This window comes from Streptomyces sp. NPDC096324 (genome assembly GCF_044763015.1).
In the GTDB taxonomy this organism is placed as follows: Bacteria; Actinomycetota; Actinomycetes; order Streptomycetales; family Streptomycetaceae; genus Streptomyces.
Map to the genome: position 1 here is coordinate 1 of NZ_JBIWFK010000027.1, position 57671 is coordinate 57671.

The 57671-nt window shown below is 71.9% G+C and carries 46 protein-coding genes and 1 pseudogene (1 of these 47 running past the window's edge); 18 read left to right on the forward strand and 29 right to left on the reverse strand.

Features of this window, described 5'->3' with window-relative positions:
• A partial coding sequence (locus tag ACIQ7M_RS39555; protein WP_403653622.1) for a hypothetical protein occupies positions 1–229 on the forward strand: 229 nt, incomplete at its 5' end.
• Positions 230–415: 186 nt separating this feature from the next.
• Here the strand turns inward: ACIQ7M_RS39555 and ACIQ7M_RS39560 are convergent.
• A complete protein-coding gene (locus ACIQ7M_RS39560; RefSeq protein ID WP_403653625.1) occupies positions 416–1423 on the reverse strand; it encodes a stage II sporulation protein M in 1008 nt (335 codons plus the stop codon).
• Positions 1424–1552: 129 nt separating this feature from the next.
• On the opposite strand from ACIQ7M_RS39560, the gene ACIQ7M_RS39565 reads away from it, so the two are divergent.
• Positions 1553–2725, forward strand: coding sequence for an RDD family protein (locus ACIQ7M_RS39565; RefSeq protein WP_403653628.1), 1173 nt, complete (start codon positions 1553–1555; stop codon positions 2723–2725).
• 29 nt (positions 2726–2754) lie between these two features.
• On the opposite strand, the gene ACIQ7M_RS39570 is transcribed toward ACIQ7M_RS39565, so the two are convergent.
• The 9 genes from ACIQ7M_RS39570 to ACIQ7M_RS39610 form a co-directional block, all read right to left on the reverse strand.
• Positions 2755–3411 carry a hypothetical protein gene (locus ACIQ7M_RS39570; RefSeq protein WP_386989599.1) on the reverse strand — a complete coding sequence of 219 codons (657 nt, stop codon included), beginning with the start codon at positions 3409–3411 and terminating at the stop codon, positions 2755–2757.
• Between the two features lie 100 nt (positions 3412–3511).
• Complete coding sequence (ahcY, locus tag ACIQ7M_RS39575) at positions 3512–4969, reverse strand: adenosylhomocysteinase (protein ID WP_403653631.1); 1458 nt, start codon at positions 4967–4969, stop codon at positions 3512–3514.
• Between the two features lie 406 nt (positions 4970–5375).
• The gene (locus ACIQ7M_RS39580) at positions 5376–6356 is read right to left on the reverse strand and encodes a cation diffusion facilitator family transporter (protein WP_355767395.1); all 981 of its coding nucleotides are present in this window, start codon (positions 6354–6356) and stop codon (positions 5376–5378) included.
• A gap of 145 nt (positions 6357–6501) precedes the next feature.
• Entirely contained in the window at positions 6502–7653 is a 1152-nt protein-coding gene (manA, locus tag ACIQ7M_RS39585; protein ID WP_403653635.1) for a mannose-6-phosphate isomerase, class I, read from the reverse strand.
• Positions 7654–7782: 129 nt separating this feature from the next.
• Positions 7783–8910: an SIS domain-containing protein gene (locus ACIQ7M_RS39590; protein WP_386983737.1), complete on the reverse strand. Its 1128-nt coding sequence runs from the start codon at positions 8908–8910 to the stop codon at positions 7783–7785.
• Positions 8911–9211: 301 nt separating this feature from the next.
• Positions 9212–9382: a Trm112 family protein gene (locus ACIQ7M_RS39595; RefSeq protein WP_355767387.1), complete on the reverse strand. Its 171-nt coding sequence runs from the start codon at positions 9380–9382 to the stop codon at positions 9212–9214.
• Between the two features lie 352 nt (positions 9383–9734).
• Positions 9735–11096: a phosphomannomutase/phosphoglucomutase gene (locus ACIQ7M_RS39600; RefSeq protein WP_403653639.1), complete on the reverse strand. Its 1362-nt coding sequence runs from the start codon at positions 11094–11096 to the stop codon at positions 9735–9737.
• Positions 11097–11189: 93 nt separating this feature from the next.
• Positions 11190–12806 (reverse strand): L-lactate permease, encoded by a 1617-nt coding sequence (locus ACIQ7M_RS39605; RefSeq protein WP_403653642.1) that lies wholly within the window; start codon positions 12804–12806, stop codon positions 11190–11192.
• Positions 12807–12950: 144 nt separating this feature from the next.
• A complete protein-coding gene (locus ACIQ7M_RS39610) occupies positions 12951–13427 on the reverse strand; it encodes a DUF3499 domain-containing protein (protein ID WP_355767378.1) in 477 nt (158 codons plus the stop codon).
• Positions 13428–13719: 292 nt separating this feature from the next.
• Here ACIQ7M_RS39610 and ACIQ7M_RS39615 point away from each other — a divergent pair, with 292 nt between their 5' ends.
• Complete coding sequence (locus ACIQ7M_RS39615) at positions 13720–14169, forward strand: metallopeptidase family protein (protein WP_355767411.1); 450 nt, start codon at positions 13720–13722, stop codon at positions 14167–14169.
• Between the two features lie 50 nt (positions 14170–14219).
• On the opposite strand, the gene ACIQ7M_RS39620 is transcribed toward ACIQ7M_RS39615, so the two are convergent.
• The 3 genes from ACIQ7M_RS39620 to ACIQ7M_RS39630 form a co-directional block, all read right to left on the reverse strand.
• Entirely contained in the window at positions 14220–15728 is a 1509-nt protein-coding gene (locus ACIQ7M_RS39620; RefSeq protein ID WP_403653646.1) for a DUF5719 family protein, read from the reverse strand.
• Positions 15725–19459: a glycosyltransferase gene (locus ACIQ7M_RS39625; RefSeq protein WP_403653649.1), complete on the reverse strand. Its 3735-nt coding sequence runs from the start codon at positions 19457–19459 to the stop codon at positions 15725–15727. The genes ACIQ7M_RS39620 and ACIQ7M_RS39625 overlap by 4 nt, the downstream gene beginning before the upstream one ends.
• 231 nt (positions 19460–19690) lie before the next feature.
• A complete protein-coding gene (locus tag ACIQ7M_RS39630; RefSeq protein ID WP_003975777.1) occupies positions 19691–19954 on the reverse strand; it encodes a WhiB family transcriptional regulator in 264 nt (87 codons plus the stop codon).
• Between the two features lie 725 nt (positions 19955–20679).
• On the opposite strand from ACIQ7M_RS39630, the gene ACIQ7M_RS39635 reads away from it, so the two are divergent.
• The 4 genes from ACIQ7M_RS39635 to ACIQ7M_RS39650 all read left to right on the forward strand — a co-directional run bounded on the left by ACIQ7M_RS39635 (position 20680) and on the right by ACIQ7M_RS39650 (position 25060).
• Positions 20680–21168, forward strand: a complete 489-nt coding sequence (locus ACIQ7M_RS39635; RefSeq protein ID WP_355767369.1) for a cysteine dioxygenase family protein — start codon at positions 20680–20682, stop codon at positions 21166–21168.
• An 86-nt stretch (positions 21169–21254) separates the two neighbouring features.
• Positions 21255–22238: a 2-phospho-L-lactate transferase gene (gene cofD / locus ACIQ7M_RS39640; RefSeq protein WP_386983750.1), complete on the forward strand. Its 984-nt coding sequence runs from the start codon at positions 21255–21257 to the stop codon at positions 22236–22238.
• Positions 22239–22243: 5 nt separating this feature from the next.
• Entirely contained in the window at positions 22244–23611 is a 1368-nt protein-coding gene (locus tag ACIQ7M_RS39645) for a coenzyme F420-0:L-glutamate ligase (protein ID WP_403653711.1), read from the forward strand.
• A gap of 423 nt (positions 23612–24034) precedes the next feature.
• Positions 24035–25060, forward strand: coding sequence for a DNA-3-methyladenine glycosylase family protein (locus ACIQ7M_RS39650; protein WP_403653653.1), 1026 nt, complete (start codon positions 24035–24037; stop codon positions 25058–25060).
• 185 nt (positions 25061–25245) lie between these two features.
• Here ACIQ7M_RS39650 and ACIQ7M_RS39655 read toward each other — a convergent pair whose 3' ends face one another.
• A complete protein-coding gene (locus ACIQ7M_RS39655; RefSeq protein WP_403653656.1) occupies positions 25246–26328 on the reverse strand; it encodes a sugar phosphate nucleotidyltransferase in 1083 nt (360 codons plus the stop codon).
• 196 nt (positions 26329–26524) lie between these two features.
• The gene (locus ACIQ7M_RS39660; RefSeq protein WP_403653659.1) at positions 26525–27937 is read right to left on the reverse strand and encodes a peptidoglycan recognition protein; all 1413 of its coding nucleotides are present in this window, start codon (positions 27935–27937) and stop codon (positions 26525–26527) included.
• A 129-nt stretch (positions 27938–28066) separates the two neighbouring features.
• Between ACIQ7M_RS39660 and ACIQ7M_RS39665 the strand changes: the two genes are divergently transcribed.
• The 4 genes from ACIQ7M_RS39665 to ACIQ7M_RS39680 all read left to right on the forward strand — a co-directional run bounded on the left by ACIQ7M_RS39665 (position 28067) and on the right by ACIQ7M_RS39680 (position 34192).
• Positions 28067–28822 carry a TIGR03089 family protein gene (locus tag ACIQ7M_RS39665; RefSeq protein ID WP_355767491.1) on the forward strand — a complete coding sequence of 252 codons (756 nt, stop codon included), beginning with the start codon at positions 28067–28069 and terminating at the stop codon, positions 28820–28822.
• Positions 28823–29035: 213 nt separating this feature from the next.
• Complete coding sequence (locus ACIQ7M_RS39670) at positions 29036–30325, forward strand: LCP family protein (protein ID WP_355767494.1); 1290 nt, start codon at positions 29036–29038, stop codon at positions 30323–30325.
• 246 nt (positions 30326–30571) lie between these two features.
• Positions 30572–32341, forward strand: coding sequence for an LCP family protein (locus ACIQ7M_RS39675; RefSeq protein ID WP_403653662.1), 1770 nt, complete (start codon positions 30572–30574; stop codon positions 32339–32341).
• 120 nt (positions 32342–32461) lie between these two features.
• The gene (locus tag ACIQ7M_RS39680) at positions 32462–34192 is read left to right on the forward strand and encodes an LCP family protein (protein WP_403653665.1); all 1731 of its coding nucleotides are present in this window, start codon (positions 32462–32464) and stop codon (positions 34190–34192) included.
• A 72-nt stretch (positions 34193–34264) separates the two neighbouring features.
• On the opposite strand, the gene ACIQ7M_RS39685 is transcribed toward ACIQ7M_RS39680, so the two are convergent.
• A complete protein-coding gene (locus ACIQ7M_RS39685; protein WP_355767501.1) occupies positions 34265–35296 on the reverse strand; it encodes a glycosyltransferase family 2 protein in 1032 nt (343 codons plus the stop codon).
• Positions 35297–35600: 304 nt separating this feature from the next.
• Here ACIQ7M_RS39685 and ACIQ7M_RS39690 point away from each other — a divergent pair, with 304 nt between their 5' ends.
• Positions 35601–36965 carry an LCP family protein gene (locus ACIQ7M_RS39690; RefSeq protein ID WP_355767504.1) on the forward strand — a complete coding sequence of 455 codons (1365 nt, stop codon included), beginning with the start codon at positions 35601–35603 and terminating at the stop codon, positions 36963–36965.
• A 46-nt stretch (positions 36966–37011) separates the two neighbouring features.
• On the opposite strand, the gene ACIQ7M_RS39695 is transcribed toward ACIQ7M_RS39690, so the two are convergent.
• A complete protein-coding gene (locus tag ACIQ7M_RS39695) occupies positions 37012–37560 on the reverse strand; it encodes an acyl-CoA thioesterase (RefSeq protein WP_355767507.1) in 549 nt (182 codons plus the stop codon).
• 118 nt (positions 37561–37678) lie between these two features.
• On the opposite strand from ACIQ7M_RS39695, the gene ACIQ7M_RS39700 reads away from it, so the two are divergent.
• Positions 37679–38977, forward strand: a complete 1299-nt coding sequence (locus ACIQ7M_RS39700; protein WP_403653670.1) for an LCP family protein — start codon at positions 37679–37681, stop codon at positions 38975–38977.
• 98 nt (positions 38978–39075) lie between these two features.
• Here ACIQ7M_RS39700 and ACIQ7M_RS39705 read toward each other — a convergent pair whose 3' ends face one another.
• From ACIQ7M_RS39705 to ACIQ7M_RS39725, 5 genes are read right to left on the reverse strand one after another with little or no spacing between them, the layout of a single operon-like run.
• Positions 39076–40023, reverse strand: coding sequence for a hypothetical protein (locus ACIQ7M_RS39705; protein WP_403653673.1), 948 nt, complete (start codon positions 40021–40023; stop codon positions 39076–39078).
• A complete protein-coding gene (locus ACIQ7M_RS39710) occupies positions 40020–41480 on the reverse strand; it encodes a protein phosphatase 2C domain-containing protein (protein ID WP_403653676.1) in 1461 nt (486 codons plus the stop codon). The genes ACIQ7M_RS39705 and ACIQ7M_RS39710 overlap by 4 nt, the downstream gene beginning before the upstream one ends.
• A 10-nt stretch (positions 41481–41490) precedes the next feature.
• Positions 41491–42156, reverse strand: a complete 666-nt coding sequence (locus tag ACIQ7M_RS39715; protein ID WP_355767519.1) for a VWA domain-containing protein — start codon at positions 42154–42156, stop codon at positions 41491–41493.
• 17 nt (positions 42157–42173) lie between these two features.
• Positions 42174–42662 carry a hypothetical protein gene (locus ACIQ7M_RS39720; protein ID WP_355767522.1) on the reverse strand — a complete coding sequence of 163 codons (489 nt, stop codon included), beginning with the start codon at positions 42660–42662 and terminating at the stop codon, positions 42174–42176.
• Positions 42659–44182, reverse strand: coding sequence for a methyl-accepting chemotaxis protein (locus tag ACIQ7M_RS39725; RefSeq protein WP_403653680.1), 1524 nt, complete (start codon positions 44180–44182; stop codon positions 42659–42661). Before ACIQ7M_RS39725 ends, ACIQ7M_RS39720 begins: the two co-directional genes overlap by 4 nt.
• Before the next feature lie 204 nt (positions 44183–44386).
• On the opposite strand from ACIQ7M_RS39725, the gene ACIQ7M_RS39730 reads away from it, so the two are divergent.
• Positions 44387–45079, forward strand: coding sequence for a tellurium resistance protein (locus ACIQ7M_RS39730; protein WP_403653683.1), 693 nt, complete (start codon positions 44387–44389; stop codon positions 45077–45079).
• A gap of 142 nt (positions 45080–45221) precedes the next feature.
• On the opposite strand, the gene ACIQ7M_RS39735 is transcribed toward ACIQ7M_RS39730, so the two are convergent.
• Positions 45222–46379, reverse strand: a complete 1158-nt coding sequence (locus ACIQ7M_RS39735; RefSeq protein ID WP_386983773.1) for an acyl-CoA dehydrogenase — start codon at positions 46377–46379, stop codon at positions 45222–45224.
• A 191-nt stretch (positions 46380–46570) separates the two neighbouring features.
• Between ACIQ7M_RS39735 and ACIQ7M_RS39740 the strand changes: the two genes are divergently transcribed.
• Positions 46571–47914 carry a UDP-glucose dehydrogenase family protein gene (locus tag ACIQ7M_RS39740; protein WP_386983775.1) on the forward strand — a complete coding sequence of 448 codons (1344 nt, stop codon included), beginning with the start codon at positions 46571–46573 and terminating at the stop codon, positions 47912–47914.
• Positions 47915–48507: 593 nt separating this feature from the next.
• Positions 48508–48867, forward strand: a complete 360-nt coding sequence (locus ACIQ7M_RS39745; protein ID WP_355767537.1) for a VOC family protein — start codon at positions 48508–48510, stop codon at positions 48865–48867.
• Between the two features lie 16 nt (positions 48868–48883).
• Here the strand turns inward: ACIQ7M_RS39745 and ACIQ7M_RS39750 are convergent, their stop codons facing one another.
• The 3 genes from ACIQ7M_RS39750 to purE all read right to left on the reverse strand — a co-directional run bounded on the left by ACIQ7M_RS39750 (position 48884) and on the right by purE (position 52094).
• Positions 48884–50062, reverse strand: a complete 1179-nt coding sequence (locus ACIQ7M_RS39750; RefSeq protein ID WP_403653687.1) for a dipeptidase — start codon at positions 50060–50062, stop codon at positions 48884–48886.
• A gap of 308 nt (positions 50063–50370) precedes the next feature.
• Positions 50371–51564: a dipeptidase gene (locus ACIQ7M_RS39755; RefSeq protein ID WP_403653690.1), complete on the reverse strand. Its 1194-nt coding sequence runs from the start codon at positions 51562–51564 to the stop codon at positions 50371–50373.
• Between the two features lie 5 nt (positions 51565–51569).
• A complete protein-coding gene (gene purE / locus ACIQ7M_RS39760) occupies positions 51570–52094 on the reverse strand; it encodes a 5-(carboxyamino)imidazole ribonucleotide mutase (RefSeq protein WP_339129744.1) in 525 nt (174 codons plus the stop codon).
• A gap of 149 nt (positions 52095–52243) precedes the next feature.
• On the opposite strand from purE, the pseudogene ACIQ7M_RS39765 reads away from it, so the two are divergent.
• A pseudogene (locus ACIQ7M_RS39765) lies at positions 52244–53420 on the forward strand (RNA-guided endonuclease InsQ/TnpB family protein); the annotation flags it as partial.
• 51 nt (positions 53421–53471) lie between these two features.
• On the opposite strand, the gene ACIQ7M_RS39770 reads toward ACIQ7M_RS39765, so the two are convergent.
• Positions 53472–54632 carry a 5-(carboxyamino)imidazole ribonucleotide synthase gene (locus tag ACIQ7M_RS39770; RefSeq protein ID WP_403653695.1) on the reverse strand — a complete coding sequence of 387 codons (1161 nt, stop codon included), beginning with the start codon at positions 54630–54632 and terminating at the stop codon, positions 53472–53474.
• 209 nt (positions 54633–54841) lie between these two features.
• Here ACIQ7M_RS39770 and ACIQ7M_RS39775 point away from each other — a divergent pair, with 209 nt between their 5' ends.
• Positions 54842–55387 (forward strand): GtrA family protein, encoded by a 546-nt coding sequence (locus tag ACIQ7M_RS39775; protein WP_403653698.1) that lies wholly within the window; start codon positions 54842–54844, stop codon positions 55385–55387.
• A 96-nt stretch (positions 55388–55483) separates the two neighbouring features.
• Here ACIQ7M_RS39775 and ACIQ7M_RS39780 read toward each other — a convergent pair whose 3' ends face one another.
• Positions 55484–56767: an ATP-binding protein gene (locus ACIQ7M_RS39780; protein ID WP_386989387.1), complete on the reverse strand. Its 1284-nt coding sequence runs from the start codon at positions 56765–56767 to the stop codon at positions 55484–55486.
• A gap of 261 nt (positions 56768–57028) precedes the next feature.
• Positions 57029–57671 carry the 3' portion of a response regulator transcription factor gene (locus tag ACIQ7M_RS39785; protein ID WP_018566970.1) on the reverse strand. 35 nt of this gene lie beyond the right edge of the window, so 643 of the gene's 678 nt are visible here — the last part of the coding sequence; its start codon lies beyond the right edge, outside the window; it ends in the stop codon at positions 57029–57031.

The following is a 57671-nucleotide window of genomic DNA, read 5'->3' on the forward strand; positions in this document are numbered from 1 at the left end:
TTCGGTCTTGCGTTTCCGACTCTATCAGACCGTTTCCGTATCCGATTTCCTCGGTGCTTTCCAGGTTCTCGCTTTCGCGTTTCCCTTTCCGGCGAGTCCGACTCTATCAGATCCTTTCGGGCCCGATTTCCTCGGTGCTTTCAAGGTAATCCGCTCTCGCGTTTTCCTTTTCAGCGGCTCCGACTTTATCAGAATCTTGGGGGCCGGATTGACCGGCGGCCATTTCTGAATCATCAGGAGGGGCTTCTTCTGAATCGACGTGTCGATTGCTTTGAGAAGCGAGCAGACTCTAACCGTTGCCACCGGACGTGTCCAGTTCTAGGCAACTGTTCGAATCTACCTCCCCGCTCGACCCGTGTCAACGGGTTTTCTGGGGTGACGAGAAGGCTAGCAGGTCAACCGGGGCCCACGCACATCAGGCGGCCATCGGCAGAGTGGCGCTTCGCTCGGATGCTGAGACGTCTCCTGTCTCGCCGGAGCGTGCCGCGCGACCTCCAAGAACATAGACGTACGCGAGAAAGGCCAGTTCAACAGCGATTCCGATGCCGATGCGGGCCCAGGTCGGCAGGCCCGACGGCGTGACGAAGCCTTCGATGGCACCGGAGACGAAGAGGACCAGCGCCAGTCCTATCGCCATGCCGAGCGCGGCGCGCCCCTCCTCCGCGAGAGCCGTACGACGGGATCGAAGGCCCGGGTCGATCACGGTCCAGCCCAGCTTCAGCCCCGTCCCGGCAGCGACGAAGACGGCGGTCAGTTCCAGCAGGCCGTGCGGAAGGACGAGCCCGAGGAAGGTGTCGAGCCGGCCGGCCGAGGACATCAGACCGATCCCGACACCCAGGTTGAGCATGTTCTCGAAGAGGATCCAGAGGACCGGGAGGCCCAGGAAGACACCCAGCACCAGGCACATCGCTGCGGCCTGGGCGTTGTTCGTCCACACCTGCGCGGCGAAGGCGGCGGCCGGATGGCTTGAGTAGTAGGTCTCGTACTCACCGCCGGGGCGGGTGAGGGAACGCAGCTCGTCGGGCGCGGCGATGGCGGCCTGGACCTCGGGATGCGTGCCGATCCACCACCCGAGGAGGGCGGCTATGACCGTGGACAGGAGCGCCGTGGGCACCCACCAGTGGCGGGCGCGGTACACGGCCGCGGGAAATCCCTGGGTCAGGAAGCGGGTGACGTCGCGCCACGAGGCCCGGCGGGTGCCTGTCACGGCACTGCGCGCGCGGGCGACGAGTTGGCTGAGGCGCCCGGTGAGCTGGGGGTCCGGCGCGCTGGACTGGATCAGTGAGAGGTGGGTGGCCGTTCGCTGGTAGAGGGTGACGAGTTCGTCGGCCTCGGCCCCGGTCAGGCTGCGCTGGCGGCGCAGCAGGGCGTCGAGTCTGTCCCACTCGGCTCGGTGGGCGGAGACGAAGACGTCGAGGTCCATCGTTTTGCCTGCTCCTCGCTGCGCATCTGGGGCTCGTCGTGGATGTCAGCTTGTCCTACTGGGGCGCGATGCGCCCTCAGCTTGGCAGACTGGCGGTTGTCGGGGCAGGTCAGGGGAAGGGCGGCGCGCGTGCGCGAGTTGGTGACGGGCGAGGCAGTGGCACTGGAGCTGCGGCCCGCGAAACTGCCGAGCCGGGCGCTCGCCGTGGTGCTCGACCTGGTCGTGGCGGTGGTGGTCTACATCGTCGTGACCATCGGTCTGGTCGCGGCGACCTCCACGCTGGACGACGCGGCACAGATCGCCGTCTCGATCGCGAGTTTCCTGCTGGTGCTGGTCGGCGGTCCGATCGCCGTGGAGACGCTCAGCCACGGACGTTCGCTGGGGAAGATGGCGTGCGGGCTGCGGGTGGTGCGGGACGACGGCGGGCCGATCCGGTTCCGGCACGCTCTGGTGCGCGGTGCCATCGGGGTGGTCGAGATCCTGATGACCTTCGGGATCGTCGCCTGCATCGCTTCGCTGGTGTCGGAGCGCGGGCGCCGGCTCGGTGACGTGTTCGGGGGGACTCTTGTCGTGCGGGAGCGGATCCCGGTGGGGCGCACGCCGTACGTTCCCGCTCCGCCGCCCTGGCTGGCGGGACGGTTCGCGGAGCTCGATCTGTCCGGCGTACCGGACGAACTGTGGCTGGCGGTCCGCCAGTACCTGACGCGGATGCGGCAACTGGATCCGCAGATCGGTGGGGCGATGGCGGAGCGGCTCGCCGCGGATCTCGCCGCTCGCACCGGGGCTCCGGCGCCGCAGGGTGTTCCGGCGGGCGCGTATCTGGCGGCTGTCGTGCACGAGCGCCAGACCCGCGAGGCCCGGCGGACATTCGGTGCCGCGCCGAACGGCTTCCTGTCGCCCGCGCCCACCGGTTATCCGTACCCGCAGCCCGGCACACCTGTCGGCAACCCTTTCCAGCCCCCCGCCGCCGCGGCCTATCCCTTCCAGCCCGCCGCACCCACGGGCTACCCCCTCCAGCCGGGCGCACCCGCGAGCTACCCCTTCCCTCCCGGCGCGCCCGCGGGCTACCCCCACCAGCCCGGAGCTCCCGTCGGAGGTTCTCCCCTTCAGCCCGGTACTCCTTCCGGCCGGCCCCTCTATCCGGGTCCCGGTGTCCCCTCCACCCCGCCGGTCCCCGCCGGATATCCGGTCGCGCCGCCGCAGCCGTCCACGGCTCCGGTCGGTTCGGCCGACCCGGTCACCCCGGTCGGGCACGCCGACCGGGGTGACGGTCCGTCGACCGGCTTCGCGCCGCCGGCGTAGCCGCCCGCGCCGTCGGCCCGGCACCGCCGTCAGGTGAACACCGACGGCGGTGATTCGAGGTGTTCCAGTTCGATGCCGGGGGCGGCGAGCACCACGTCGCCGGCGATGTGCACGGCGTGCTGTTCCCCGGTGTCCAGCGCTGTGACCTGGTATTCGTCCACGGTCAGCGGTCCGTTGTCAGTGGCGTGTGTTTCGCTTGCGATCAAGGCCCAGGACTGGTCGAGGGTGCGCGGGGCGAGGACCGGGTCGGTGAAGGCGACGAGGCGGACACGGGTCGCCGAGGGGGTGGCGGAAGGGGTGAGACGAAGGAGACGGGCGATGGCGACGAGGAAGGCGGGAGAGGTGCCGGTGAAGGCGTGGGCGGGCACGTTGCCTTCGGTGGCCTCGTTCCCGGTGGGGTCGGTGCGGACCCAGGTCACGCCGTCGAGAGCGGCGCCCCGCACCTGCCAGCCGGCCGCGTGCAGTTCGAGACGGATGGGACGGCCGAGATCGTCGAGGGCGAGGTCGACGGAGCCGGTGACCGTCGCCGTCGCGGGCTCGGGGAGGCCGTCCGGCGTCGTGCCGGAGGGTGTCGTGAGCTGGGAGACGTAGCGCCAGCCGGAGGGGCCGGGCGCGCAGTGGAAGTGTTCGTCGGCGAGAGGGGTGTGATCGTGCGGATCATGGAGCGAATAGCGGCCGCGGGGCATGGGCGTTCAGGTCCTCATCGGGGACAGGCCCCCGCCGGGACGGCGAGGGCCTGCTGACATCCGGACGCCGAGCGGTGGTACCGCTGCTCGGCGGGCGTGCTCAGTAGCGGTAGTGGTCCGACTTGTACGGGCCCTCGACCTCGACACCGATGTACGAGGCCTGCTCGGGGCGGAGCGTCGTGAGCTTCACGCCGAGCGCGTCGAGGTGGAGACGGGCGACCTTCTCGTCGAGGTGCTTGGGCAGCACGTAGACGTCGGTCGGGTACTCCTCGGGCTTGGTGAACAGCTCGATCTGGGCCAGGGTCTGGTCCGCGAACGAGTTGGACATCACGAACGACGGGTGGCCGGTCGCGTTGCCCAGGTTCAGCAGGCGGCCCTCGGACAGCACGATGATGACCTTGCCGTCGGGGAACTTCCAGGTGTGGACCTGGGGCTTGACCTCGTCCTTGACGATGCCGGGGATCTTCGCGAGGCCGGCCATGTCGATCTCGTTGTCGAAGTGACCGATGTTGCCGACGATCGCCTGGTGCTTCATCTTGGCCATGTCCGTGGCCATGATGATGTCCTTGTTGCCCGTCGTGGTGACGAAGATGTCGGCCTTGTCGATGACCTCGTCGAGGGTCGTGACCTGGTAGCCGTCCATCGCCGCCTGCAGGGCGCAGATCGGGTCGATCTCGGTGATGATCACGCGGGCGCCCTGGCCGCGCAGGGACTCCGCGCAGCCCTTGCCCACGTCGCCGTAGCCGCAGACGACGGCGGTCTTGCCGCCGATCAGGGTGTCGGTGGCGCGGTTGATGCCGTCGATCAGGGAGTGGCGGCAGCCGTACTTGTTGTCGAACTTCGACTTGGTGACGGCGTCGTTCACGTTGATCGCCGGGAACAGCAGCGTGCCGTCGCGGTACATCTCGTACAGGCGGTGGACGCCGGTGGTGGTCTCCTCGGTCACGCCGCGGATCTCCGAGGCGAGCTGGGTCCACTTCTGCGAACCGTCGGTGATCGTGCGGTTGAGGAGTTCGAGGATGACGCGGTGCTCGTCGTTCTCGGCGGTGTCGACCGAGGGGGCCTTGCCGTCCTTCTCGTACTGGACGCCGTTGTGGACGAGGAGGGTGGCGTCACCACCGTCGTCCAGGATCATGTTCGGGCCGCCGGTGGGGGTGTTCGGCCAGGTCAGCGCCTGCTCCGTGCACCACCAGTACTCCTCCAGGGTCTCGCCCTTCCAGGCGAAGACCGGGACGCCCTGGGGGTTCTCGGGTGTGCCGTTCGGGCCGACCGCGATCGCGGCGGCGGCGTGGTCCTGGGTGGAGAAGATGTTGCAGGAGGCCCAGCGGACCTCGGCGCCGAGGGCGACCAGGGTCTCGATGAGGACGGCGGTCTGCACCGTCATGTGCAGGGAGCCGGTGACGCGGGCGCCCGCGAGGGGCTGCGTCTCGGCGTACTCCTTGCGGATCGACATCAGGCCGGGCATCTCGTGCTCGGCGAGGGTGATCTCCTTGCGGCCGAACTCGGCCAGAGAGAGATCGGCGACCTTGAAGTCCTGTCGGTTGTCGACAGTCGTCATGCGAGCTGCTCCTCGGAATCGGGGCGAGGTGGGTAGGGCTGTTCTGCGCGGCGGCGGCACGTACGCGTGCCCGACCGGGGCACGGACGTGCACCGGCAGGGCACAGGTGTGCCCGGTGCGCGCAGCGCAGTCCGTCGGAGGCCCTCTCTCCCTCGGCCGGTCCGCGGTGGGACCGCCCGACCGCCATCAGCAGCGACGTCTGGCTCGGTCACCAAGCTACACCGGTGGGCCGGTCCCTCCCCAGTCCACGTCCGGACGAAGCAGCCTTCACGGGCCTGAATCGGAAGGGCCCGGCGCAGATGGCGAGTGCCGGAGCGGGGTGCTGGACGAAGGAACGCCGCCGGGGCCCGTCCGTGTCGCGGACGGGCCCCGGCGGGGTGGAACGGCGGTTCGGAGGCGGGCGGGGTCAGTGGTCGGCCGGCGACGGCGTGGGTCCGCCGGGGGTCGCGGCGGGGTCCGGGCCCTTGGCCGCCTCGGTGTCGCTGTAGATGTCCGGCTCCAGGTAGATCACCCGGGCGATCGGGACGGCGGCGCGGATACGGGCCTCGGCCGCGTCGATGGCGTTGGCCACCTCGGCGGCCGTGTCGTCGTGGCGGACGGCGATCTTCGCGGCGATCAGCAGTTCCTCGGGGCCGAGGTGGAGCGTGCGCATGTGGATGATGCGGGGGACGGTGTCGCCGTCGACCATCGCCGCCTCGATCTTCGCGGTGTCCTCGGGGCCCGCCGACTCGCCCAGCAGGAGCGACTTGGTCTCGGCGGCGAGCACCAGGGCGATCAGGATGAGCAGGACGCCGATGCAGACCGTGCCGATGCCGTCCCAGACGCCGTCGCCCGTGAGCAGGGCGAGACCGACGCCGCCGAGCGCGAGGACCAGACCGATGAGCGCGCCGAAGTCCTCCAGGAGGACGACCGGCAGCTCGGGGGCCTTCGCGCGCCGGATGAACTGGGACCAGGAGTGCGAGCCGCGCAGCTCGTTGGACTCCTTGATGGCCGTACGGAAGGAGAAGCCCTCGGCGATGATCGCGAACACCAGGACGCCGACCGGCCAGTACCAGTGCTCGATCTCGTGCGGGTGCTTGATCTTCTCGAAGCCCTCGTAGACGGCGAACATGCCGCCGACGGAGAACAGGACGATCGAGACGAGGAAGGCGTAGATGTAGCGCTCACGGCCGTAGCCGAAGGGGTGCTGCGGGGTCGCCTGGCGCTGGGCCTTCTTGCCGCCGATCAGGAGCAGCGCCTGGTTGCCGGAGTCGGCGAGCGAGTGGACGCCCTCGGCGAGCATCGAGGAGGAGCCGCTGAAGGCGAACGCCACGAACTTCGATACCGCGATCGCGAGGTTGGCGCCGAGTGCCGCCACGATCGCTTTGGTGCCGCCTGAAGCGCTCATCTGCTCCTGCTGTCCCTTCGTACGCGTCCGGACCCGTTCGTACCCTCGTACCCCGTCCGGTCCCGGCTTTGCCCACCCTTTGCGGTGGGCCATTCTTGCAGCCCGGCTTGTCGGAGACGCGCCTCAGGTCCCTTCCGTCGTCCCGTCAGGCGACAACTGTCGCACGGAAGATCGTGCCGGACCCGGACACTTCGGCCTTTTCGCCGGCGGGTACGAAGACCGAGGTGCCGGGGGTCAGGTCGATGCCGTCGGCGCGCACGGAACCCGCGGTGCAGAGCAGGATCTGCGGGGTCTCGCGGGTGAGGTCGCGCGGATCGGCGCCCTCGGCGACGGCGTAACGGGAGAGCCGGAACTCGTCGATGGGGGTCGCGTAGACCTCCTCGCCGTCGGGGGACGCCTCCGGGCGCAGGACGCCGGGGTCGGCCGCCTCGAAGCGGACCACGCGCAGGAGTTCGGGGACGTCGACGTGCTTGGGGGTCAGACCGCAGCGCAGGACGTTGTCGCTGTTGGCCATGATCTCGACGCCGAGGCCGTTCAAGTAGGCGTGCGGGATGCCGGCGCCGAGGTAGAGGGCCTCGCCGGGCTGGAGCCGGACGTGGTTGAGGAGCATCGCGGCGATGACTCCGGGGTCGCCCGGGTAGTGGTGGGCGAGGCCGGCGTACGGGGTGTAGTCGCCGCCGAGGCGGGCGCAGGCGGCCGTGGTCTCGGTGACCGTACGGGCCATGTCCTCCGGGTCGGCGCTCAGCACCGCTGTGAGGACCTCGCGGAGCGCCGCCTCCTCCGGGTGGGCGCGCAGCAGGTCGACGTACGGCTTGAGGGAGTCGACGTCGAGGGCGGCGAGGAGCGCGGCGGCCTCCTCGGGGTCGCGGAAGCCGCACAGGCCGTCGAACTCGGTGAGGGCGCAGATGAGTTCGGGCTTGTGGTTGGCGTCCTTGTAGTTGCGGTGCGGGGCGTCGATCGGGACGCCGCGGCGCTCCTCGTCCTCGTACCCCTCCCGGGCTTGTTCGAGGTCGGGGTGCACCTGGAGGGAGAGGGGGGCGCCGGCGGCGAGGAGCTTCAGCAGGAACGGGAGCCGGGGGCCGAACCTGGCGACGGCGGCGCGGCCGAGTTCCCGCTCCGGGTCCTCGGCGACGACCTCGTTGAGCGGACCGCGCCCGGTGCGCGAGGGCGCGCCCGGGTGGGCGCCCATCCACATCTCCGCCTGCGGTTCGCCGGTCGGCTCCACGCCGAGGAGCAGGGGGATGGCGGTGGTCGAGCCCCAGGCGTAGGGGCGGACGGTGTTGTCGAGGCGGTCCATCGGTGTCTTCTTCTCCATACGTGCGCTGCGCGGCCCGCCGGGGCGGGCGTCGATCGGAGGCGTGGTGTCAGGGGAGCCCGGCGCGGGGTCCGGCGGTGCGGCGCGCCGGGCGCGGGGTCCCGCCCAAGATCAGGCCCCCGAAGCGAGCGCCAGGTAAACGGCGGCGAAATCCGTGATGGCGATCAGCTCGGCGAGGGTTTCCAGTTCGCCGCCCTCCTCGGGTTCGAGCTCACTGATCGCGGTGTCGTGGCTGAGGGCGAGTTCGCGGGCGGCGGGTGCGGCGCTGATCCCGCCGATGGGACGGTCGCGGAGCAGCACGACGCGCGCGTGCAGTGCCTGTGCCTCCGTGACGCGGTCCCGGAAGAAGTCGTCGGGGTCCGCGCCCGCGGCGAGCGCGCCCGCGAGCAGCACGCTGTGCGAGGCGAGGGCCTCGGGCAGTTCGGCGGTGAGCGCGGGGCGGCCGGCGAGTTCGGCGAGCGCCGAGGTGAAGCGGCGACCGGCCGGGCCCGCGGAGGTGCCCTCCGTCCAGATCACCGGGAGCGCCTCGGCCAGTTCGACGGCGAGCGTCTTGGCGGGGTTGCTGTAGGCCGCGATGGCGGGGCCGCAGCGCTCGGCGACGCGGTCGAGGCGGTCGGCGACCTTCTGCAGGGCCTGCGGCGGGGCGGTGACCAGGCCGGTGCGGTCGAGGAGGACGAGCAGCGGGGTGAGCAGCGCCCAGAGCACGCCGGGGGCCGATGCCCCCAGGGGCTCCTCCTGGTCGTACGGGGCGGTCGCCATCGGTACGAAGAGGCCGTGGCTCCCTTCCACCCACTCGGCCAGCGGGGAGCCGGCGGGGGCGACGGCGGCGACGGTGCTGCCGCGCCGGTAGGCCTGCTCGATGAGCAGTTCCAGGCCGGGTTCGCTGCCGTCGGGGGTGGCGATCAGCAGGAGGTCGACGGGGCCGGCCCAGCCGGGCAGGTCCCAGCGCAGGGCGCCTCCGGCGGGGGCGACGCCCGTGGGGGTGAGCCGGGTGAGGGGGCAGCTCGCTCCGGCGAGGGTGCCGAGCAGTTCGGCGACGCCGGTGGCGGCCATGCCGGGGCCCGCGATGAGGACGGCGCGCGGGCGGCCGTCCGGCTTCAGCTCGGAGATGCCGGCCTCGTTGGCGTGCCGGACCGCGGTGCGTACCCGGGCACCGGCCTCGGCGGCGCCGCGGAGCAGGGCCCGCCGGTCGGCCCGGGTGAGCGCGTCGGGATCGTCGAGGAGCGATTCGTCGAGCATGGGGTCGGTAGCCTCCGATCGCCGGGGGGCGCTTGCGCGTGAGCCGCCGGGGTCGCTTGCACGGGGTCGCTCGCGGGAGGGGCCGAGCGGCGCTGGGTCGGACCGGGTGCCGGCCGGGCGTGCGCCGGCCGTCGATCGGGACGGCCGCGTCGCCGTCGGCCGGGCGGCGGTGGCGTCGCTCGTCGTCGGGTGTCGTGGCTCGTCGTGCCTGCCGCGCCGTCGGCCCGCGCGCGGGGACGGCGCCGCTGTCGCCTCGCGTGCGGCGGTCGCGGCGCCGCTGTGCGCGAGGCGGATGCGTCGCTTACGCGGGGCGCCGGGCCTCGTCGACCAGGAGTACGGGGATGCCGTCGCGGACCGGGTAGGCGAGCCCGCAGTCCGCTCCCGTGCAGATCAGCTCGGTCTCCTGCTCCTTGATCGGGGCATGGCAGGCCGGGCAGGCGAGGATCTCCAGGAGGCCGGCTTCGAGCGGCATGGGGTGTCCTTCCGAAACGGTGGATGCGGCCTGGTCAGGGTACCGCTGCGGGAAGCCCGGTGCCGGGGCGCGCCCACGGTTCGTGAGGCGCGCCTAGCAGGTGTACGAGCCTCCGCACCCGGCGTCCCCACGGGAACCGATGCCCGCCAGGGCGGACCCCGTCGGCGCCGGGCCCCGCACCAGGGACGCGGCTCACCCCGGTGCCCGGCCCCGCCGACCTGCCGCCGGTCCGGCGCACGGCCGGGACGCGGACGGCGGGGCGGTACGTGGACGGCGCTCCACCCGGCGGTTCACCGGACCCCCGGGTGAGGGTGCCAGGGCGCTTGTTCCGGGTCGGGATCTGATGAGTCGGTCAGGATCTGATGATTTTGAGGACCTCGTCGCGGAGCTTCGCCATCGTGGCCTCGTCGGGGGCCTCCGCGTTGAGACGGAGGAGGGGCTCGGTGTTCGAGGGTCGGACGTTGAACCACGAGTCCCCGAGGGTGACCGTCAGACCGTCGAGCTCGTCGAACTCGACGCCCTCACGGCCCTCGTAGGCGGCCCTGACGGCGGCGAGGCGGGCCGCCTGGTCGTCCACCGTGGAGTTGATCTCGCCGGAGCCCGCGTAGCGGTCGTACTCCGCGACGAGCCCGGAGAGCGGGCCGTCCTGGCCGCCGAGGGCGGCGAGGACGTGGAGGGCGGCGAGCATGCCGGTGTCGGCGTTCCAGAAGTCGCGGAAGTAGTAGTGCGCGGAGTGCTCGCCGCCGAAGATCGCGCCGGAGGCGGCCATCTCGGCCTTGATGAAGGAGTGGCCGACGCGGGTGCGGACCGGGGTGCCGCCGTGCTCGCGGACGACCTCCGGCACCGACCAGGAGGTGATGAGGTTGTGGATGACCATGCCGCCGCCGTGCTTGTCCAGTTCGCGGGCGGCGACCAGCGCGGTGATCGCGGACGGGGAGACCGGCTCGCCCCGCTCGTCGACGACGAAGCAGCGGTCGGCGTCGCCGTCGAAGGCCAGGCCGAGATCGGCGCCCTCCTCGCGGACGCGCTTCTGGAGGTCGACGATGTTGGCCGGGTCGAGCGGGTTGGCCTCGTGGTTCGGGAAGGTGCCGTCCAGTTCGAAGTACATCGGGACGAGTTCGAGCGGCAGACCGGAGAACACCGTCGGCACGGTGTGTCCGCCCATGCCGTTGCCCGCGTCGACGACGACCTTCAGGGGGCGGATCGAGGTCAGGTCGACGAGCGAGCGGAGGTAGGCCGCGTAATCCTCCAACGTGTCACGCCGGGTGATCGTTCCGGGTGTGGCGTCCGAGGCCGGGGCGCCGGAGTCGAGCCAGGTCTCGGCGAGCCGGCGGATCTCGGAGAGCCCGGTGTCCTGGCCGACGGGGGCCGCGCCCGCCCGGCACATCTTGATGCCGTTGTACTGGGCCGGGTTGTGCGAGGCGGTGAACATGGCGCCCGGCAGGCCGAGCGCGCCCGACGCGTAGTAGAGCTGGTCCGTCGAGCACAGGCCGATCTCGGTCACGTCGACGCCACGTGCCGCGGCGCCGCGCGCGAAGGCGCGGGAGAGGCCCGGCGACGACGGCCGCATGTCGTGCCCGATCACGATGGCGTCCGCGCCGGTCACTTGGACGAAGGCGGCACCGAACAGCTCGGCGAGCGGCTCGTCCCACTGATCCGGGACCACCCCGCGTACGTCGTACGCCTTCACGAGCTGCGACAGATCAGCAGTCACGGCCAACCCTCCAGGAGTCCACTTCGGTCGCCCCAAACTACCCGTACGGGCCGACCGCGGGCGGAGCCCGGCTCCGGCGTCGCGCGTCCCGGGTCAGGGCAGCATCCAGGAGAGGACCGGCGAGCTCTGTCCCACCACGATCAGGCACATGACGAGCAGCAGTCCGAGACTCCAGGGCAGCACCTTGCGCAGCAGGTCGCCCTCGCGCCCCTCCAGTCCGACGGCGGCGCAGGCGATCGTCAGGTTCTGCGGCGAGATCATCTTGCCGAGGACACCGCCCGAACTGTTGGCGGCGGCGAGGAGTTCGGGCGACAGCCCCGACTCCCGGGCGGCGCTGACCTGGAGGGCGCCGAAGAGGGCGTTCGACGAGGTGTCGGAACCGGACACCGCCACTCCGAACCAGCCCAGGACGGGTGACAGGAAGGCGAGTCCGGAGCCGGCCGCCGCCACGAAGTGGCCGATCGTGGCGGCCTGTCCGGAGAGGTTCATGACGTAGGCGAGGGCCAGCACGGACGTCACGGTCAGGATCGCGAACCTCAACTCGTGCACGGTCGCGAGCCATTCCCGGACGGCCACGCGCGCGGGCACCCCGAGCACCACGGCGGTGGCGAGACCGGCGAGCAGCACGAGGGTGCCACCGGTCGACACGACCGGCCAGGTGAAGACGTTCCCGCCGACCGGTTCGCCGTTCGGCGCGACGACATCGAGGAAGGGCCAGTCGAACGTGCGGGTCGCCCGCGCCAGCCAGTCCTTCACCGCGGGGATCTGCGCGATCGAGAAGACCGTGACGATCAGGGCGTACGGGGCGTAGGCGCGCACGACGTCACGGCGCGGGTCCCGTTCGTCGAGCTCGTCGCCGCGCGCGCCGGTCAGGACCGAGGCCCGTACGGACTCGGTGGCGGGCACGCGCGCGTGCGGCAGGGCGACCAGGGCGGCGGCGCCGGCCAAGGAGGCGCCGATGTCGGCGAGTTGCGCGGAGACGTAGTTCGAGGCGGCGAACTGGACGGCGGCGAAGGCGACTCCGCAGGCGAGGGCGGGCGCCCAGGTCTCGCGCAGTCCGCGCCGGCCGTCGACGAGACCGACCAGGACGAGCGGCACGACCAGCGCGAGCAGCGGTGTCTGCCGGCCCACCACCGAGGCGACGGAGTCCAGCGGCAGGCCGGTGACTTGGGCGAGGGTCACGACCGGGGTGGCCATCGCGCCGAACGCGACCGGCGCGGTGTTGGCGACGAGGGAGACGACCGCCGCGCGCACCGGGTCGAAGCCGAGGGCGACCAGCATCACGGAGCAGATCGCGACGGGCGCGCCGAAACCGGCGAGGGCTTCGAGGAGCGCGCCGAAGCAGAAGGCGACCACGAGGGCCTGGATGCGTGGATCGTCCGACAGGCGTCCGAACGAGCGGCGCAGGACGTCGAAGTGCCGGGTACGGACGGTCATCCGGTACACCCACAGGGCGTTGACGACGATCCACAGGATGGGGAAGAGGCCGAACGCGGCGCCCTGGGCGGCGCTGGAGAGCGTCTGCTCCACCGGCATGCCGTAGGCGAGGCAGGCGACCAGCGAGGCCGCCAGAAGGCCTGCCAGGCCCGCCAGGTGGGCTTTGAGCCGGACTCCGCCGAGCAGGATCAGCACGACGACGAGGGGCAGGGCGGCCACGAGGGCGGACAGGCCGAGCGAGTCGGCGACGGGTCGCAGTTCCTGGACGTACACGGACGCCTCCCCGGATTCCGTGATGCGGAAAGCGATTTCTCACGGCAAACGGAATCGTCGTGTCCGCGACAACTTCACGTCAATGGGCGTGCGCCGGTCATCGGAATCGGGATGCGAAGGGCGCCGCGGCCGGGAGGGCGGCGATCAGTTCTCGGGCGAGCGCAGAATCCGCAGGTGGCCGCGGCGCGCGACCTCCATCGGGTCGACCGAGCGGGCGCTGCCGCCGGCCTCCGCCGCGCGCTTCTGCGGACGGGCCGCCTCACGCACCGCGTTCGCCAGGGCCTCCAGATCGTCACCGCTGGGGCGCGCGGGACCGGAGGAGTCGGCGAGGCGGACGACCTCCCAGCCACGCGGCGCGGTGAGGCGCTCGGAGTGCTCGGCGCACAGGTCGTAGCAGTGGGGTTCGGCGTAGGTGGCGAGCGGGCCGAGAACCGCGGTCGAGTCGGCGTAGACGTACGTCAGCGTCGCGACGGCGGGACGGCCGCAAGCGGTGCGCGAACAGCGACGTACAAGGCTCACGAGGTTGGACGGTACCGCACTCTTGAGCGGGCCGCGACGACTCTCCCCCAGGTCACCCCACCGTGTCGTGCTGTGAGACGCCCCACACCGCTTCCGGGGCATCAGGCCATGACCTGGGGCGACATCAGGTGCCGAGATACCGAACAGACCTGAATCCGGTCATCACTTGGTGCGAATCATGCCAATTGCCCTGTCAGAGACGGTCTTGGAGAGATACGGAATCGAGCTGAATCTTGACGCGAACGGTCATCGGGCGTCATCCGGAAGACAGGTGGGGCCGGGGACGGACCGGGGACGTCCGCCCTCCCGCCCGTCGGCCGCCCGTCGGCCGCCCGTCGACGACCGGCGCGTGGGGCCGGGCGGCCGGGCCGGGGGGGACTACTCTTCGTCAGTGATGGACAGCCCCGTACCACCCCGTGCCGCAGCGCCCGGTCCCCGTCGTCGCGACCGCCACGGCAGGGGCATGCGCGGCCCCGTGGCGCCGCCCCAGGTACCGCTCGCGGCGAGCCGTTCCGAGGTCTTCGCGGACCTCGTGCAGGACTCCGTGGAACGGCTGGAGCGACGCTGGCCGCAGCTCGCGGACATCGACTTCATGATCCTCGAAGTCCCCCGCCTCGAGCGCTCGGGCGAGGGCTGGAGCGACGAGGCGGTGCCGCTGGGCGGCACGGTCGCGGCTCGCGAGGGGCATCCCGCGCGCGTGGTCGTCTACCGCCGCCCGATCGAGATCCGCACCAAGGGGCGCGACGAGCGCGCCGCCCTGGTGCACGAGGTCGTCGTGGAACAGGTCGCGGAAGTGCTGGGCCTGACACCGGAGACGGTCGACCCGCGCTACGGCGAGGACTGAGACCCGCCCGGGAACGGCCGCTCCGGCCCGGACGGATCACCGGTCCCGTGTCACGGCCCGAGCAGCACCGAGAGGTCCTGTTCGGCGTCCGGCACCGAGACCGTCCCGCGGTCGTCCGGAAGGTTCTGGATGGTGAAGGCCGGAACGCCGTCCTGGCTCGCCGAGAGCATCCGGGAGGCGTACACCGGGCCTCCGGAGACCGTCTCGACGGTCAGGGCGTACGTGCCCTTGAGCCCGCTCGGGACGGGTGCCGCGACGTTCTGGGTGGTCCCGCCCTTGATGGTGAACGTCTTCGAGACCGCCGTACCGCCCCCGCTGCCGGCGGACGCGGTGACCTTGACCGTGGCTCCCTCGCCGGGGGCGGTCACGGCGAGCGTGGACCCCTTGGCGGTGTTGTCGGCGACCGTCGCGCGCGCGCCGACCGGAGCGGTGGCCGGAATGAACGCGGTCTCCTGAGCGGCGCCCTTGCCCCGCACCACCCGCAGCGCGGCGACGACCGGCGCGGACGATCCGGTGGGGCTGAGCACCAGGGAGCCCGCCTCGCCGCGGGTGACGTCCCCGAGGTCGACGGCCGCGGTCATGCCGGCCTTCACGTGCAGCGTCTCGTTCCCCGCCGGGGTGATCGTCCCCGAGGGCGAGGCGAGGCGGACCTTCAGGTCGGCGTCCGTGTCACCGGGCGCGAAGGCGACCAGGCGCACGGAGGTGGCGTCCTTGGGGATGCCCGGCATCACGAGAGTGCCCGCGGGGTCGGCGGAGGCGGCCAGCCAGTCGCCGCCCGTCTTCGCGTCGAGTGCCTGGACGGCGGCTCCGACCCGGCCGCTGCGGACCTTCACATGCACGGTGAGGTCGGCCTGCGGATCGCTGGTCAGCGTGTTCAGCAGGATCGGTTCGCTGGCGTGCGCCTGGACCGTGATCCCGTCCGCCACCGTGGACTTGAGCGTGCCGTCCTTGCCGTACAGATCGATGTCGACGACCGCCGCGGCGTCGTCCGGGTTCGTCAGATGGACGTAATCGGCGCGCTGCTCGGTGGTGCTGGCGCCCGGGAACCAGAACTCGGTGTCGGGCGCGGCGCAGTTGGTGCCGAGCAGACCGCGCCCGGCACCCGCCGCGACCTCGGTGGTCTCCTGAACCGTCCAGCCGGGCGCGAACTTGCCCGAGGCGACGCCGACGAGGGCGGGCGCCTCGGCGCCCGAGGTGTCGCCGGCCGCCGGCTTGCCGGGCTCCTTGGGCTGGACGACGGGCTTGGCGGTCTTGGCACCCTTCTTCTTGCCGTCGGCCGAGTCGGACCCCTCGGCCGACTCCTCGGCGGCGGCCTGGAGTTGAGCCTTCCCGCTGCCGCTCGCACCGTCCACGACGGGCGTGAAGGACGTGTACGCGGTGTCCGCGATGTCCGACGTGCTCGGCTGCGGGCAGAGCAGGCTGGTGCGCTCCACGGGCAGCCGCGCGGCCGTGGCGGACGCGCTGTCGCCGTCGGCGCCGGACGGCTTGAGGGTCGCAAAGCCGGTGACGGCGGCGAGCGCGGTCGCCGCCGCGATCAGGGACAGGGTGGTGCGGTTCACTGCTGGCTCCCGTCGGGGCGCTCACTGTCGGTGCCGTGCGGGGGCCGCGTGGGGTCGTAGGCCGGGTCGTATCCCTGCCCGCCCTGGTCGTAGCCCTGGCCCCGGGAATCGAAGGGCACGCCGTTCGCGTCGTAGCCCTGGCCGTAGTTCTGGTCGTACGCCGCCGTGCCGCCGTAGGCGTACGGGTCGTACTGGCCGCCCTGGTACGGATCCGCCGGGTACGGCTGCTGGTCGTAGGTGCCCGCCGGGTACCCCTGCTGCCCCTCGTACCGCTCGCCGCCGTAGGTGTCGTACTCGGCGTTCGCGTAGCTCGGGGAGTCCCATTCGCCGTACGCCTGCTGATGCGGGACGGCGACGGCCGGGGCCTCCCGGTCCTCGCCCTCGTCCGCGTCGGCGTCCAGGGGGAAGGCCTCGTCGAACTCCGCTTCCTCGTCCGGCTGCCCCGACTCGGCCTCGGCCTCGGCCTGGGCGCGCAGTCGGCGGGCACGGCGGCCGTCGCCCGTCATGTCCTGGGCGGTTACGGGCTGCTGCTCCTCGGGGAGGTCGTCGTCGACGTCCCGGCGCCGCCCGGGGAGGGCGAGCACCACGAGGACCAGGGCGAGGAGGCTCTGGGCCCACAGCCAGGCCGTGTGGCTCAGCGGTGCCTCGAACGTGACGTCCAGCCTGCCGCCGGTGGAGGGCAGCCGGAAGCCCTGGGCCCAGCCGTCGACCGTGGTGCGGCTGAGCTGCTTGCCGTCGAGGGTCGCCGTCCAGCCGGCGTCGGCGGCGTCGGCCAGGCGCAGGACGCGGCCCTCGTCCCCGGTGGGAACCGTGGTGTGCACCTCGACGGGACCGGCGGCGATGGACTCCGTGTCACCGGACGCGGGGACGATCGCGGCGCGTGAGACCTGCTGGTCGACGCGCCACAGGGCGCTGCCGTCCTGCTGGCTCAGCCGGGACAGGCCCGGGGTGGCGTCCAGGACGCGGCTCACCTCGCGCGGCGCGCCCTTGCGGACCAGGACGTAGCGCACGGCGAAGCCGCCGAGCTGATCGGCCTGGTCGGCGCCGGAGCCCGCCACGAGGTTGGCGACGACCTTGTCGAGCTTCTTGTTCTCGCCACCGGCCGCGGCGAGTTCGGCGTCACCGAGACGGGCGCCGGAGCCGCGGACGAGGACGTAGCCGACGTCGGCGGCGGAGCGGCTGTCGAGGACGAGCGTGCGGGCCTGGTCGCGGGTGTTGCTCTCCTCGGCGACGAACGCGGGCACCTGCACCGGGTCGCGGCGCTCGACGGGTCCGTCGGCGCCGCGGATGATCCATCCGGCGGCGACGAGCAGCGGGCCCGCGGCACAGGCGAAGGCGATGAGCGCGGCCACCGGCTGGCGCCAGCCGAAGCTCTGCTCGGCGACACGCGCGCGTGCCCCGTCGGAGCCGACGGCGGCGGCGGCGAGCAGCGCGAGGCCGTACACGAGGGTCGCGGGTCCCGCCCAGGTGGAACGGTTGGACAGGGCCGCGAAGACGAGGGCGACGACGGCGACGACCCAGGCGGTCCGGATCCCCGCCTGGCGCTCGGAGCGCAGCAGCGCGGCCAGCGCGGCGAGCACGATGCCGAAGAGCATCAGTCCGCTGACCGTGCCCGGCCCGCCGGGGCTGGCGCTGAGCAGGTCGAGCGCGGAGGCCGCGCCGGTGCCGTAGTCCAGGCCGGCCTGCTGGAAGAAGCCGAACGGCAGCAGGGTCAGCGACCAGGGGGCGAGGACCAGCAGCGGGGTGCCGAGCTGGGCCAGGAAACGCGGTCCGTAGGCGGGGATCTCCCTGCGGCGCACCACGAGGAGGGCGATGCCGAGGACCAGCGCGATGGGCCACACGATCGGGGTGAACGCGGTGGTGAACGTCAGCAGCAGGGCGTACGCCCAGGTCGCGCGCCAGCTGCCGCGGGCCCGGGAGCCGTGCGCGAGGCCGCTCGCCGCGATGCCCGCGCGCGCGATGAGCGGCAGCAGGATCGCGAGGACGGCGGTGCCGATGCGGCCGCCGGCGAGCGCGCCGGTGGCGGCGGGCAGGAAGGCGTAGACGACGGACGCCCAGGCGCGCAGGAGACGGGACTCGACGAGGGGGCGCGAGGCGAAGTAGGCGGCGAAGCCGGCCAGCGGCACGGATCCCACGAGGAGGACGGTGACCGCGAGCCCCGTGGAACCGAGGAGCGCGGACGCCAGCAGCGCGACGATCGCGAGGTAGGGCGGGGCGGACCGGGTGGAGCCCGCGCCCACCGGATGCCAGCCGTCGAGATAGCGCGCCCACAGGTCGGAGGCGTCGGAGGGTGCGGGCAGCAGCGCACCGCCCGAGAGGGCCCCGCCGCCGAGCAGTTCGCGGCAGGCGAGGAGCGAGACGAACAGGAGCACCAGGAACAGCATCGGGCCGGGGTTGCGCGCGATGCGCTTGATCCGGGCGAACTGCTCGATCTCCAGGAAGTCGCCGTCGTCGCCGCCCGGTCCGGACTCGACGGCGCCTCCGTGCCGGCCGGCGCCGGTGACGGCGTCGGGGTCGGAGTCGCTCGTCAGGTTGCCGGCGACCTGCTCGATGGTGGCCCGCACGGTGGCTCCCGCGGGCGGGAACAGGGACCGCAGTTCACCCTTGTCGACCTGCGGGCGGCCGCGCCTGCGCCGGCCGGCGATGATCCGCTCGGGGCGCAGCAGGGTGCCCAGGAGGCCGCGGATCTCGTCGACGGCCTGTCCGGGGACCTTGCCCACGAGGTAGGCGAGGGTGCGCACCAGGGTGCCGAGGACCAGGCGGATCAGGATCCAGGGGAGCTGCGCCGTACGGGCATTGACGAGGAGGGTGTAGACGGCGCCCGCTTTGTCGACCTTGTGCGGGGACGCGGCGGTGCGGCCCACGCAGTCGACGGCGCGGCGCTCGCGGGAGGCCGCCTCGGCGTGCCGGACGACGGCCTCCGGGGCGACGAGCACCCGGTGGCCGGCGGACTGGGCGCGCCAGCACAGGTCGACGTCGTCGCGCATGAGGGGCAGCCGGCGGTCGAAGCCGCCGAGTTCCTCGAAGACGTCACGGCGGATCAGCATGCCCGCGGTGGACACGGACAGCACCGGGTGGACGTGGTCGTGCTGTCCCTGGTCCTGTTCGCGCCGGTCCAGACCGGTCCAGCGGCGGCCCGAGTTGGCGATGGTGACGCCGACCTCGAGGAGCTGCCGGCGGTCGTACCAGCCGCGGAGCTTGGGGCCGACGACGGCCACGTCCTGGCCGAGCTCCCGCTCGTTCTCCACGACGCGCAGGAGCTGGGCCAGCGCGTCGGGTTCCGGGGCGCTGTCGTCGTGCAGCAGCCAGAGCCACTGCTCGGGCTCGCCGTGCGGGAGGTCCGGCAGGTCGTAGGTGTCGTCGCGCCAGCTACGGGTGACGGGGTCCCAGCCGCTCGGACGCTTGAGGTAGGGCAGGTCGTCCGGGGTGAGCTCGGGGGCGGTGCGGGACACCTCCTCGACGGCCTGGCCGAAGCCGGTGCGCCGCGCGAGGTGCAGCACGCGGTCGGCGCCGAGCGCCTCGGTGAGCAGCTCGGCGGACGCGTCCGCGCTGCCGGTGTCGGCCGCCATCGCGTTCTGCACGGGGCGGTCCTGGCCGAGCAGCCCGGCGAGCGCCTGCGGCAGCCAGCGGGCGCCGTCGTGGGAGACGAGCACCGCGGTCACCACGTGGCGCGGGAACTCAGGGGCGGCAGCGGCGTCGTTACTGGCTGCCGAAAGGCTGTGCGCGGACATCGAGGTACGGGCCCCGGTTCGATGGACTGCGGTGGACGTCTGTGTCCGGCGGGGACAGCGGGACGTCTCGGACGAGGGCCCACACTAACGGCTGGGAAAGACGGCGGCCCGCCGCCTGTGGATAACCCACGTGCGCCGGGCCGTTCCTTACGTAAGAGTGTGTGCCGTTTGGTCGGTGGCACCCGCGGGTGGGGACCGGTGTTCCGCGTCCGCTCGTCCGTGCGACCTTTTTCAGACAGCGGCCTTCTTCAGACGACGCCGTTCCCGCTCGGACAGACCGCCCCAGATGCCGAACCGTTCGTCGTTGGCGAGCGCGTATTCGAGGCACTCGGAGCGGACTTCGCAGGCGAGGCAGACCTTCTTGGCCTCGCGGGTGGAGCCGCCCTTCTCGGGAAAGAAGGACTCGGGGTCGGTCTGGGCGCACAGCGCGCGCTCCTGCCAGCCGAGTTCCTCGTCCGCGTCGTCGACCAGCAGTTGCTGCACCAGCTCGGTCATGTGCGCCCCTCGTCTGTCTTTCGCGTCCCCGTGATGCTGCCGTTACCGATTTCGGCTGAACGACACGAGTGAAATTACAAGTGTGCCGATCCGGGCCAGTCAAGCCGAGATCTGCTATTGGGCCCCTTATTCACTCTGCGGAACCAAGGCTATGCGGAAAGTGTTCAAATCGGCATAAACCCTGACAGCCCAAGAGGCCAGGTCAGACGCCCACCCCCTCGCAGAGGAGGACGTCCAGACGTTCGATCTCGTTCCGACGCGGACCCCGAAGCGAAACTGATCACATTTAGATCACGGGTCCGCGCCGAGGTTTGTTCACCCGGTTGTGCGCCATGTGTCCGGGGAGTCGCCTGAACAAACCTTTCGCCTGTCAGATGAACCGGATGAGGTGAAACATCTTCCACATACCGGACATGCAGTTGACAGTGGAGGTGTGAACCGGTGTCCTTGTGGGCATGCTCGCGCACTTGGCAATCACCTCGACCCGCACCGCCGGGTCCCTCGGTGCTGCCCGCGCGCGCTGTAGCTGTTGTTGCTGTTCCAGCTGTTGAGCCCTACCGCGCTCCGGCTGCCTCGCCGCCACTGAGGCGAATCCCGCCCCACCGGGGCCACTGCCCGCACCAGGGCTCCTCCCGCTCCTGACCAGGGCGGAACCCCCGCCCGCGACCCGGGCGGAAACGGCAAGCGACACCCCAGCACTCTCCCGCCGAGGAACCACCGCACCCATGAACAGCGACAGCGACCTCCAGATCGCCGGCGACATCCTCGAAGTCCCGCACCTGCTCCAGCCGCCGCGCGAACACCCCTCCACCGTGGCCGAGTTCGCCGGCCTCGCGCGCTCCATCGCCGCCGACCGCTCCCAGTGGGAACACCTCGTCCGCTACGACGCCGCCTCGCGCTGGTACCACCGGCTGCGCACGGGGCCCGGCTACGAGGTGTGGCTCCTGTCCTGGGTGCCCGGACAGGGCAGCGGGCCGCACGACCACGGCGGCTCCTCCGGCGTGCTGACCGTCCTCGACGGCGCGCTGACCGAGCACACCGGGAGGGGCACGCGCGCCCTGGGCTCCGGCGCTCAGCGCGTGTTCGCGCCCGGCTACGTCCACGAGGTCGTCAACGACACGCTCGAACCGGCCGTCAGCCTGCACGTCTACTACCCGGGCCTCACCGAGATGCCGATGCACGCGGCGCGTTGCGCGGTCGCCGAAACGGTGTGACGTCCTCGCGCCGACAGCGGCCCGCCCTCGCCGGGGTCACGCGACCGGCTGACGCTCTGTCGTACCCGCCTGCGAGACTGACCCCCATGCGCATTGTGGTTCTGGCAGGCGGTATCGGTGGTGCACGGTTCCTGCGTGGTCTCCAGCGGGCCGTGCCGGACGCGGACATCACGGTCATCGGCAACACCGGCGACGACATCCACCTCTTCGGGCTGAAGGTCTGCCCGGACCTCGACACGGTGATGTACACGCTCGGCGGGGGCATCAACGAGGAGCAGGGCTGGGGGCGGGCCGACGAGACCTTCCACCTGAAGGAGGAGCTCGCGGCGTACGGGCTCGGACCCGAGTGGTTCGGGCTCGGCGACCGGGACTTCGCGACGCACATCGTCCGGACGCAGATGCTGGGCGCCGGCTATCCGCTCAGCGCCGTCACGGAAGCCCTGTGCGACCGGTGGAAGCCGGGCGTGCGTCTCATCCCCATGTCCGACGACCGGGTCGAGACCCATGTCGCCGTCACGCTGCCCGAGGGCGATCCGGCCGGGGCCGCGGGTGAGCGCAAGGTGATCCATTTCCAGGAGTACTGGGTCCGGCTGCGGGCCTCCGTACCGGCCGAGGCGATCGTGCCGGTCGGCGCCGAACAGGCGAAGCCCGCTCCCGGGGTGCTGGAGGCCATCGCCGAGGCGGACGTCATCCTCTTCCCCCCGTCCAACCCCGTGGTCTCCGTCGGCACGATCCTCGCCGTGCCCGGCATCCGCGAGGCCATCGCCGAGGCGGGCGTGCCGGTCGTCGGCCTCTCCCCCATCGTCGGTGACGCGCCCGTGCGCGGCATGGCCGACAAGGTGCTGGCCGCGGTGGGCGTCGAGTCCACCGCCGCCGCGGTCGCCGAACACTACGGCTCGGGCCTCCTGGACGGCTGGCTCGTCGACACGGTCGACGCCTCCGCCGTGGAGCGCGTCGAAGCCGCCGGCATCCGCTGCCGCGCCGTGCCGCTGATGATGTCCGACCTCGACGCGACCGCGCGGATGGCGCGGGAGGCGCTGGCACTGGCGGAGGAGGTCCGGACGCCGTGAGCACCATGGACGCGACGTCTCCCGGCGAGGCCGGGCGTGCCACTGCCACCGACGGGAACCACCGGGAGCGGCCCGCCGACGCGGGCTACCGGGTCTGGGCGCCCGCCGGACTTCCCGAGGTGCGCCAGGGGGACGACCTGGCGAAACTCATCGCGACGGCCGGGCCCGGACTCGCCGACGGGGACGTGCTGCTCGTCACCTCCAAGATCGTGTCGAAGGCCGAGGGCCGGTCGGTCGAGGCGGCCGACCGCGAGGACGCCATCGACTCCGAGACCGTCCGGGTCGTGGCGCGGCGCGGCACGCTGCGGATCGTCGAGAACCGGCAGGGTCTCGTGATGGCCGCCGCCGGGGTCGACGCCTCCAACACTCCCGCCGGGACCGTGCTGTTGCTGCCCGAGGACCCCGACGCCTCCGCGCGGGCGATCCGTGAGGGGCTGCGGGACGCGCTCGGCGTCGACGTCGGTGTGGTGATCACGGACACCTTCGGGCGGCCCTGGCGCACCGGGCTCACCGACGTCGCCATCGGCGCCGCGGGCGTCCGTGTGCTGGAGGACCTGCGCGGCGGCACCGACGCGCACGGCAACCCGCTGAACGCGACCGTCGTGGCCCTCGCCGACGAACTGGCCGCCGCCGGTGACCTGGTCAAGGGCAAGGCCTCCGGACTGCCCGTCGCCGTCGTGCGCGGGCTGGCGCACCTGGTGGCCGAGGAGGACGGCACCGGGGCGCGGGCGATGGTGCGCGACGCGCGCGACGACATGTTCCGCCTGGGCACCTCGGAGGCCGTACGGGAGGCCGTGACCCAGCGGCGTACGGTACGGGCCTTCACCGACGAGCCCGTCGACCCCGGTGCCGTGCGCCGGGCGGTCGCGGCGGCGGTGACCGCTCCCGCGCCGCACCACACCACGCCCTGGCGGTTCGTGCTCCTGGAGTCCGAGGAGTCGCGGACGCGCCTGCTCGACGCCATGCGGGACGCGTGGATCGCGGATCTGCGGGCCGACGCGAAGAGCGAGGAGTCCATCGCCAAGCGGGTCCGGCGGGGCGACGTGCTGCGCAAGGCGCCGTACCTCGTGGTGCCGTGCCTGGTCATGGACGGGTCGCACACGTACGGCGACGTGCGGCGCGACGGTGCCGAGCGCGAGATGTTCGTGGTCGCCACCGGGGCGGGCGTGCAGAACTTCCTGATCGCACTGGCCGGGGAGCGGCTGGGCTCCGCGTGGGTGTCGTCGACGATGTTCTGCCGTGACGTCGTCCGCGAGGTGCTGGAGCTGCCGGAGAACTGGGACCCGATGGGGGCCGTGGCCGTCGGGCACGCGGCGGAGGAGCCGAGGAGCCGGCCGGAGCGGGACGCTGCCGCTTTCATCGAGGTGCGGTGACTGGCGGGGCGCCTTCGCGGTGGGGCTGAGGGTCCGGTCCGGGGCCTGGACGGCGCCGTCTGTCTTCGGGGACGCCGGTCTTCGGGGACGCCGGTCCGACCCGGCGGGGGCGGGTCCGGGCGGGGACGGACTCGGGCTGATCCGGGTGAAGGTCCGGTCCCGGTGAAGGCGGTCGGTCCCGGCGGTTCGGGCGGGTGATCCGGTCGGGCGGCCCGGTTCGGTCGGACGGCCCGGCCCGGTTCGGTCGGTCCGGTTCGGTCGGTTCAGTCCGGGCGGATGGTCCGGTTCGGTCCGGGCGTGTGGTCCCGGCGGTCCGGTCCGGGCGGGTGGTCCCGGTGGTCCGGTTCACGTGGACGGGCATCCCGTTCCGGCGGGGAGCGCCTACCCTCGTAAGGCAGCCCGAGCATCCCTAGGACCTCATCCGTGTCTGGACGTTTCGCTCCCCGGCCGACGCGTACGACCGTGCGCGGCGGTCATGTCGTGGTGCCCGGCGGAGCTCCCGGCGGTGTGCCGGGCGGAGTGCCCCACCAGGGGGCCGAGCCCGGACGCGTCCGCACCTGGACCCCCGACGGGCCGCTGGATCTCGGGCTCGTCCTCGGACCGCTGCGACGCGGACCGGGCGACCCGACGTTCCGCACGACGCCCGACGGCTCCGTGTGGCGGACCAGCCGAACGCCCGCCGGGCCGGGAACGCTGCGGGTCGCCCTGCGCGGCGGGGTGGCCCGGGGCACGGCCTGGGGACCGGGGGCCGTATGGCTCCTCGACCGGCTCCCCGACCTGCTCGGCGCCGCCGACGATCCCGGAGCCTTCGAGCCACGGCACCGGCTGGTCGCGCTCGCCCGGCATCGACGGCCCGGTCTGAGACTGGTGCGGACCGGGCTGGTGATGGAGTCGCTGATCCCGTCCGTCCTGGAGCAGAAGGTCACCACCGACGAGGCCTACCGGGCGTGGCGGCTGCTCGTACGGAAGTTCGGGGAGCCGGCGCCGGGGCCCGCTCCCGAGCGGATGTACGTCATGCCCGCGCCGCGGACGTGGGCGCTGATCCCGTCCTGGGAGTGGCACCGGGCCGGGGTCGACGACAAGCGGGCCGCGACGATTCTGCGGGCCGTACGGGTCGCGGCGCGGCTGGAGGAAGCCGTCGGGTTCGATCCCGTGCGGGCGCGGGAGCGGCTGGAGTTGGTGCCGGGTGTCGGGCCGTGGACGTCCGCGGAGGTCGTGCAGCGGAGTCATGGTTCGGCGGATTCCGTGACCGTGGGGGATCTGCATCTGCCGGGGATCGTGGGGTGGGCGTTGGCGGGGGACCGGGACGCGGACGACTCCGTCATGCTGGAGTTGCTGGAGCCGTATGCCGGGCAGCGGCATCGGGCCGCCCGGTTGATCCTGCTCTCCGGGCGTACGCCGCCGCGGCGTACGCCGAAGATGCCGCGTACGGACATCGGGCTGCTCTAGGCGAGCTTTGGCGAACCTCGGGGCTCGGCGCTCCTCCGCCCATGGCGCCTCTCCGCCCGTGCCGGTCCTCCGCACAGACGGTTTTCGCCCCCTCCGCCCCTACCCGTCCCGTACCCAGGGCTCCGCCCCGGACCCCGCTCCTCAAACGCCGGAGGGGCTGAATCCTTGCCCCTCCGGCGGGTGGGCTACTGGTCCGATGAGAAGCGGAGCGTGGCTGCCGGGAGTCGGGCGTCGCACCAGACTCGGACTCCCTCGCGGAGTTCGTTGTCGGGGCCGACCACCGCGCCGTCGCCGATGACCGTGCCGGTCAGGATGGTGCGTTCGCCGATGCGGGCGCCGGCGCCGACGAAGGAGTCGGTGACGACCGCGCCGGGCTCGACGACGGCTCCGGCGAGGATCGTGCTGCCGGTGATGCGGGCACCCTCGCCGATGCGGGCACCCTCGCCGACCACCGTGCCGCCGGTGAGCTTGGCGTCGGGAGCCACCGTCGCCGAGGGCAGGACCAGGCGGTCACCGCAGCGGCCGGGGACGGCCGGGGACGGAGCGCGCCCGAGCACCAGGTCGGCGGAGCCGCGGACGAAGGCCTGCGGGGTGCCGAGGTCCAGCCAGTAGGTGGAGTCGACCATGCCCTGGAGATGGGCGCCGGTGGCCAGGAGCTCGGGGAACGTCTCGCGCTCGACCGAGACCGGGCGGCCCGCGGGGATCGTGTCGATGACCGAGCGGCGGAAGACGTAGGCCCCCGCGTTGATCTGGTCGGTGACGATCTCCTCGGGGCTCTGCGGCTTCTCCAGGAAGGCCGTGACGCGCCCGGTGACGTCGGTGGGGACCAGGCCGAACGCGCGCGGGTCCTCCACGCGGGTGAGGTGCAGGGAGACGTCCGCGCCCGTCGTCTCGTGGACCGCGACCAGCGCGGGGATGTCCAGGCCCGTGAGGATGTCGCCGTTGAAGATCAGGACCGGGTCGTCGGGGCCCGAGCGGAGCCGGGAGGCCACGTTGCGGATGGCGCCGCCGGTGCCCAGCGGCTCCTCCTCGGTGACGTACTCGAGGTGGAGGCCCAGCGAGGACCCGTCGCCGAAGTACGGCTCGAAGACCTCGGCGAGGTAGGAGGTCGCCAGCACGATGTGCTCGACGCCCGCCGCGCGCGCCCGCGCGAGCTGGTGCGTGAGGAAGGGGACACCGGCCGCCGGAACCATCGGCTTGGGCGTGCGCACGGTGAGCGGGCGCAGCCGGGTGCCTCTGCCGCCGACCAGGAGGATCGCTTCTGTCACCTGTCGTCTCTGCTTCCTGCCGGGACCGGCCGAACTGTCTTTCGGCCGGCCAGTTTATGCAGACCGTTCGATGGCGCCCTCGATGGCCGTGCGGTGTCCTTCGACGGGCCTCTGCCGTGACGTCGGGTGATCTCCGCCGGCGTGGCCCGGCCGGTCCGTCGCCGGCCGGGCCGTTTCCCGGCGGCCGTGCGGCGGTCTAACGGCCCTGGTAGCGGGCCGCGGTCGTCCGGGCGGAGCCGAGCTTGCCGTAGAGAAGCCGTCCGGGGCACTCCGTGGCGAACCCGTCCCGATGGCCGGAGATCACGTTCAGTCGTACGTTCTTTCCTTTTCGGTAGAGATTGCCACCGGCCGACTTCAGGTATGTCTTGCCACGCGGATTGGCACCGTACAGACCGAGTTTCCATGCCGTGAGCCGGGCGATGGCCTTGAGCGCGGCGTCGGTGGGCTTCGTGGCACCGAACGTGCCGATCACGGCGATCCCCATGCTGTTCGTGTTGAACCCGCGGGTGTGGGCGCCCTGGACCGCCTTCGCGACGCCTCCCGCACGGCCCTCGTAGATGTTGCCGCACTTGTCGACGAGGAAGTTGTAGCCGATGTCACGCCAGCCGCTGCTCACCACGTGATAGCGGTAGATACTGCGGATGACCGAAGGCACCTGCGCGCAGGTGTACTTGTTGCCCGACGCGGTGTGGTGCACGAAGGCCGCCTTGACCGTCTTCGTGTAGAGGAAGCCGCGCTCGCGCAGGTTCTCGTTCGCGCCCCAGCCGCGCCGCGTGACGATCCGGGGGCGCGGTCCGATGTACGGCGTCACGCGCCGCTGGGCCGTGCCGCCGGGGAAGTACGTGCGCCGCGTCGCCGCCCGGGAGAGCGCGGGGATCTCGGTCGCTCCCGCGAGCAGGCCGTCCGACACGCCGGCCCGCGCACTCCCGTGCACGCTCCTGGCGCGCAGGCCCGCCGGCGTGCCCCCGGTCCGTCCGGCCGTCCGGGCGTCCGGGGCCGGGGGGTCCCCGCCGGGGTCGACCAGTTCGAGGCGCAGGCCGCCGGGCAGCGACGCGGCCGCGGGGGCGGTCGCGCGCCTGGTCTCGGGGCCGTCCGCGGCGCCCTCCTCGGGCTCCTGACCGTCCGCGGCGTCCCGCGCCACCTGCTCCGCCTCGACGCGGACTTCGACGCCGTCCGAGTCGCCCACCCACAGGGGTGCGGTGGAGCCGTGCACCCGGCTCGACGCGCTCTCGGCGGTGTCCGGGTCGGCGGCGTGCTCGTCGTTGTGGGCCTCGACGTCCTGCCAGTCCGACCAGTCGCCGGTGCCGGTCGCCCGGGTGCGGACCTGGACCCGGCCGTTCAGCTCGGTGGCCGGGTCGTCCCAGACCACGCCGACCAGCGAGAAGGGCCGTACGTTCCGGCGGCTGAGGCCCTGGGTCGAGGCGGTCGGGCCGAGCGAGCGTCTGCGGGTGAGGGGGACGAGGGGCAGGGACTGGGTGCTGCCGGGAGCGGCGGCCTCCGATGTCAGCGTCGCCGGCCCGGCCTGTGCCGGGGTGGCGGGCAGAGTGAGGGGCAGGGCGAGAGCGGCCGCGCAGGTGACGCCGACCGAGGAAGCAAGGAATCCACGCATGCTCCTGATCCTGAACATAGTCATACATATCTGTCCATCCCGGAATTGACGGACCGTCGGACCGCGCTCCGCCGAACCGGTGGCGCGCTCGGCCCGTGCCGCGCGGCGCCCCCGCGTACGCTTGCGCGCGTGAAAGCCACCGACCGCACCCCTGCCGACCTGCTGCGATCCGCGCTCTCCGAGGACCCCGCGCGTCCTCTGGTGACCTTCTACGACGACGCGACGGGCGAACGGGTCGAATTGTCCGTGGCCACCTTCGCCAATTGGGTGGCCAAGACCGCCAACCTGCTCCAGGGCGAGATGTCCGCCGAGCCCGGCGAGCGGGTCGCGCTGCTGCTGCCGGCGCACTGGCAGACGGCGGTGTGGCTGCTCGCCTGCTCCTCGGTGGGCGTCGTCGCGGATCTCGGCGGTGACCCGGCGGCCGCCGACCACGTCGTCGCCGGCCCCGGCCGGTTCGACGCCGGGCTCGCCTGTTCCGGTGAGCGCGTCGCCCTCTCGCTCGCCCCGCTGGGCCGCCGCTTCCCGACACCGCCCGCGGGCTACGCCGACTACGCCGTCGAGGTGCCGAGCCAGGGCGACCGCTTCGCGCCGTACGCGCCGGTCGACCCGGAGGACCGGGCCCTGATCGTCGCCGGGGCCACGCTCACGGGCGCGGAGGTCGTGGAGCAGGCCCGCGGCGACGCTCCCGGGCTGGATCTGACGGGCCCCGGTTCCCGCATCCTGTCGGCGCTTTCGTACGACACCTGGGAGGGCGTGACCGCGGGTCTGTACGCGCCGCTCGCGACCGGCGGGTCGGTGGTGCTGTGCCGCCATCTCGACCGGCTGGACGACGACGCGCTCGCCCGGCGCATCGAGAGCGAGCGGGTGACCGCGACGGCCCGCTAGGACCCCGCGCCCGGCGGCCGCTCGGGGGCGCCCTCCGAACCGGGGCGACCCCGAACCGGGGCGACCCCGAGCCGGGGCGGCCTCCACGTCGAAGCGGCCCCGTGCCGGGGCGGGCCTCCGCTCCGGCGCGTCCCCCGTTCGGCCCATCACCGGCCCCCCTCGCCCGCCGCGTCGGGACATGGTCGTAGGAGCGGCGAGACACGCTCGTACGCCATGAGGGGTGGTGGTCCCGACGTGACCGACACCGCGGGCACTCCCTCCGGAAGCCCGGAGGACCAGGGGCGGGGAGCGTCGCCCACCGGGGCCGGGCGCCGGCGGCGCCGCTGGCTGCGCTGGACGGCGACCGGGGCGGCCGTGGTGGTCCTGGGCGCCGTGGCGGTCGGCTGGGCCGCCTACGAGAAGCTGAACGGGAACATCACGGCCGACAACGACGCGGCCGCCGAGCTCGCCCGCTACGAGAAGGAACGGCCCACCGCGCTGGTCCGCGGCGCGCAGAACATCCTGCTGATCGGGTCCGACTCACGCTCGGGGGCCGGGAACAAGAAGTACGGCCGCGACTCGGGGACGGAACGGTCCGACACCACGATCCTGCTGCACCTCTCGGCGAACCGGCACAGCGCGACCGCCATGTCGCTGCCCCGCGATCTGATGGTGGACGTGCCGAGCTGCCGGCGCCCCGACGGCACCCGCACCGACCCCATGTTCGCGATGTTCAACTACGCCTTCGAGGTGGGCGGCTCGGCCTGCACGATCCGGACCGTCGAGAAGCTCACGAACATCCGCGTCGACCATCACATGGTGGTGGACTTCCATGGCTTCAAGGACATGGTCGACGCGGTGGACGGCGTCCAGGTGTGCCTGCGGAAGCCGATCCACGACAAAGCGGCGAAGCTGAACCTGCCCGCGGGCAGGGTCGTGCTCAACGGCGAGCAGGCGCTCGGCTACGTGCGCGCCCGCAAGAGCATCGGCAACGGCAGCGACACCGACCGCATGGACCGCCAGCAGAAGTTCCTCGGCGCGCTGATCAGCAAGGTGCGCGGCGACGACGTCCTGCTCAACCCGGCGAAGCTGTATCCGGTGCTGGACGCGGCCACCTCGTCGCTGACCACCGACCCGGGACTCGCGAGTCTGCGCGGCCTGTACGACCTGGCTCGCGGCATGCGCGACATCCCCACCGATGACATCCAGTTCCTGACCGTGCCCCGGACGTCCTACGTCCTCAACGCCAACCGTGATCAGCTCGTGAAGCCGGCGGCCGCCCGGCTCTTCGGGCGACTGCGCGCGGACGAGCCCGTCGTGGTCGTGAAGGCGCCGCCCGCGAGGCCGGCCCAGGGGCAGTCGCCGCATTCCGTGAGTCTGTACGGAAACTCCTTCCGCGACTACGAAGGGGAGTCGGCCGGCGACGGAATGTCGACGTCAATAGGGGTCGTCCGGCTCTCCGGCACCCCCGATCCGGCTCCGACTTTCCGCGGCAACACGGCCGCTCAGGACGCCTGCGGGTAAAGCGAGCGCCAAGGTGGGGAACAGGCGAGCCAAGAAGTCTCTGAAAATAGGGCGGATTGCCCGGTTGTAGGAATGTTGAATCTGTCACGGCCGTCGCTGGACGTTGAACTGGGCGGATAGTGTGAGCGATCCGGTGCACCCGGCCACGAGGTCCGTCCTTGGGGGTCGCGCACTGCTTGACCGAGACCCGAGCGCCTTTTAGGGGGAAAGGGCGCCGCGTGGCCCCGACGGAGGATTCAGACAACCGTGGACGCGCAAGGCCGTGGGCGGGCGGACGACATCGACCCCGCAGACCAGTGGGTGCTCAACCCGAACACCGGTGAATACGAACTGCGACTGCCCCCTTCCGGAGCGCAATCGGCTGTGCCGCGACCGCGGAGGGGTACACCCTCCGCGGCGACGCGCACCCGCGGCGCGCCGGGCCGGGACCGCGCGGCACCGGACCGGGACCGTGAGGCACCAGGACGGGAACGCGGGGCGCCCGGCCCCGACGTGCCGGGACAGCGCCGACGGCGCGCCGAGCCGCCGGAGCCCCTTCCCGGGCGGCGGCGCGGGCGCACCAAGTCGCCCAGGAAGTCGAAGGCGAAGAAGGTGCTTCTCTGGACCGGCGGCATCATGGCGCTGGTCCTGGTGGCCGTCACGGGTGCCGCGTACGCCTATCTCAAGCACCTCGAGGGCAACGTCCAGACCGAGGACGTCGGCGGTTCGGCCAAGGACGGCTTCAGCAAGGACGAGGCCTTCAACATCCTCATCATCGGCACCGACAAACGCACCGGTGCGGGCAACGAGGGCTACGGCGACAAGAACAGCGTCGGGCACGCGGACACGAACATCCTGCTGCACGTCTCCAAGGACCGGACGAACGCGACCGCGATGAGCATTCCGCGCGACCTCATCGTCGACATCCCCGAGTGCAAGTCGAAGCAGGAGGACGGCACCGAGAAGGTCATCCAGCCTTCCGAGAACGTCCGCTTCAACACCAGCCTCGGCCAGGAGGGCCGCAACCCCGGCTGCACGATGGACACGGTCAAGGCCGTCACCGGCATCACGGTCGACCACTTCATGATGGCCGACTTCAACGCCGTGAAGACGCTGACCACCGCGGTCGGAGGTGTCGACGTCTGTGTCGCCAAGGACGTCAACGACCCCGACTCGCACCTCAAGCTCTCGGCCGGCAAGCACACCATCGAGGGCGAGCAGGCCCTCGCCTTCGTACGCACCCGGCACAGCTTCGGCAACCAGGGCGACCTCGACCGCATCAAGGTGCAGCAGCAGTTCATCGGCTCCCTGATGCGCAAGATGAGCTCCAGCGACACCCTCACCAGCCCGACCAAGCTGTACAAGCTGGCCGAGGCCGCCACCAAGGCACTGACCGTGGACACCGGCATCGGCAAGGTCAGCACGCTCAAGGACATGGCCCTGGAGCTGAAGAAGGTGCCGACGAAGAACATCACCTTCACCACGGTTCCGGTGATAGACAACCCGGCCGAGAAGGTGCACGCCACCGTCGTGGTCAACCCGAACACGGCCCAGTCGGTCTTCGACGCGATCAAGAACGACGTCTCCTTCACCGCCGTGAAGCAGAAGGAGAAGAAGGAGAAGGCCGCGGTGGCCGCCCGCCTCAAGGGCTCCCGCTCCGCCGCCTCCGACATCCGCGTCGACATCTACAACGGCGGGGCCGAGGCGGGCTCCGCACAGGAAACTCTTAACTGGCTGCAGAATGATGAGGGCGTGCTCAAGTCCAGCCAGCTCGGCAACGCCGACGAAACACTGAGCAGGACGACCCTGGAGTACTCTCCCGACCAGGCCGACCAGGCGCGCAAGCTGGCGGATCTCATGGGTCTGTCCGGCTCGGCGATGAAGCCCGGCAAGAGCGAGAAGAACTCACAGGGGCTGCCCGCGATCGTGCTGACCCTGGGCAAGGACTTCAAGGGCGCCGGTGTGCCTTTGACCGCTGCGACGAAGGCGCCCGACGTGGAGAAGTCCACGGCGGACAAAACGGTGTGCGCGAAGTGACCTAACGGGTTCGTCAGGCGTCCTACAGGGCGCGAGCGGTTGTCCGGCCGGGCGTGGGAACGCCCGGCCGGACGCCCGACGGACCCGTTTGTCAGGCGCAGGGTGGGGAGAGGCTGGGAGATGGCGCAAAGCAGTGTGCGCGGGGAGGGAGCACGACCGCGTGTCCCGCAGGCCGGCGAACTGGGCTGGGACGACAGCATGTACGACGAGGGCGGCGAGTCCGTCCGGACGGCGGACGGCGGACGCACCCGGCCCGACGGTGACGGCCCACGCCCCGCCGACGGCGCCGTGCCGCCCGGCCCGAAGGGGCACGGTCCGCACGACGGGGACGACGGCGGGCACGGAACCCCGGGCCGCCCCCGGCGCAGACGCCGAATACTTCGCTGGTCGGCGCTGGTGCTGTCGGTCCTGATACTCGGCACCGCGGGTGCCGGCTATCTCTACTACCGGCACCTGAACAACAACCTCAAGCGGGACGCCCTGAACATCGGCGACGCGAAGGACCGCGCCGCGAAGACGAAACCGAACGCGGCGGGCCAGACCCCGCTGAACATCCTGCTGATCGGCTCGGACGCCCGGAACTCCACCGAGAACCAGAAGCTCGGCGGCGCGAAGGACACCTTCGACACACCGGCCCGCGCGGACGTCCAGATGCTGCTGCACCTGTCCGCGGACCGCACCAACATGTCGGTCGTGAGCATGCCGCGCGACACCCTGCTCCAGATACCCAAGTGCACCGACACGAAAACGGGGACGACCTACGCCGAGAGCACCTCGCTCACGATGACGAACGACTCGCTGGGCCGCGGCGGACCCGGCTGCACGGTCGCCACCTGGGAGAAGCTGACCGACATTCACATCGACCACTTCATCATGGTCGACTTCGCGGGTGTCGTGTCGATGGCCGACGCGATCGGCGGCGTCCCCGTCTGTGTGGACGCCAACGTCTACTCGCACACCTCCACCGGTCACGGCTCCGGGCTCAAGCTCGAGAAGGGCACGACGTCCGTCAAGGGCAAGCAGGCCCTGCAGTGGCTGCGGACGCGGTACGGCTTCGAGGACGGCAGCGACATCGGCCGGACCAAGGCCCAGCACCAGTACATGAACTCGATGGTGCGCCAGCTCCGGGAGAACGCCACGCTGAGCAACCCGGGCAAGCTGCGCGGCCTCGCCGAGACGGCCACCAGCGCGCTGACGGTCGACCAGGGCCTGGGCTCGGTCACCGATCTCTACGACCTCAGCAAGGAACTGAAGAAGGTCCCGACCGAGCGCATCACCATGACCACCATGCCGTGGGTGTACTCCAGCGACGGCAACCGCGTGCTCCCCAAGCCGACGGACGCGGACAAGGTCTGGCGACTGCTGCGCGAGGACATCGCGCTGGACGGCAAGGACAAGAAGAAGACCGCGGAGAGGACCTCCTCGGACCCGGCCGCGGCGGACGACAAGATCGCGGTGCAGGTGCAGAACGGCACCCGCACCACCACGCTCGCCCCGGTCCCCGGACGCGCGAGCGCGGTGAGCGAACTGCTCGTCGGCGCGGGGTTCACGCAGGCGAAGGCCGACGCGTCGACGTCGACCGCCGAGGACGCCACGGTGATCCGCTACCCGAGCGCCGATCTGGAGGGTGACGCCCTGCGGGTCGCCAAGGCCCTCGGGATCTCGACCCACGCGGTGGAGAAGTCGGCGGACGTCTCCGGGGTCACGCTCGTCGTCGGTGCCGACTGGCGGGACGGCACGACGTACAAGGCGCCCGCGGACGACGACTCGACGCCCAAGTCCGCGAAGCTCGACAAGGGCTCGGACACCGGCGCCTGCATGCACGTCGACCCGAACTACACCTGGTCGTAGAACCGGCCTGCCGGCAAAGAAAGTTGGGCCCCTCCCGATATCGAGAGGGGCCCGACGCGTATACGGAAAAGATCAGTTGGCGCCGCTGAGGACCGCGGGACGCCGGGACGCGATGACCTTCCGGGCCAGCGCCTTCGGGCTCGTCAGGAAGCCCCAGCCCCACGACATGTGCATCGTCGCGAGGGCCACGGGGATCTGCAGCCGGGCCTTCGCCGGCAGCCCCTTGCCCGCGGGCAGCGAGCCGAGTCCTATGGCCGCGAGATAACCGGCCGGGACGACCAGACCCCACGGCGTCAGCGCCGCGCCGACGACCACACCCGCGGCGATCGCGCAGACGGCGGTCGGCGGGGCGAGGTAGCGCAGGTTGATGGAGCCCTCGTGGTAGCGGGCGACGACGTGCCGCCAGCGGCCGTAGTCCTTGTACTGCTTGGCCAGCGCCTTGACGGACGGCCTCGGACGGTACGACACCTTCAGCTCGGGCGAGAACCAGATGAGCCCGCCGGCCTCACGGATACGGAAGTTCAGCTCCCAGTCCTGGGCGCGGACGAACTCCTCGTTGTAGCCGCCCTGCTGCTCCAGCGCCTCGCGCCGGAACACCCCGAGGTACACGGTCTCGGCCGGACCCGCCTCACCACCCGTGTGGAAGGCCGCGTTGCCCACGCCGATCTTCGACGTCATGGCGGCCGCGACGGCGTGCTCCCAGTCGTTCTCGCCCTCGGCGTGCATGATGCCGCCGACGTTCTGCGCGCCGGTCTCCTCCAGGAGCCGTACCGCGGTGGCGATGTAGTTCGGGGACAGCATGCCGTGCCCGTCGACCCGCACGACGACGGGGTGCCGGGACGCCTTGATCGCGGCGTTCAGCGCCGCGGGCGTACGGCCGGTCGGGTTCGGCACCGTATGGACCCTCGGGTCCTCACGGACGAGTTCGGCGGCGATCTCGTCCGTCCGGTCCGTGGAGGGACCGATGGCGATCACGACCTCCATCTCGCCGTCGTACTCCTGCGCCAGGATCGCTTGGACGGCCCCGCGCAGATGCCGCTCCTCGTTGAGGACGGGCATGATCACAGAAACGGCGGGGGACCGCACGTCAGACTTCTCGCTCATCGGCGCTCACGTTACCGCGAACGGGGGACACGGTCGCGCGCCGCCCGGCGTAAGGACCGGGCCGCAGATCGTATCGGCTTACCGTGCACACGGATCCCCACGCCCAGCGGAACGCGGCTCCGTCCGGCCCGCGGAACGCTTCCCTCCCCCGTCCCGCCTCGCGGAGGTGTTCCCTTTGCCCACGCCGCCCCGCTCCCCCGTCCGCCCTCAGCGCCCCCCACGGCCGTCTCCCGCACGGCGCCCGGCCCGGCGCTCCGACGGACGGCCCGTACGCCCCGTACGGCGCAGGAGGCCGCGCTGGGCCATGCGGGCGCTGACCACCGTCTCCGTGGTGGTCCTCGCCTCGGCGGGCATCGGGCACGCGGTGCTGAACAGCCTGGACGCGGACATCGCCCGGGTCGACCCGTTCAAGGACATGAAGAACCGGCCCGAGGGCGGGCACGGCATGAATCTGCTGATGGTCGGCACCGACGGCCGGGAGAAAGTCACCGAGGCGGAGCGGCGGAAGTACCGGCTCGGCGGCCTGCCCTGCCACTGCACCGACACGGTCATGATCGTGCACATCTCGGAGGACCGGGAGCGCGCCAGCATCGTCAGCCTGCCGCGCGACTCCTACGCCGAGGCGCCCGAGCACACCGACGCGGTCACCGGCAAGCGGCACGGCCCCCACGCCCTCAAGCTCAACGCGGCGTACGCGGAGGGCGGCCCGACCCTGACCGTGCGGACCGTCGAGAACATGACCCACGTGAAGATCGACCACTACATGGAGGTCGACTTCACCAGCTTCATGAAGACGGTCGACGTGCTCGGGGGCGTCCGCATCTGCACCGCGCAGCCGCTGAAGGACCGCTACACCGGCCTCGACCTGGCGGCCGGACCGCATCTGCTGGGCGGCGGACAGGCCCTCCAGTACGTACGGTCCCGGCACACCGACGGCTCCTCCGACCTCGGCCGGATGAAGCGCCAGCAGCGCTTCCTGGCGTCCCTCGTCTCCCGGGCCACGTCGTCCGGGGTGCTGCTGAACCCGATGAAGTTCCGGGACGTGACCCGGGCGGTGCTGGGCTCGGTGCGGGCCGACAAGGGGTTCGGCACCGACGAGCTGCTGGACCTGGGGCGCGCGATGCGGAACTTCTCGCCGTCCTCGTCCGAGTTCACGACCGTGCCGATCGGACAGATGGCCTATGCCGTCAAGGGCATCGGCTCGACCCTGAAATGGGACGAGCCGAAGGCGCGGAAGCTGTTCCAGGAGCTGCGCGAGGACAAGCCGCTCGCGGCGCGCGGGGCGCCGCGGCCGAAGGCCGTCCGGGTCGCGGTGGCCCCGCAGCGGATCCGGGTCCAGATCGAGAACGGGACCTCCACGACGGGTCTCGGCAAACGGGTCGACGGCGCGCTCGCCGCCACCGGGTTCCGCACGACGGGCCGGCCCACGACGGGCCACGACTCCGGGGTCCGGCGCACCGTCGTCGCGTACGACCCCCGCTGGGACCGCTCCGCGAAGTCCCTCGCGGCCGCGCTGCCCGGTGCGGAGCTGCGCGCGGTCCCCGGGCAGGGTCCGCTGCTGAAGGTGATCGCGGGCGCGGACTACAGGAAGGTCACGCGGGTACGGGCCGACGATCCCGCCCAGGGGGAGTCCGGGGTCGTGACGGGCGACCAGGTGGTGTGCCCCTGATCCCGGACGCCCGCCCGGGGCCCGAGTCGGGCCTGAGGGTCCGTACTCAGTCGTCGAGGCCTTCCGCGGCGCGCCTCTCGCGGAGGTCCATGATCGCGCGGCGGCGGGCCAGCCGGTGGGTGCGGCGGATCTGCGCCTCCTGGAAGCGGCGCTCGTCACGCTCGGTCTCGGTGATGACCGGGGGCACCCGGCGGGGCTTGCCGTCGGCGTCGACGGCGGCGAAGACGAGGTAGGCCGAACCGACCTGCTGCGGCGGGGTGGACTCGTTCCAGCGCTCGGCCAGGACCCGCACGCCGACCTCCATCGAGGTCCGCCCGGTCCAGTTGACCTGGGCCTTCACATGGACCAGGTCGCCCACGCGGACCGGTTCGAGGAAGGCCATCTCGTCCATCGAGGCGGTGACCGCGGGCCCACCGGAGTGCCGCCCCGCCACGGCGCCCGCCGCGTCGTCGACGAGCTTCATGATCACGCCACCGTGCACGGACCCCAGAAGGTTCGTGTCGTTGTGGGTCATGATGTGGCTGAGGGTGGTCCTGGACGCGGAGGTCGGCTTGCCCGGGATGTCGTTTTCCGGGTTCGAGGCCTGGTCTGTCATGTCCTCCACCTTATGCCGGGCGCGCGGCGGTCGATTTGCATCAGCTCTGCAACAGGCGTGACCCAGATCTCCCTGCTCTCTTGTAAGGCGCCTGGTGGAGAGCGGCACACTGGTCCGCATGAATGATTGGCCCGACGGGTGGTCCGACGAGAACCGCAGCAACCGCTACGGACGCGGCAGCGCAGGCGCACAGCCTGAGAGCGCCCGCGTCATGCGCCAGGTCCGCCGTGGGCCCGCCGCACCCGCCCCGGGCCAGGGTGCTCCGCCGTACGGGAACGGGGTCCCCCGGCAGCCCTCGTACGTCGACGGCCAGGGCTACGACGAAGGCCAGGGCTACGACAACGGGTACGACTCCGGCTACAACACCGGCCACGTGTACGGGAACGGCCCCGGCGGTCCGCAGGGCCCCGGCGGGGACGGCGCGTACCCGCAGCGCCCCGCGCCGAACTGGCGGAAGCGGATCAAGTGGACCGCGATCACGCTGGTCACCGCGCTGGTCGTGGTCTCCGTCGGAACGTACTTCTGGGCCGACTCCAAGCTCCACCGTGACGTGGATCTCTCCAAGGTCATAGACCGGCCGGAGACCGGCGAGGGCACGAACTACCTGATCGTCGGCTCCGACAGCCGCGCCGGCATGTCCGCCGAGGAGAAGAAGAAGCTCCACACGGGCTCCGCCGAGGGCAAGCGCACCGACTCGATGATGATCCTGCACACCGGCAGCAACGGCTCCACGCTGCTGTCGCTGCCACGTGACTCGAACGTCACGATCCCGAAGTTCCAGGGTTCCGAGTCCGGCAAGATCAAGGGCCCGCTGGGCCAGAACAAGCTGAACGCGGCCTACGCCTTCGACGGCCCCACGCTCCTGGTCAGGACGATCGAGTACAACACCGGCCTGCACATCGACCACTACGTGGAGATCGGCTTCGCCGGGTTCGCGGGCATCGTCGACGCGGTCGGCGGTGTCGAGATGAACCTCGACCAGGGCTTCAAGGACAAGTACTCCGGCGCCGACTTCAAGGCGGGCAAGCAGACGCTGAACGGCGAGCAGGCCCTCGCCTTCGTCCGTACCCGGCACGCCTTCGCCGCCTCGGACCTCCAGCGCACCAAGAACCAGCAGAAGTTCCTGGCCGCCCTGGCCCACCAGGTCGCGACCCCCTCGACGGTCCTGAACCCCTTCAAGCTGTACCCGACGATGGGCGCGGGCCTGGACTCGCTGGTCGTCGACAAGGACATGAGCCTGTGGGACCTGGCCGACATGTTCTGGGCCATGAAGGGCGTCACCAGCGGCGACGGCAAGTCCATGAACATGCCGATCTCCGGTTCCGTCGGCGGCAACCTCGTCTGGGACAAGACGAAGCTGAAGACACTGGTGGACGAGCTCAAGAACGACGAGAAGGTCACGGTCTCGGGCAACTGACCCGCCGCCGGCCGCCATCGCCGACGAGGCCCGCGTCACCGGGGGTCACCACCGGCCGGACGACCCGCCGACACCGCCGCTCGCCGGCCGTCGGCGGGTCATTTTCGTAGCGTGATCCGGCCCCGCGTGCGGGGGCCGTCGAACTTGGACCGGTCGACGACGGGCCTCGGGGCCGGTTCCGCGGCCATCAGGCGGATGATGTCGCGCCCCGCCAGGGCCGTGCACCACTGGGCCAGGTGCGGGCGGGTGCCCCGGGGACCCGACGCCTCCTCCCAGAGGACCCGGACCGCGTCGGCCCGCCGGTCGTCGAGGACACCCGACAGCGGCCGCAGCGGCTCGCCCGGCGTCACGTACGGGTCCTGGCTCACGACACGGCCCACCACCAGAGCCGCCTTGTAGCGGTCGCTGTCCACCGTGGCGGTGCCGGCCGCGGTCAGCGGGTCGTGCCAGTCGGGGGTGTCCGCCTGTTCCAGGACCGGGGGCCGCCCGGCCATGCGGACGCCGTCGCAGTCCAGGAGATACGGGGCCGGTGCGGGCCGGACCGTCCACAGCACGTTCGCGTGGGACACGTCACCGACGACGAGACCCAGGGCGTGCAGCCACCGGAAGAGCCCGAGAACGGCCACCACCAGCGCGAACCGCTCGGCGGGCGACGGCTGCGCGACGGCCTGCCAGGCCGGCCTCGGCGGCCGGAGCAGATAGGACAGGTCGGTCAGCCGGGTCTCGCCGCGCGAGGTCGGCCAGGTCATGGAGTCCGGCGCGCGGCGCATCAGGAAGCCGGTCGCCCTGCCGCCGTCCACGACCCGGCACAGCGGCCACGCCGCCTCCCGGTCCAGACGCTCGCGCTCGGCCGGAGCGAGCCCCTGCCGCAGCGCCACGAGCGCCGCGAGTTCGCCGCCGTCCGCCTTCCCCGGCTCGCGATAGCTCTTGTACAGCAGCAGGCCGGGACCGACGACGTCGTACACCTCGCCCTGGCCGCCGTCGCCGACGCGCGCGCCGAGGGTGAGCGAGCCGAGTGTCACGTCGACGCCGTCGTCGGCGCTCACGGCACGGCCTCCCACAGGACGACGGCGGTGCGGTCGTCGTCGTACGACTTCACCCGGTACTGGAGCTGCCACAGGAAGTCGGCAGGTGAGGGCGCCGCTCCACGCCCCCATCCCGACCCGAGGAACTCCCGCATCTCCGCGTCGCCGGCGAGCGGTGTGGACAGGCCGTCCGTGCACAGCACGAGGACGTCGCCGGGCAGGGCCGGGGCGAGGAGCAGCGCGCGGGCGCGATGGCCGTGCGGGAGGGCGGCGGTGCGGGTGTCGATCATTCCGTCGCCGTCGTGCTCGGGGTCGGTCAGGGTCAGGTTCCACTCCCCGCCGCGCAGCAGCGCCGTGCCGCCGTCGCCGACGGCCAGGAAGCCCCGGGTACGCACCCGGGGATCGAGCGGCACGAGCAGGGCACGCAGCGTGGTGGCGTACGCGGCGGGGTCGTCGCCGCGTTCCCGGGCGCGGTGCGCGAGCAGGGTCGCGACCCGACCCACCGCGGTGTCCACCAGGGCGGCGAACCCCGGCCGGTCGCCCGTGCGCACGGTCTCCGCGAGGTCCGCGGACACGGCGTCCAGCTCCATCGCGGCGAGCCGGCAGGCCTCCTGGGAGCCGACGTGCGAACGGGCCGCCGATCCCACCCCGTCCGCCACCGCGAGCAGCAGCAGTCCGTCCGGGCCGTCCGCGCCGAGGCGCACCACGGCCAGCGAGTCCTGGCGCGGCTCGCCCTGATAGCGGTGCGAGTCGCCGCGCACCGAGGCCGCCCGCACGGTCAGGGCGCCGTACCCGGCGCCGTCCACGACCATGTCGGGCGTCAGCGCGGCGGTCGGGTCCTCCCGGACCGAGGGCAGCTCCCGGGGCTCGGGGGCGTACAGCGGGGGCTTGGGTCCGGAATGCGGCGGCGCGCCGAGCGTCCGGACGGCTCCGGCCCCGGCGGCGGGCTCCTCGGACGCGTACCCGGCCGTGGGCGCGGGTGTGGGCGCGGGCGCCGGGACAGGGACGGGTACGGGTACGTACGGCGGTGTCGGCTCGTACGTCGAGGGCGGCGGTGACTGCGGTGTGGGCCCGTACGCGTAGGGCGGGACCGGCCCGGCGGGCGGGTTCGCGGACGTCCCGGGCCCGGTGCCGGGCACGGCGAAGGGCGCGTCGGACTCCGACTGGTCGTTGAAGACCTGGTCGACGCTCTGCCAGGTCGCCTCCAGCGGATCGGGCTGCTGCGCGTCCGGCCATCTGAGCTCCGGGCCGGCCCGGTCCGGCTCCACCGCGGCCGGGTCGTACGGACCGGGCTCGCGTGGACCTGGCTCGTGCGGCGCGGACTCGTGCGGCGCGGACTCGTGCGGACCGGGCTCGCGCAGACCCGTCCGCTGCGGGACGGCCTGATGCGGGGTGGTCTGGTGCGGGGTGGTCTGGTGCGGGGTGGTCTGGTGCGGGCCGGTCCGGGACGGTCCGGCGGCGTTCATGTCGTTCCCCATCGATGCCCCCTCACATCTTGTCGAGCGAGACGATGGAGAAGCCGGGCACGGTGTCGTCCACGGCCAGCGTGAACCCGTTCCCGCCGTCCGCGCCGATGCTCCCGGCGGACCGGACGATCGACCGGGTGAGGCTGGAGGCGAACTCGCGCAGCGCCTGCGCCGGTGACACCGAGGAGTCCTGCTGCATGAAGGCCCGGAAGTTCGCGACCCGGGCGATCGTCGACTCCTGCGCCTCGCCGATGCCGAAGGCGATGATCTTCGGGCAGAACCGCGACTGGGTGACCTCCTTGTACGCCTGGTCCCAGTCCGGGTCGGTGGGAATGCCGTCCGAGAGGAAGAAGACCACGGGGCGGTACACCTCGTGGCCCTCCGCCTTGAGTGCCGCCACGTCGGCCTCGACACAGCGCAGCAGGGTGCGGAACGCGTCGCCGTACGAGGTGAGCCCGCCCGCGGCGAGCGCGGGGACCGAGTCGATGTCGCTGAGGTCGACGAGCGGCTGGAGCACGGTGGCGCTGTCGGAGAAGCCGATGAGACAGAAGCGCGTCTTGTCGGCGACGGTCGGATTGGTGCTGATCTCGTGGTGCAGGTCCGGGAGCGCGCCGTTGATGGCGTCGATCGGCTCGCCGATCATCGACCCGGACTCGTCGCAGAGCAGGTAGAAGGGCAGGATCTGCAAGGTCTCGTACCTCCGGGTCAGTACGTGTAGAAGTAGATCTCGATGTCGGCGTGCCCCGGGGAGGCGCCGCCTTTCCAGAAGTCGCGGGTGGTGGCGGCACGGAACATGTCCGGACGGGCCTTCTCCAGCAGGGCGTTGACCTCGTGGGCGTAGCGGCCTCCGGCGCCCGGGTCGGTGTGGCGTCCGAAGGTCAGCACGAAGGCGGCCTGCCGGCCCCGGTAGCGGGCGGTCGCAGCGCGCAGTGCCCGCACGATGCCCTCGTCGTCGCCTTCGGCGGCGTCGACGGCCACCTTCACCGGTGTGCGGACCACCGCCCGCGGGCCGGTGTGCCGGGGCTTCTTCCCGGCGGCCGGGGCCGAGGACGAGGAGGCGGGGCGCTTCTCGGCTGCCTGCGGGTCGCCCTGGTCGCCCATGGCCACCAGGGCGAGGACGAGCAGCATGTCCGCGAACAGCCAGCCCGCCATGTGCAGGGGCTGGAACCTTCCGCCGCGCTTCACCGGGCTCATCGGGCCTCGGTCAGGGGAGGCGCGGGAGGCAGCGGCGGGGGCTGACGACGGGGGTCGGGCAGCGCGGCGCCGGGGTGGCCCGGGTCATCGGAGGGGGGCCCGAATCGGTCGGCGGGAGCGTCTGCCTGCTCGACGGGCGACCCGAACCGGTCCGGGGGAGCGTGGCCCCCGTCGGCGGAGGGAGCGTGGCCCGCGTCGGCGGAGGAGGCGTGGCCCGGGCCGGGGGACCGGACATGCCCGTGGGTGTGGCCACCCGCCGACCAGGCCCCCGCCTGCTGCGCCGTCTGTCCCGCCTGGCCGGCGTGGCCTGTCCGGCCCGCCCGATCCGCGTGGCCTGCCTGGCCCCCCTGACCCGGAGGGCCGAAGTACGTGGGGCCGCCCGCCCTCAACTCGGCCACCAGTTGGGCGAACTCGTCGGCCACCGCCCGCAACGCACCGCTCTGGGCGTTCAGTTCACGCACCGCGTGCTGGGACTCCTCGACCGCGCGGGCGGTGTCCTCGGCCACCGCGCCGAACCGGCCCAGGAGTTGGGCCGAGATGTCCGACGTCACCTCGATACCGGTGGCGTAGGCCCGCTGGGACGCGGCCAGCACGGTGACGGACTCCTCGACGCGGTCGCCGGCGCCGTGCACGGCGAGCCGCACCTCACCGCTCGCCTCGCGCACGTCGTCGAGCGCCTTGCCGATCCGCACCCCGCCGTCGCTGACGGCGGCCTCGACACGCCCCACCGCGATCTCCAGGGGCTTGACGGAGGTGTCGACCCCGGACAGCGTGCGTTCCGCGTCCCGCACCGCCTCGCCGACCGTCGCGGCCGCCGCCGTCAGCTCCTTCTGGACCCGGACCGCCTTGTCGCCGAGCCGCCTGAGCGTCGCGGCGGACTCGGTGAGCTCGGCGGCGAAGCGCTGCGGGGAACTCGACCGCTGCCCGTTCAGCACGAGCTGGGCGCGGGTCAGCGCGGGGACGAGAGCCGCCAGCAGTTCCTCGCGCCCGCGCTCGGCGTCCTCCTCCCGGCGGCCGACGGCGGACTTCCGCAGGCCGTGCACGAGCACCAGCGCGAAGAGCAGCGCGATGGCGACGGTGGCGCTCATCGCCACATGGCCGAACGTGAAGGCGCCGGTGAGGTGCCCCTCGAACCCGGACTGCCAGAGCTGGAGGAAGGGCCGGGAGGCGGCCCTCGGATCCGCGCCCGTCAGCGCTCCGTACGCGCTCGACGCCCGGGTCAGGCCGTACCAGGTGAGCATCAGCGGTACGAAGACCAGCGCGCCCAGCACTCCTTCGGCATACGACCAGAGCGCGTGTTCCGCGACCCGGCCGCCGGGTGCCCGGAGGCTCTCGGGGCGGGCGTAGGCGGCGAGGAGATCGAGTTCGGACCAGGGGTCCAGTTCGGTGGCGTTCTGGTTCCGGAGTGCCGCGGCGAGCGCGGTCAGTTCTTCCTTCCGGGTTCCGAGCGCCGGACGCTTCGCGATTTCCTCGATGCTCTGCGCGATCACATGACGGTCCATCAGGGCGCCTGACGGCATGCCCACCCCCACAACACGACGGACGCGGGGGCGCGTCGACGGCGACCCTGGATCCCCACCCGTGTCACATGCCGCCGTGTCCCCCGCCGGTTCACACGCACCAGACGCGCGGCCGAGGGCACAGAGAGTACTCCAGCGGGCACGCTCCGCGCATAAACTCCCGACACCCGCCACTCTCCCCGACGGCGGCGCGAGGGGGACAAGTTGAGCAACGACGAACGCCGACGGGCGACCATCCGCCTGAGACCGGCGCCCGGCGTCGGGCCCGGGACCGACGCGCGGCGCGCGGCCCCGACGGCACGTGAGGTGCCGCGGTCTCCCGCCCCGCGGGCCGAGACGATGCTGACCAGGTCGGCGCCGAGCGCCCGCATCACGGGGCGGGGCGTCCTTCAGGTGAACCTCAACCGGCCGCCGGGGACCGGGGCCGACCTCGACCTCGGCTGCATGGCCGCGTTCACGGACGGCACGTGCGCGGCCGTACAGCCGCTGGGGAACACCTTCGGCTCACTGTCGCGGTGGCCGTACATGGAACTCGACCAGGACGACCGTACGGGGGCGTCCGCGGACGGGGAGACGGTCCGGGTGGACCTGGAGCGGCGCGAGCTGTTCCGGCGGCTGCTCTTCCACGTGTACGTGTACAGCGGCGCCGTGGATTTCCGGAGCCTGGGCGCCACGGCCACCGTGACCGCCCCGTCCGGCGGTTTCCGCATCGCGCTCGACGACTCCCCCGAGGGCGCGACGGGCTGTGCCATCGCCCTGGCCGCGCCCGCGGAGGGCGGCCTCACGGTCAGCCGCGAGGTCCGCTGGTTCACCGGCACGCCGCGGCACTCGGTCCAGGAGCAGATGGACAGCGCCTACGGGTTCGGTCTCGCGTGGGTCCGGATGCGAAAGGACTGACCGGATGCGACGGGACCGACCGGATGCGCGGGACTGACCGGATGCGAAAGGACTGATCACCGACGAAGAGGTGAGAGGCGCATCGGGGCGCCTCTCACCTCTGCCGCCGTCCCCTGCCGGTCGATTCCCGGCAGGCGGCGTACTACGGCAGGTTCCTCGCCATGACGATGCGCTGGACCTGGTTCGTGCCCTCGTAGATCTGCGTGATCTTCGCGTCGCGCATCATGCGCTCGACCGGGTAGTCGCGGGTGTAGCCGTAGCCGCCGAGGAGCTGGACGGCGTCGGTGGTGACCTCCATGGCGACGTCCGAGGCGAAGCACTTGGCGGCGGCGCCCTGGAAGGTGAGGTCCTTGTCGCCGCGCTCCGACTTGGCGGCGGCCGCGTACGTGAGCTGGCGGGCGGCCTCGATCTTCATGGCCATGTCGGCGAGCATGAACTGGATGCCCTGGAAGTCGGCGATCGGCTTGCCGAACTGCTTGCGCTCCTTGACATAGCCCTTGGCGTAGTCGAGAGCGCCCTGGGCGACACCGAGGGCCTGGGCCGCGATGGTGATGCGGGTGTGGTCCAGGGTCTTCATGGCGGTCGCGAAGCCGGTGCCCTCCTCGCCGATCATGCGGTCGGCGGGGATGCGGACGTTGTCGAGGTAGACCTCGCGGGTCGGGCTGCCCTTGATGCCGAGCTTCCGCTCGGGGGCCCCGAAGGAGACGCCCTCGTCGGACTTCTCGACGACGAAGGCGCTGATGCCCTTGGAGCGCTTCGTCGGGTCGGTCACCGCCATGACCGTGTAGTACTCGGAGACGCCGGCGTTCGTGATCCAGCGCTTCACGCCGTTCAGGACCCAGAAGTCGCCGTCGCGGACGGCCCGCGTCTTCATGCCGGCCGCGTCCGAACCGGCGTCCGGCTCGGAGAGGCAGTACGAGAACATGCCGTCGCCCTTGGCGAGCGGGCTCAGGTACTTCTTCTTCAGGTCCTCGGAGCCGGAGAGGATCACCGGCAGCGAGCCCAGCTTGTTCACCGCGGGGATCAGGGAGGAGGACACGCAGACGCGGGCCACCTCCTCGATCACGATGACCGTCGCGAGGGCGTCGGCACCGGCGCCGCCGAACTCCTCGGGGACGTGCACGGCGTGCAGGTCGTTCGCGACCAGGGCGTCCAGCGCCTCCTGCGGGAAGCGGGCTTCCTCGTCCACCGCGGCGGCGTACGGCGCGATTTTCGCCTCGGCCAGCGAGCGGATCGCGTCCCGGAGCATGTCGTGCTCCTCAGACGGGCGGTACAGGTCGAAATCAGCCGATCCGGCCAAGGTCTCTCACGCTCCAAAAGGTGCTGTGCTGGCGGCGCTAACTACCGTTAAGTAACACAAATTTTAGGCCCCCGCCCGCGGGACGGATACGTGAGGTTGGCGACAGGGGGAAAACTGCCCGTGAAAGCGCTCCCCGAAGCCCCGACTATGCTCAGGCGCGCACCTACGCGCCGCACACCTCAGGAGCACCCATGGCCCTCAAGATCACCGTGATCGGCACCGGCTACCTCGGCGCCACCCACGCCGCGGCCATGGCCGAGCTCGGCTTCGAGGTCCTCGGACTCGACGTCGTGCCGGAGAAGATCGAGATGCTCCAGCGGGGCGAGGTCCCGATGTTCGAGCCCGGTCTCGAGGAGCTGCTGCGCAAGCACGTGGCCGGGATCGAGGGCTCCACGGGCCGGCTCCGCTTCACCATGGACTGGGCCGAGGTCGGCGCCTTCGGCGACGTCCACTTCGTCTGCGTGAACACACCGCAGAAGCACGGCGAGTACGCCTGCGACATGTCGTACGTCGACGCGGCCTTCGAGGCGCTGGCGCCGCACCTGCACGGTCCCGCCCTCGTCGTCGGCAAGTCCACCGTGCCGGTCGGCTCGGCGGAGCGGCTGGCCGCCCGGCTCGCGGAGCTGGCGCCCGCGGGCGAGGACGCCGAGCTGGCCTGGAACCCGGAGTTCCTGCGTGAGGGCTTCGCCGTGAACGACACCCTGCATCCCGACCGGATCGTGGTGGGCGTGCGCGGCGAGCGCTCCGAGAAGCTGCTGCGCGAGGTCTACGTGACGCCGGTCGCCGAGGGCACCCCGTTCGTCGTGACCGACTTCCCCACCGCCGAGCTGGTGAAGACGTCCGCGAACTCCTTCCTCGCCACCAAGATCTCCTTCATCAACGCGATGGCCGAGGTCTGCGAGGCCGCCGGCGGCGATGTCGCCAAGCTGGCCGAGGCCATAGGCCATGACGAGCGGATCGGGAAGAAGTTCCTGCGGGCCGGCATCGGCTTCGGCGGCGGCTGTCTGCCCAAGGACATTCGCGCCTTCATGGCACGCGCCGGTGAGCTGGGCGCCGACCAGGCGCTGACCTTCCTGCGCGAGATCGACTCCATCAACATGCGGCGCCGTGGACAGATGGTGGAAATGGCCCGTGACGCGCTCGGCGGCGGTTCGTTCCTCGGCAAGCGGGTCGCCGTGCTCGGCGCGACGTTCAAGCCGGACTCGGACGACGTGCGCGACTCCCCGGCCCTGAACGTGGCCGGGCAGATCCACCTCCAGGGCGGCCAGGTCACCGTGTACGACCCGAAGGGCATGGAGAACGCCAAGCGGCTGTTCCCGACGCTCGGGTACGCCGGTTCCGCCGTGGACGCCGTACGGGGTGCCGATGTCGTCCTGCACCTGACGGAGTGGCGCGAGTTCCGCGAGCTGGACCCGGCGGTGCTGGGCGAGGTGGCGACGTCCCGGGTGCTCCTTGACGGGCGGAACGCGCTGGACCCGGAGGCGTGGCGCCGGGCCGGCTGGACGTACCGGGCGATGGGCCGCCCGACGGCCTGAACCCTCGACGACTGAACACCGCCGCCGGCCGGGGCCTGTGCTCCGGCTCCGGACGGCAGGGCCCGGTTCCGGTCCCGAGGCGGGTGCCGATCTCGGCGCCCGCCTTCTGCGTTCGGCTTCTGCGTTCGGCTTCGGCTTCGGCGTTCGGCGTTCGGCTTCGGCGTTCGGCTTCGGCGTTCGGCTTCGGCTTCGGCTTCGGCTTCGGCTTCGGCTTCGGCTTCGGGCGGAGCGTCGGTGGGCGCGTCGGGCAGGGCGTCGGCGGGTGCGGTGAGCAGGGCGTCGGCCGAGGGCTTGACGGTGGACGACGGTCCGGCCGAGGCTCAGTCGGCCGGACCGTCGCCGGTTGCATTCTGCACCACTTCGCTGTGCCGTGACCGGAGACCGCCGGACCACGTCCGGCTCCCGGCCCCGCCGCCCGCAGGATTTACCGTGGCCGGAGGCTGCTCGGCGCGGTGGCGGCGCGTCGTGGCCCGGCCCCGCCGCCTTGCCCGCCGTCGGGCCGAATCGCATGCGGGAGCATGGGGTAGGCGTTACCGCTTGAAGGTGTTCGCAGGTGACCCGCCGGTGTTGCCGGAGATCCCACGGAGGAAGTCATGGCTCTCGCCGAACTGGACGTCGTCGTCCTGGACTGTCCCGACCCGCGCGCGCTCGCCGAGTTCTACGCGGGGGTGCTGGGCGGCACCATCACGGAGGAGACCGACTGGATCGACCTGGAGGTGCCCGGCGGCCGGAAGCTGGCGTTCCAGGCCGCGCCCGGGTACGTACCGCCGCGCTGGCCGTCGCCCGACGGCTCGCAGCAGTTGCACCTGGACCTGAAGGTCGAGGACCTGGACGTGGCGGAGAAGGGCGTGCTGGCGCTCGGCGCGACACCGCTGGACACCGAGGACAGGTCGCGTTCGTTCCGGGTGTACGCCGACCCGGCCGGACACCCGTTCTGCCTCTGCGCCTGCTGAACGGACCCGGCGGCGGTCAGCCGTCCAGGTCGGCGATCCTCGCGGAGGACGGCGGCCTGCGGTGCTGCGCGGCGCGGGCGGTGAAGTCCGCGCCGCGCAGCACGCGCTGGACATTGCCCCAGGTGAGCAGGGCGAGGTCGGAGGCGGACCAGCCCCGGGTGATGAGCTCCGCGACCAGATGCGGATAGCAGGAGGCGTCGGCGAGGTCCTGCGGGTGGGCGGTCCCGGAGTCGTACGTGCCCGAGAGGCCGACGCATTCCGCTCCGGCGAGCGCGCGGACGTGGTCGAGGTGGTCGGCGACGTCCCGGACGGACGGGCCCGTCTGTTCGGCGGTGAGCGGCACCATGCACAGGCCCTTGGCGAAGCCGATCTCGACCAGGACCTCGTCGGGCAGGTTCGACGGGTGGGGGCGCAGGGCGCGGGCGGCCGAGCGGGTGAACAGGACCGGGGCCTTGGAGGCGGCGAGAGCGCGGCCGACCGTGGCGTCCGAGGCGCCCGAGAGGTCGGCGAGGACGCCGAGCCGGTTCATCTCGCGCAGCACCTCCTCGCCGAACCGGGTCAGACCCGTCTCACCCGCCCACGCGGCGCCGGTGAGAGTGAGCACGCGCAGGCCGAGCGTGTGCAGGGCACGCAGGATGCCGAGCGAGTCGCCGAGCGCGGCGGCTCCGGCCGGACCGAGGACGACGGCGACGCGGCCGCGGCTGCGGGCGTCGGCGACCTCGCCCGCCCCGCACGCGAGCCGCAGGCCCTCGGGGTGGGCGTGGATCACGGTCTTCACCAGGTCGACCTGCTCCAGGGTGGCGCCGACGGCCCGGTCCCCGGCGAGGCCCCTGGGCAGGTGCAGCGACCAGAACAGGGCGCCCACGTGCCCTTCGCGCAGTCGCGGCAGGTCCGTGTCCACGGCGCTCTCGCCGAGCTCCAGATCGAACCAGGGCAGATGGCGCAGGGCCCAGGGGAGCCCGCTGTAGCCGTCGGCGACGGGGGTGCCGGCCAGGAACGTACGGGCCCGTGCCAGCGGGTCGGAGCCGTCGGCGGCCGCCGGGGCACGGTCAGGGACGCCGGAGCCGGCCGCGAGGCCCGCGGTGCCGCCGAGGAGGGTTCCGGAGGGCAGTGCCTCGGTGTCGGGCCAGGCAGCGGGCGGGTCGAGCTCTCCCACCTCGGCGGTGGTGTGCAGTTCGTCCTGCAGGTCTGCCATGACGGGCTCCGGGATGTGGGCAGCGGTGATCACCAGCGGTGTCACCGCCACCGTGGCACGGGGCCCGGCGCGCTTCCTGGTGGGTGCGGCGTTCGGGGTAGCGCGCCTCTTCCGCCGTCCAGGCGGCCGCCCGGCACCCCGCCGGACGCACACGGAAGCCGCCCCGCACCCCTGCCCGACACAGACGGAAACCGCCCCGCACCCCTGCCAGGGGTACACGGAAGGCGCCCGGGCGGGGAGCCCGGGCGCCTTCGTGGGCCCCGGAGTCCGGGGCCGGGTGACTCGATGAGCCGTCAGCCGATCAGTCCTCAGCCGTCCAACTGCTCCAGCGTCGCGTTCGACGGCGCCCGGCGGGACTGGAGGTCGCGGGCGACGTCCTCCGCCGCGCCCAGCACGCGCACGGCGTTCTGCCAGGTCAGCTTGGCCACGTCCGTGGAGGACCAGCCGCGGTCGAGGAGCTCGGCGATCAGGTTCGGATAGCCCGAGACGTCGTCCAGTCCGGCCGGGGTGAACGCCGTGCCGTCGTAGTCGCCGCCGATGCCGAGGTGGTCGATGCCGGCGACCTCGCGCATGTGGTCGAGGTGGTCGGCGACCGTCGAGACGGTGGCGATCGGGCGCGGGTTGTCCTCCTCGAAGGCGCGGTGCACCTTCATGGCCTCGGCGGTGGTGTCGAGGTGGTGGAAGCCGTTCGCGCGCATGTTGTCGTCGGCCGCGGCCGTCCAGTCGACCGCCGCCTGGAGGACGAACTTCGGCACGAACGTCACCATCGCCACTCCCCCGTTGGCGGGCAGCCGCTCCAGCACGTCGTCCGGGATGTTGCGCGGGTGGTCGCACACGGCGCGGGCCGAGGAGTGCGAGAAGATCACCGGCGCGACGGAGGTGTCGAGCGCGTCGCGCATGGTCGTCGCGGCGACGTGCGAGAGGTCCACGAGCATGCCCTCGCGGTTCATCTCCCGGACGACCTCACGGCCGAACGCGGACAGGCCGCCCACGACGGGAGAGTCGGTCGCCGAGTCCGCCCAGGCGATGTTGTCGTTGTGGGTGAGGGTCATGTAGCGGACGCCGAGCGCGAACAGCCCGCGCAGGGCGGCGAGGGAGTTGTCGATCGAGTGACCGCCCTCCGCGCCCATGAGCGAGGCGATGCGGCCCTCGGCGCGGGCCGCCTCCATGTCCGCGGCCGTCAGCGCGGCCCGCAGGTCGGCGGGATACCGGTCGATCAACTGCCGTACGCAGTCGATCTGTTCCAGTGTCGCGGTGAGGGCGCCGGGCAGGTCCGAGCGGACGTACACCGACCAGTACTGCGCGCCGACGCCGCCCGCGCGCAGCCGGGCCAGGTCCGTGTGCAGATGGGCGCTCTGGTCGGTGGCGATGTCACGGGCGCCGAGGTCGTAGCGGACCTGCTCCCGCAGCGCGTAGGGCAGGTCGTTGTGTCCGTCGACGACCGGGAACTCGTCGAGCAGGGCGCGGGCGCGGTCGATCGAGGGCAGGGAGGACGAGGACATCCGCGTCACTTCCCGAAGCCGAAGCCGCCGGTGGCGCCCTCGACCTTGGCGCGCAGCCGCTTGCCCTTCTCGGTGGCCTGGTCGTTCAGCTCCTGCTGGAACTCCCGCATCCGGCCGAGGAGTTCCTCGTCGTGGGCGGCGAGCATCCGGGCGGCCAGGAGACCCGCGTTGCGGGCGCCGCCGACGGAGACGGTCGCCACCGGCACGCCGGCCGGCATCTGCACGATGGAGAGCAGCGAGTCCATGCCGTCGAGGTACTTGAGCGGGACGGGCACCCCGATGACGGGCAGCGGGGTGACCGACGCCAGCATCCCCGGCAGGTGGGCGGCGCCGCCGGCGCCCGCGATGATCGCCTTGAGCCCGCGCTCCGCGGCCTGCTCGCCGTACGCGATCATCTCGTGCGGCATGCGGTGCGCGGAGACGACATCCACCTCGTAGGGGATCTCGAACTCGTCCAGCGCCTGGGCGGCGGCCTCCATGACCGGCCAGTCGGAGTCCGAACCCATGACGATGCCTACAACTGGACTCATCTCGATCTCCTTGCGTGCCTCTTCGGCCTCGGCCGAGAGGTTTGGGTGGGTGTCCCGCTCGCAGGCGGAAGCAGCTCATCTGGTTTGCCGCGCATCAAGATTCCCAGACTGCCAGACAGGCTCACATCGGAGGCCCTAACGTGTGAGACGTGGCGACCAAGTGCGTGAAGCGGGCATTCAAGTACCGCTTCTATCCGACCGAGGAGCAAACAGCCGAGCTGTCGCGCACCTTCGGCTGCGTGCGCAAGGTCTACAACATGGCGCTCGATGCGCGATCGCGGGCATGGACGCTGGAGCACCGCCGGGTCTCCTACGTGGAGACGTCCGCCATGCTCACCGAGTGGAAGAAGACCGAAGAGCATGGTTTTCTGACAGAGGTCTCTTCTGTGCCACTGCAGCAGTCGTTGCGACATCTGCAGAGCGCCTATGCCGCCTTCTTCGACAAACGAGCCCGGCACCCGCGCTTCAAGTCGAAGAAAAGATCGAAGGACTCCGCCGAGTACACGCGCTCCGCGTTCCGCTTCCGTGCCGGAGAGATCCTCTTGGCGAAGATGCGCGATCCGTTGGCTGTGGTGTGGTCGCGCCCCCTCCCTCAAGGCGCCGAGCCGTCCACGGTCACTGTCACCAGAGACAAGGCGGGCCGCTGGTTCGTCTCCCTCCTCGTCGAAACCGCCGTCCCGGCTGCTCCCGCCTCGGACAGGGCGGTGGGCCTCGACGCGGGTCTCACCAGTCTGCTCACCCTGTCCACCGGCGAAAAGATCACCAATCCGAAGTTCGAGAGGAAGGACAGGGCTCGGCTCGGCTCGGCCCAGCGGGAACTCTCCCGCAAGGCTCAGGGGTCGAAGAACCGGGAGAAGGCACGCCTGAAAGTGGCGCGCATTCACGCGCGGATCGCCGACCGACGCCGGGACTTCCTGCACAAACTGACCACTCGGCTCGTTCGTGAGAACCAAACGATCGTGATCGAGGATCTGAATGTCCGCACCCTGCTCGGCAACCACACACTCGCGCGTGCGATTTCCGATGCCTCGTGGACGGAACTGCGCTCCCAGCTCGAGTACAAGTGCACGTGGTACGGGCGCGAAATCATCGCGATCGACCGCTTCTTCCCTTCGAGCAAGACTTGCTCCGGCTGCGGCCGGATCCGCGACGAACTGCCCTTGAATGTCCGGCAGTGGACGTGCGAGGGATGTGGCACCCGGCACGAACGGGATCACAACGCCGCCAAGACCATTCTGGCCGCCGGGCTGGCGGTGTCGGCCTGTGGAGCCGGTGTAAGACCCCAACGGAGCACCTCCGGGCGGGCAGTCGGCGACGAAGCAGGAAGCGCCGTGGTGCGAACCGTGGCTGCCCCCTCCCCGCGGGGAGGGGACGAGGTCAATCGGTGATCGTGCCTCTCAGGTAGCCGGCTGCGTGCCGGGCGCGATCGAGGACGTCGTCCAGGTCGTCGCCGTAGGTGTTGACGTGGCCGACCTTACGGCCGGGCTTCACATCCTTGCCGTACATGTGGATCTTGAGCTGCGGGTCGCGGGCCATGCAGTGCAGGTACGCGGAGTACATGTCGGGGTAGTCGCCGCCTAGGACGTTCGCCATGACCGTCCACGGGGCGCGCGGGCGCGGGTCGCCGAGCGGGAGGTCGAGGACCGCGCGGACGTGGTTGGCGAACTGGGAGGTGACCGCGCCGTCCTGGGTCCAGTGGCCCGAGTTGTGCGGGCGCATGGCCAGTTCGTTGACGAGGATGCGTCCGTCGCGGGTCTCGAAGAGCTCGACGGCCAGGTGGCCGACGACACCGAGTTCCTTGGCGATGCGCAGCGCCAGTTCCTGCGCCTCCAGGGCCAGCTCCTCGGCGATGCCGGGCGCCGGGGCGATCACGGTGTCGCAGACGCCGCCGACCTGCTGGGACTCGACGACGGGGTACGCGACGGCCTGGCCGTGCGGGGAGCGGACGACGTTGGCGGCGAGCTCCCGCGCGAAGTCGACCTTCTCCTCGGCGAGGACGGGGACGCCGGCGCGGAACGGGTCGGCGGCCTCCTCCAGGGAGCGGACGAACCAGACGCCCTTGCCGTCGTAGCCGCCGCGGACGGTCTTGAGGATGACCGGGAAACCGTCGCCCTCCTCCCCCTCGGCGAGGCCTTCCGCCGCGAACGCGGCCACGTCCGCGACGTCGGTCACGATGCGGTGCCGGGGGCACGGCACACCGATCTCGTCGAGCTTCGCGCGCATGACGCCCTTGTCCTGGGCGTGCACGAGCGCGTCGGGGCCGGGCCGGACGGGGATGCCGTCCGCCTCCAGGGCCCGCAGGTGCTCGGTCGGGACGTGCTCGTGATCGAAGGTGATCACGTCACAGCCCCGCGCGAAGTCACGCAGCGTGTCGAGGTCGCGGTAGTCGCCGACGACGACATCGCCGACGACCTGCGCCGCGGAATCCTGTGGAGTGTCACTGAGGAGCTTGAACTTGATGCCGAGCGGGATGCCCGCCTCGTGTGTCATACGAGCGAGCTGGCCACCGCCGACCATGCCGACTACCGGGAACGTCACGCTCCAAGAGTATCGGCCGCGCCGGAGTGGCCGATTTCCGCGGCGATTCGCCCGATTTTCCCTTTCGCTGACCGCCTCTTTTCTTACCTGTGAGGACATGCACAGGCACCGTGCGGGAGCGCTGGTTAGCATGGGCTGGTTGGCGTATTCCATCGCGCGTCCACCGGCGCGCACACGATCAAGACCCACCGACGGGGGCTGGCAAGACCATGGGCAGTGCTACACCGGGGCCTCATACCGGGCCTCGCAGCGCGGTTCGGCGCCGCTTCGACCTGCTCTTCCGTGAGGTCGCCAAGTTCGGCGCGGTGGGCGGTGCGGGGCTGCTCGTCAACCTGCTCGTGTTCAACCTGGTGCGCCACCTCACGGACCTCCAGGTGGTGCGGGCCAGTGTCATCGCCACGGTGGTGTCCATCGTCTTCAACTACGTCGGGTTCCGCTACTTCACCTACCGGGACCGCGACAAGGGCGGGCGCACGAAGGAACTGACGCTGTTCCTCCTGTTCAGCGCGGTGGGCCTGGTCATCGAGAACGGCGTCCTGTACGTGGCGACGTACGGCTTCGGCTGGGACAGCCCGCTGCAGAGCAACATCTTCAAGTTCCTCGGCATCGGGATCGCGACGCTCTTCCGCTTCTGGTCCTACCGCACCTGGGTGTTCCGGGCGCTTCCGGCCCGGGAGGCGGTGGCCAGTGCCGAATCGTTCCTGGACGAGGAGCCCGAGACCGGGACGCGCCGTCCGCGGGCCCGCGTGAACTGACCGCGCGTTCCCCCTGCCCGATCGTGCGTTCCTTCCGCCCGACCGTGCGTTCCTTCCGCCCGACCGCACGTTCCCTCCGCCCGATCCCGGGTTCCCCTACCTGACCGTGCGCCCCTCGTCGTCCTCGGCGAGCCGGGGCGGGCGCTTGTGCGGGGTACGGGACAGGAACAGGCCGAAGACCGGCGGCTGGGCCTGGAGCATCTCCAGACGGCCGCCGTCCGCCTCCGCGAGGTCGCGGGCGACGGCGAGACCGATGCCGGTGGAGTTGCGGCCGCTGATGGTGCGCTCGAAGATGCGGGCGCCGAGGTCCGTGGGAACGCCGGGACCCTCGTCGGTGACCTCGATGACGGCCTGGTTGCCGATCACGCGGGTGCGCAGCGCGACGGTGCCGCCGCCGTGCATGAGGGAGTTCTCGATCAGGGCCGCGAGGACCTGGGCGACCGCGCCCGGGGTTCCCACCGCCTGGAGATGACGCTTGCCGGAGCTGACGATCGCGCGGCCGGCGCTGCGGTAGGCCGGGCGCCATTCCTCCAGCTGCTGCTTGATGACTTCGTCGAGGTCGAAGGAGACGGCGGAGCCGGTACGCGGGTCGCGGGCGTTGGTGAGCAGCCGCTCGACGACGTCCGTGAGGCGCTCCACCTGCGTCAGCGCGATGGTCGCCTCCTCCTTCACCGTGTCGGGGTCGTCGGTGAGGGTGATCTCCTCCAGGCGCATGGAGAGGGCCGTCAGCGGTGTCCGCAGTTGGTGGGAGGCGTCGGCGGCGAGGCGGCGCTCGGCGGTGAGCATGCGGCCGATGCGCTCGGCGCTGCCGTCCAGCACGTCGGCGACCCGGTCGAGCTCGGGGACGCCGTAGCGCTTGTGCCGCGGGCGGGGGTCCCCCGAGCCCAGCCGTTCCGCCGTCTCGGCGAGGTCGGTGAGCGGGGAGGCGAGGCGGTTGGCCTGGCGTACGGCGAGCAGGACGGCGGCGATGATCGCGAGGAGGGCGACGGCTCCGATGACCAGGAGCGTGCGGCCGACCTCCTTGGTCACCGAGGAGCGGGGCTCCTGGACGGTGACGGTCTCCCCCGACTCGCCTCTGGCGGTGTACTGGATGACGTCGCCGGTGGGCTGGTTGCCGACCTCGATGGGGTCGCGGCCCGGAATCCTGATCACGGCGTAGCGCCGGTCGGTGACCTGGTTCCTGAACGTGTCGCCGGTGATGTTCTCGTCGCCGACGATGCGGCTGTCCACGATGCTGGCCAGGCGCAGCGCCTCGGAGTCCACGCGCTCCTGGGCGCTGTTGCTGATCGTGCGGGTCTCGACGATGACGAGCGAGACGCCGAAGACGGCGATCACCACGAGGACGACGGCGAGGGTGGACTGGATCAGACGGCGACGCACGGGGCCCTCCGGGCAGATGGCTGTACCGGGACCAGTGTGCACGCTCGCCGCTCCGGCCCGAGCCGGTCACCGGTCCGGGCACGCGGGTTTTCCGCACCGGCAGGACCGGCCAGGCCCAGGGCCTCCCCCGGCGGCGGGACGTCCCCCGAACCGCGGCGGCCCCGGGGAACCGGACGCATCGAGACGACACCCGCCCCGGGAGACAGGCACCCGGAACCCCGGGGACCCGGGACATCCGTCGTCGGGACCCCGGCGGGAGCCTCAGCTCTTCTCGAACCGGAAGCCGACCCCTCGTACCGTCGCGATGTAGCGAGGGTTCGCGGCGTCGTCGCCGAGCTTCTTGCGCAGCCAGGAGATGTGCATGTCGAGCGTCTTGGTGGAGGACCACCACGTGGTGTCCCAGACCTCGCGCATGAGCTGGTCGCGGGTGACGACGCGGCCCGCGTCCCGCACCAGGACCCGCAGGAGGTCGAACTCCTTGGCCGTGAGCTGGAGTTCCTCGTCGCCCATCCAGGCGCGGTGCGACTCGACGTCGATGCGCACGCCGTGGGTGGCGGGCGGCTGCTGGGGCTCGGCGGCGCCGCGCCGGAGCAGCGCCCGTACCCGGGCGAGCAGTTCCGCGAGCCGGAACGGCTTGGTGACGTAGTCGTCGGCGCCCGCGTCGAGGCCGACGACGGTGTCCACCTCGTCGGCGCGCGCGGTGAGGATGAGGATGGGCACGGTGTGGCCCTCGGCGCGGAGCCGGCGGGCGACTTCCAGGCCGTCCATGCCGGGCAGTCCGAGGTCCAGGACCACCAGGTCGACACCGCCCTGCATGCCGGCGTCGAGCGCGGTGGGGCCGTCCTCGCGGACTTCGACCTCGTAACCTTCCCGGCGCAGGGCACGGGCCAGCGGCTCCGAGATG

Bases quoted from the DNA above. Each gene is read 5' to 3' on its own strand.
- ACIQ7M_RS39560 (WP_403653625.1), bottom strand. From the start codon at position 1,423: ATGGACCTCGACGTCTTCGTCTCCGCCCACCGAGCCGAGTGGGACAGA.
- ACIQ7M_RS39570 (WP_386989599.1), bottom strand. From the start codon at position 3,411: ATGCCCCGCGGCCGCTATTCGCTCCATGATCCGCACGATCACACCCCT.
- ahcY (WP_403653631.1), bottom strand. From the start codon at position 4,969: ATGACGACTGTCGACAACCGACAGGACTTCAAGGTCGCCGATCTCTCT.
- ACIQ7M_RS39580 (WP_355767395.1), bottom strand. From the start codon at position 6,356: ATGAGCGCTTCAGGCGGCACCAAAGCGATCGTGGCGGCACTCGGCGCC.
- manA (WP_403653635.1), bottom strand. From the start codon at position 7,653: ATGGACCGCCTCGACAACACCGTCCGCCCCTACGCCTGGGGCTCGACC.
- ACIQ7M_RS39590 (WP_386983737.1), bottom strand. From the start codon at position 8,910: ATGCTCGACGAATCGCTCCTCGACGATCCCGACGCGCTCACCCGGGCC.
- ACIQ7M_RS39595 (WP_355767387.1), bottom strand. From the start codon at position 9,382: ATGCCGCTCGAAGCCGGCCTCCTGGAGATCCTCGCCTGCCCGGCCTGC.
- ACIQ7M_RS39610 (WP_355767378.1), bottom strand. From the start codon at position 13,427: ATGCCCCGGAAGCGGTGTGGGGCGTCTCACAGCACGACACGGTGGGGT.
- ACIQ7M_RS39615 (WP_355767411.1), top strand. From the start codon at position 13,720: ATGGACAGCCCCGTACCACCCCGTGCCGCAGCGCCCGGTCCCCGTCGT.
- ACIQ7M_RS39625 (WP_403653649.1), bottom strand. From the start codon at position 19,459: ATGTCCGCGCACAGCCTTTCGGCAGCCAGTAACGACGCCGCTGCCGCC.
- ACIQ7M_RS39630 (WP_003975777.1), bottom strand. From the start codon at position 19,954: ATGACCGAGCTGGTGCAGCAACTGCTGGTCGACGACGCGGACGAGGAA.
- ACIQ7M_RS39635 (WP_355767369.1), top strand. From the start codon at position 20,680: ATGAACAGCGACAGCGACCTCCAGATCGCCGGCGACATCCTCGAAGTC.
- cofD (WP_386983750.1), top strand. From the start codon at position 21,255: ATGCGCATTGTGGTTCTGGCAGGCGGTATCGGTGGTGCACGGTTCCTG.
- ACIQ7M_RS39645 (WP_403653711.1), top strand. From the start codon at position 22,244: ATGGACGCGACGTCTCCCGGCGAGGCCGGGCGTGCCACTGCCACCGAC.
- ACIQ7M_RS39660 (WP_403653659.1), bottom strand. From the start codon at position 27,937: ATGCGTGGATTCCTTGCTTCCTCGGTCGGCGTCACCTGCGCGGCCGCT.
- ACIQ7M_RS39670 (WP_355767494.1), top strand. From the start codon at position 29,036: ATGAGGGGTGGTGGTCCCGACGTGACCGACACCGCGGGCACTCCCTCC.
- ACIQ7M_RS39680 (WP_403653665.1), top strand. From the start codon at position 32,462: ATGGCGCAAAGCAGTGTGCGCGGGGAGGGAGCACGACCGCGTGTCCCG.
- ACIQ7M_RS39685 (WP_355767501.1), bottom strand. From the start codon at position 35,296: ATGAGCGAGAAGTCTGACGTGCGGTCCCCCGCCGTTTCTGTGATCATG.
- ACIQ7M_RS39690 (WP_355767504.1), top strand. From the start codon at position 35,601: ATGCGGGCGCTGACCACCGTCTCCGTGGTGGTCCTCGCCTCGGCGGGC.
- ACIQ7M_RS39695 (WP_355767507.1), bottom strand. From the start codon at position 37,560: ATGACAGACCAGGCCTCGAACCCGGAAAACGACATCCCGGGCAAGCCG.
- ACIQ7M_RS39700 (WP_403653670.1), top strand. From the start codon at position 37,679: ATGAATGATTGGCCCGACGGGTGGTCCGACGAGAACCGCAGCAACCGC.
- ACIQ7M_RS39710 (WP_403653676.1), bottom strand. From the start codon at position 41,480: ATGGGGAACGACATGAACGCCGCCGGACCGTCCCGGACCGGCCCGCAC.
- ACIQ7M_RS39720 (WP_355767522.1), bottom strand. From the start codon at position 42,662: ATGAGCCCGGTGAAGCGCGGCGGAAGGTTCCAGCCCCTGCACATGGCG.
- ACIQ7M_RS39725 (WP_403653680.1), bottom strand. From the start codon at position 44,182: ATGCCGTCAGGCGCCCTGATGGACCGTCATGTGATCGCGCAGAGCATC.
- ACIQ7M_RS39740 (WP_386983775.1), top strand. From the start codon at position 46,571: ATGGCCCTCAAGATCACCGTGATCGGCACCGGCTACCTCGGCGCCACC.
- ACIQ7M_RS39745 (WP_355767537.1), top strand. From the start codon at position 48,508: ATGGCTCTCGCCGAACTGGACGTCGTCGTCCTGGACTGTCCCGACCCG.
- ACIQ7M_RS39750 (WP_403653687.1), bottom strand. From the start codon at position 50,062: ATGGCAGACCTGCAGGACGAACTGCACACCACCGCCGAGGTGGGAGAG.
- ACIQ7M_RS39755 (WP_403653690.1), bottom strand. From the start codon at position 51,564: ATGTCCTCGTCCTCCCTGCCCTCGATCGACCGCGCCCGCGCCCTGCTC.
- purE (WP_339129744.1), bottom strand. From the start codon at position 52,094: ATGAGTCCAGTTGTAGGCATCGTCATGGGTTCGGACTCCGACTGGCCG.
- ACIQ7M_RS39775 (WP_403653698.1), top strand. From the start codon at position 54,842: ATGGGCAGTGCTACACCGGGGCCTCATACCGGGCCTCGCAGCGCGGTT.